At 69.5% G+C, this 57258-nt stretch carries 55 protein-coding genes and 1 pseudogene (1 of these 56 running past the window's edge); 25 read left to right on the top strand and 31 right to left on the bottom strand.

Annotated elements, in window-relative coordinates; translation table 11 throughout:
- Positions 1-32: 32 nt before the first annotated feature.
- From ABD289_RS07120 to mbhE, 10 genes are all read right to left on the bottom strand, one after another.
- Positions 33-1379: an amidohydrolase gene (locus ABD289_RS07120; protein WP_425564590.1), complete on the bottom strand. Its 1347-nt coding sequence runs from the start codon at positions 1377-1379 to the stop codon at positions 33-35.
- Positions 1376-2617, bottom strand: coding sequence for a M20 family metallopeptidase (locus tag ABD289_RS07115; protein WP_344127907.1), 1242 nt, complete (start codon positions 2615-2617; stop codon positions 1376-1378). Before ABD289_RS07115 ends, ABD289_RS07120 begins: the two co-directional genes overlap by 4 nt.
- 568 nt (positions 2618-3185) lie before the next feature.
- On the bottom strand, positions 3186-3461 hold the full coding sequence (locus tag ABD289_RS07110; protein ID WP_344127905.1) for a hypothetical protein: 276 nt from the start codon (positions 3459-3461) through the stop codon (positions 3186-3188).
- A 218-nt stretch (positions 3462-3679) separates the two neighbouring features.
- A complete protein-coding gene (gene mnhG, locus ABD289_RS07105; protein WP_425564600.1) occupies positions 3680-4027 on the bottom strand; it encodes a monovalent cation/H(+) antiporter subunit G in 348 nt (115 codons plus the stop codon).
- Positions 4027-4293, bottom strand: coding sequence for an MrpF/PhaF family protein (locus tag ABD289_RS07100; RefSeq protein ID WP_344127901.1), 267 nt, complete (start codon positions 4291-4293; stop codon positions 4027-4029). Before ABD289_RS07100 ends, mnhG begins: the two co-directional genes overlap by 1 nt.
- The gene (locus ABD289_RS07095) at positions 4290-4829 is read right to left on the bottom strand and encodes a Na+/H+ antiporter subunit E (protein ID WP_344127899.1); all 540 of its coding nucleotides are present in this window, start codon (positions 4827-4829) and stop codon (positions 4290-4292) included. Before ABD289_RS07095 ends, ABD289_RS07100 begins: the two co-directional genes overlap by 4 nt.
- On the bottom strand, positions 4822-6357 hold the full coding sequence (locus tag ABD289_RS07090) for a Na+/H+ antiporter subunit D (RefSeq protein WP_344127897.1): 1536 nt from the start codon (positions 6355-6357) through the stop codon (positions 4822-4824). The genes ABD289_RS07095 and ABD289_RS07090 overlap by 8 nt, the downstream gene beginning before the upstream one ends.
- Positions 6354-6746, bottom strand: coding sequence for a Na(+)/H(+) antiporter subunit C (locus ABD289_RS07085; RefSeq protein WP_344127895.1), 393 nt, complete (start codon positions 6744-6746; stop codon positions 6354-6356). The genes ABD289_RS07090 and ABD289_RS07085 overlap by 4 nt, the downstream gene beginning before the upstream one ends.
- Complete coding sequence (locus ABD289_RS07080; protein WP_344127893.1) at positions 6743-7282, bottom strand: MnhB domain-containing protein; 540 nt, start codon at positions 7280-7282, stop codon at positions 6743-6745. Before ABD289_RS07080 ends, ABD289_RS07085 begins: the two co-directional genes overlap by 4 nt.
- On the bottom strand, positions 7279-9597 hold the full coding sequence (gene mbhE / locus ABD289_RS07075; protein ID WP_425564589.1) for a hydrogen gas-evolving membrane-bound hydrogenase subunit E: 2319 nt from the start codon (positions 9595-9597) through the stop codon (positions 7279-7281). The genes ABD289_RS07080 and mbhE overlap by 4 nt, the downstream gene beginning before the upstream one ends.
- A gap of 391 nt (positions 9598-9988) precedes the next feature.
- Between mbhE and ABD289_RS07070 the strand changes: the two genes are divergently transcribed.
- The 5 genes from ABD289_RS07070 (at position 9989) to ABD289_RS07050 (ending at position 15390) form a co-directional block, all read left to right on the top strand.
- Positions 9989-11779 (top strand): serine/threonine-protein kinase, encoded by a 1791-nt coding sequence (locus ABD289_RS07070; protein ID WP_344127889.1) that lies wholly within the window; start codon positions 9989-9991, stop codon positions 11777-11779.
- Positions 11780-11878: 99 nt separating this feature from the next.
- The gene (locus tag ABD289_RS07065; protein WP_344127886.1) at positions 11879-12688 is read left to right on the top strand and encodes a purine-nucleoside phosphorylase; all 810 of its coding nucleotides are present in this window, start codon (positions 11879-11881) and stop codon (positions 12686-12688) included.
- A 30-nt stretch (positions 12689-12718) separates the two neighbouring features.
- Complete coding sequence (locus ABD289_RS07060) at positions 12719-14356, top strand: phospho-sugar mutase (RefSeq protein WP_344127884.1); 1638 nt, start codon at positions 12719-12721, stop codon at positions 14354-14356.
- Positions 14353-14805 (top strand): flavodoxin family protein, encoded by a 453-nt coding sequence (locus ABD289_RS07055; protein ID WP_344127882.1) that lies wholly within the window; start codon positions 14353-14355, stop codon positions 14803-14805. Before ABD289_RS07060 ends, ABD289_RS07055 begins: the two co-directional genes overlap by 4 nt.
- Positions 14806-15045: 240 nt before the next feature.
- Positions 15046-15390: a hypothetical protein gene (locus ABD289_RS07050; RefSeq protein WP_344127880.1), complete on the top strand. Its 345-nt coding sequence runs from the start codon at positions 15046-15048 to the stop codon at positions 15388-15390.
- A gap of 54 nt (positions 15391-15444) precedes the next feature.
- Here the strand turns inward: ABD289_RS07050 and ABD289_RS07045 are convergent, their stop codons facing one another.
- The 3 genes from ABD289_RS07045 to ABD289_RS07035 all read right to left on the bottom strand — a co-directional run bounded on the left by ABD289_RS07045 (position 15445) and on the right by ABD289_RS07035 (position 17652).
- A complete protein-coding gene (locus ABD289_RS07045) occupies positions 15445-16596 on the bottom strand; it encodes a glycosyltransferase family 2 protein (RefSeq protein ID WP_344127878.1) in 1152 nt (383 codons plus the stop codon).
- 111 nt (positions 16597-16707) lie between these two features.
- Positions 16708-17331 carry a uracil phosphoribosyltransferase gene (gene upp / locus ABD289_RS07040; RefSeq protein WP_344127876.1) on the bottom strand — a complete coding sequence of 208 codons (624 nt, stop codon included), beginning with the start codon at positions 17329-17331 and terminating at the stop codon, positions 16708-16710.
- A 90-nt stretch (positions 17332-17421) separates the two neighbouring features.
- Positions 17422-17652, bottom strand: a complete 231-nt coding sequence (locus ABD289_RS07035; RefSeq protein WP_344127874.1) for an HC3 family zinc finger protein — start codon at positions 17650-17652, stop codon at positions 17422-17424.
- A gap of 180 nt (positions 17653-17832) precedes the next feature.
- Between ABD289_RS07035 and ABD289_RS07030 the strand changes: the two genes are divergently transcribed.
- Both ABD289_RS07030 and ABD289_RS07025 read left to right on the top strand, forming a co-directional pair.
- Positions 17833-18693 (top strand): helix-turn-helix domain-containing protein, encoded by an 861-nt coding sequence (locus ABD289_RS07030; protein ID WP_344127872.1) that lies wholly within the window; start codon positions 17833-17835, stop codon positions 18691-18693.
- 20 nt (positions 18694-18713) lie between these two features.
- Positions 18714-18905 carry a DUF397 domain-containing protein gene (locus tag ABD289_RS07025; RefSeq protein ID WP_344127870.1) on the top strand — a complete coding sequence of 64 codons (192 nt, stop codon included), beginning with the start codon at positions 18714-18716 and terminating at the stop codon, positions 18903-18905.
- A gap of 192 nt (positions 18906-19097) precedes the next feature.
- Here the strand turns inward: ABD289_RS07025 and ABD289_RS07020 are convergent.
- Positions 19098-20230: pseudogene (locus ABD289_RS07020) on the bottom strand (glutathione-independent formaldehyde dehydrogenase).
- Positions 20231-20409: 179 nt separating this feature from the next.
- On the opposite strand from ABD289_RS07020, the gene deoC reads away from it, so the two are divergent.
- From deoC to ABD289_RS07005, 3 genes are read left to right on the top strand one after another with little or no spacing between them, the layout of a single operon-like run.
- A complete protein-coding gene (deoC, locus tag ABD289_RS07015) occupies positions 20410-21348 on the top strand; it encodes a deoxyribose-phosphate aldolase (RefSeq protein WP_344127868.1) in 939 nt (312 codons plus the stop codon).
- Positions 21348-22784 (top strand): aldehyde dehydrogenase family protein, encoded by a 1437-nt coding sequence (locus ABD289_RS07010; RefSeq protein WP_344127866.1) that lies wholly within the window; start codon positions 21348-21350, stop codon positions 22782-22784. The genes deoC and ABD289_RS07010 overlap by 1 nt, the downstream gene beginning before the upstream one ends.
- On the top strand, positions 22777-23649 hold the full coding sequence (locus tag ABD289_RS07005; RefSeq protein ID WP_344127864.1) for an aldehyde dehydrogenase family protein: 873 nt from the start codon (positions 22777-22779) through the stop codon (positions 23647-23649). Before ABD289_RS07010 ends, ABD289_RS07005 begins: the two co-directional genes overlap by 8 nt.
- Before the next feature lie 76 nt (positions 23650-23725).
- Here ABD289_RS07005 and ABD289_RS07000 read toward each other — a convergent pair whose 3' ends face one another.
- From ABD289_RS07000 to ABD289_RS06985, 4 genes are all read right to left on the bottom strand, one after another.
- Complete coding sequence (locus ABD289_RS07000; RefSeq protein ID WP_344127862.1) at positions 23726-24352, bottom strand: HAAS signaling domain-containing protein; 627 nt, start codon at positions 24350-24352, stop codon at positions 23726-23728.
- Positions 24353-24488: 136 nt separating this feature from the next.
- Positions 24489-25109 carry a hypothetical protein gene (locus ABD289_RS06995; RefSeq protein ID WP_344127860.1) on the bottom strand — a complete coding sequence of 207 codons (621 nt, stop codon included), beginning with the start codon at positions 25107-25109 and terminating at the stop codon, positions 24489-24491.
- A complete protein-coding gene (locus tag ABD289_RS06990) occupies positions 25106-25459 on the bottom strand; it encodes a PadR family transcriptional regulator (RefSeq protein ID WP_344127858.1) in 354 nt (117 codons plus the stop codon). Before ABD289_RS06990 ends, ABD289_RS06995 begins: the two co-directional genes overlap by 4 nt.
- A 154-nt stretch (positions 25460-25613) precedes the next feature.
- The gene (locus ABD289_RS06985) at positions 25614-26195 is read right to left on the bottom strand and encodes an SMI1/KNR4 family protein (protein ID WP_344127856.1); all 582 of its coding nucleotides are present in this window, start codon (positions 26193-26195) and stop codon (positions 25614-25616) included.
- A 258-nt stretch (positions 26196-26453) separates the two neighbouring features.
- Here ABD289_RS06985 and ABD289_RS06980 point away from each other — a divergent pair, with 258 nt between their 5' ends.
- Positions 26454-27668: a primosomal protein gene (locus tag ABD289_RS06980; RefSeq protein WP_344127854.1), complete on the top strand. Its 1215-nt coding sequence runs from the start codon at positions 26454-26456 to the stop codon at positions 27666-27668.
- A 49-nt stretch (positions 27669-27717) separates the two neighbouring features.
- Here the strand turns inward: ABD289_RS06980 and ABD289_RS06975 are convergent, their stop codons facing one another.
- Positions 27718-28806, bottom strand: a complete 1089-nt coding sequence (locus tag ABD289_RS06975; RefSeq protein WP_344127852.1) for an adenosine deaminase — start codon at positions 28804-28806, stop codon at positions 27718-27720.
- 313 nt (positions 28807-29119) lie between these two features.
- Here ABD289_RS06975 and ABD289_RS06970 point away from each other — a divergent pair, with 313 nt between their 5' ends.
- Positions 29120-30328 carry a hypothetical protein gene (locus tag ABD289_RS06970; RefSeq protein ID WP_344127850.1) on the top strand — a complete coding sequence of 403 codons (1209 nt, stop codon included), beginning with the start codon at positions 29120-29122 and terminating at the stop codon, positions 30326-30328.
- A gap of 42 nt (positions 30329-30370) precedes the next feature.
- On the opposite strand, the gene ABD289_RS06965 is transcribed toward ABD289_RS06970, so the two are convergent.
- From ABD289_RS06965 to ABD289_RS06940, 6 genes are all read right to left on the bottom strand, one after another.
- Positions 30371-31654, bottom strand: coding sequence for a thymidine phosphorylase (locus ABD289_RS06965; protein WP_344127848.1), 1284 nt, complete (start codon positions 31652-31654; stop codon positions 30371-30373).
- A gap of 86 nt (positions 31655-31740) precedes the next feature.
- Positions 31741-32118: a cytidine deaminase gene (locus tag ABD289_RS06960; RefSeq protein ID WP_344127846.1), complete on the bottom strand. Its 378-nt coding sequence runs from the start codon at positions 32116-32118 to the stop codon at positions 31741-31743.
- Positions 32118-33374 (bottom strand): ABC transporter permease, encoded by a 1257-nt coding sequence (locus tag ABD289_RS06955; RefSeq protein ID WP_344127844.1) that lies wholly within the window; start codon positions 33372-33374, stop codon positions 32118-32120. Before ABD289_RS06955 ends, ABD289_RS06960 begins: the two co-directional genes overlap by 1 nt.
- A complete protein-coding gene (locus ABD289_RS06950; protein WP_344127842.1) occupies positions 33371-34465 on the bottom strand; it encodes an ABC transporter permease in 1095 nt (364 codons plus the stop codon). The genes ABD289_RS06955 and ABD289_RS06950 overlap by 4 nt, the downstream gene beginning before the upstream one ends.
- A gap of 61 nt (positions 34466-34526) precedes the next feature.
- On the bottom strand, positions 34527-36059 hold the full coding sequence (locus ABD289_RS06945) for an ABC transporter ATP-binding protein (RefSeq protein ID WP_344127840.1): 1533 nt from the start codon (positions 36057-36059) through the stop codon (positions 34527-34529).
- A 188-nt stretch (positions 36060-36247) separates the two neighbouring features.
- Complete coding sequence (locus tag ABD289_RS06940; RefSeq protein ID WP_344127838.1) at positions 36248-37321, bottom strand: BMP family lipoprotein; 1074 nt, start codon at positions 37319-37321, stop codon at positions 36248-36250.
- Between the two features lie 534 nt (positions 37322-37855).
- Here ABD289_RS06940 and sdhC point away from each other — a divergent pair.
- From sdhC to ABD289_RS06920, 4 genes are all read left to right on the top strand, one after another.
- Positions 37856-38290 (top strand): succinate dehydrogenase, cytochrome b556 subunit, encoded by a 435-nt coding sequence (gene sdhC, locus ABD289_RS06935; RefSeq protein WP_344127836.1) that lies wholly within the window; start codon positions 37856-37858, stop codon positions 38288-38290.
- Positions 38291-38295: 5 nt separating this feature from the next.
- A complete protein-coding gene (locus ABD289_RS06930) occupies positions 38296-38709 on the top strand; it encodes a succinate dehydrogenase hydrophobic membrane anchor subunit (protein WP_344127834.1) in 414 nt (137 codons plus the stop codon).
- 73 nt (positions 38710-38782) lie between these two features.
- A complete protein-coding gene (sdhA, locus tag ABD289_RS06925) occupies positions 38783-40573 on the top strand; it encodes a succinate dehydrogenase flavoprotein subunit (RefSeq protein WP_344127831.1) in 1791 nt (596 codons plus the stop codon).
- A complete protein-coding gene (locus tag ABD289_RS06920; protein WP_344127829.1) occupies positions 40573-41355 on the top strand; it encodes a succinate dehydrogenase iron-sulfur subunit in 783 nt (260 codons plus the stop codon). Before sdhA ends, ABD289_RS06920 begins: the two co-directional genes overlap by 1 nt.
- 142 nt (positions 41356-41497) lie before the next feature.
- On the opposite strand, the gene ABD289_RS06915 is transcribed toward ABD289_RS06920, so the two are convergent.
- A complete protein-coding gene (locus ABD289_RS06915) occupies positions 41498-41725 on the bottom strand; it encodes an SCO4848 family membrane protein (protein ID WP_344127827.1) in 228 nt (75 codons plus the stop codon).
- 92 nt (positions 41726-41817) lie between these two features.
- Between ABD289_RS06915 and ABD289_RS06910 the strand changes: the two genes are divergently transcribed.
- Positions 41818-43095 (top strand): D-alanyl-D-alanine carboxypeptidase family protein, encoded by a 1278-nt coding sequence (locus ABD289_RS06910; RefSeq protein WP_344127825.1) that lies wholly within the window; start codon positions 41818-41820, stop codon positions 43093-43095.
- Positions 43096-43116: 21 nt separating this feature from the next.
- Here the strand turns inward: ABD289_RS06910 and yhjD are convergent, their stop codons facing one another.
- The 4 genes from yhjD to ABD289_RS06890 form a co-directional block, all read right to left on the bottom strand.
- Positions 43117-44136 (bottom strand): inner membrane protein YhjD, encoded by a 1020-nt coding sequence (gene yhjD, locus ABD289_RS06905; protein ID WP_344127823.1) that lies wholly within the window; start codon positions 44134-44136, stop codon positions 43117-43119.
- Positions 44137-44200: 64 nt separating this feature from the next.
- Positions 44201-45232 (bottom strand): tryptophan--tRNA ligase, encoded by a 1032-nt coding sequence (gene trpS / locus ABD289_RS06900; protein WP_344127820.1) that lies wholly within the window; start codon positions 45230-45232, stop codon positions 44201-44203.
- Positions 45233-45284: 52 nt separating this feature from the next.
- The gene (locus tag ABD289_RS06895; RefSeq protein WP_344127818.1) at positions 45285-45506 is read right to left on the bottom strand and encodes a hypothetical protein; all 222 of its coding nucleotides are present in this window, start codon (positions 45504-45506) and stop codon (positions 45285-45287) included.
- A 275-nt stretch (positions 45507-45781) separates the two neighbouring features.
- Positions 45782-48310 (bottom strand): bifunctional FO biosynthesis protein CofGH, encoded by a 2529-nt coding sequence (locus ABD289_RS06890; protein WP_425564588.1) that lies wholly within the window; start codon positions 48308-48310, stop codon positions 45782-45784.
- A 230-nt stretch (positions 48311-48540) separates the two neighbouring features.
- Between ABD289_RS06890 and ABD289_RS06885 the strand changes: the two genes are divergently transcribed.
- The 5 genes from ABD289_RS06885 (at position 48541) to ABD289_RS06865 (ending at position 54340) form a co-directional block, all read left to right on the top strand.
- A complete protein-coding gene (locus ABD289_RS06885) occupies positions 48541-50034 on the top strand; it encodes a S8 family peptidase (RefSeq protein WP_344127814.1) in 1494 nt (497 codons plus the stop codon).
- Between the two features lie 209 nt (positions 50035-50243).
- Positions 50244-51482: an NAD(P)/FAD-dependent oxidoreductase gene (locus ABD289_RS06880; RefSeq protein WP_344127812.1), complete on the top strand. Its 1239-nt coding sequence runs from the start codon at positions 50244-50246 to the stop codon at positions 51480-51482.
- Between the two features lie 317 nt (positions 51483-51799).
- The gene (locus tag ABD289_RS06875) at positions 51800-53527 is read left to right on the top strand and encodes a high affinity choline transporter 1 (RefSeq protein ID WP_344127810.1); all 1728 of its coding nucleotides are present in this window, start codon (positions 51800-51802) and stop codon (positions 53525-53527) included.
- 148 nt (positions 53528-53675) lie between these two features.
- Positions 53676-53897, top strand: a complete 222-nt coding sequence (locus ABD289_RS06870; RefSeq protein WP_344127808.1) for a dihydrofolate reductase family protein — start codon at positions 53676-53678, stop codon at positions 53895-53897.
- Between the two features lie 182 nt (positions 53898-54079).
- Complete coding sequence (locus ABD289_RS06865) at positions 54080-54340, top strand: VOC family protein (protein WP_344127806.1); 261 nt, start codon at positions 54080-54082, stop codon at positions 54338-54340.
- A gap of 58 nt (positions 54341-54398) precedes the next feature.
- Here ABD289_RS06865 and xth read toward each other — a convergent pair whose 3' ends face one another.
- Positions 54399-55193, bottom strand: a complete 795-nt coding sequence (gene xth / locus ABD289_RS06860; RefSeq protein ID WP_344127804.1) for an exodeoxyribonuclease III — start codon at positions 55191-55193, stop codon at positions 54399-54401.
- A 314-nt stretch (positions 55194-55507) separates the two neighbouring features.
- Between xth and ABD289_RS06855 the strand changes: the two genes are divergently transcribed.
- The 3 genes from ABD289_RS06855 to ABD289_RS06845 all read left to right on the top strand — a co-directional run.
- Positions 55508-56410 (top strand): helix-turn-helix domain-containing protein, encoded by a 903-nt coding sequence (locus tag ABD289_RS06855; protein ID WP_425564587.1) that lies wholly within the window; start codon positions 55508-55510, stop codon positions 56408-56410.
- Positions 56411-56644: 234 nt separating this feature from the next.
- The gene (locus ABD289_RS06850) at positions 56645-56881 is read left to right on the top strand and encodes a DUF397 domain-containing protein (protein WP_344127799.1); all 237 of its coding nucleotides are present in this window, start codon (positions 56645-56647) and stop codon (positions 56879-56881) included.
- A gap of 47 nt (positions 56882-56928) precedes the next feature.
- Positions 56929-57258, top strand: partial view of a hypothetical protein gene (locus ABD289_RS06845; protein ID WP_344127797.1) — the 5' portion only. The gene runs 27 nt beyond the window's last position; 330 of the gene's 357 nt are visible here — the first part of the coding sequence; it begins with the start codon at positions 56929-56931; the stop codon falls past the right edge of the window.

The raw sequence follows: 57258 nt of genomic DNA, 5'->3' as shown, positions 1-57258 counted from the left end.
CCCGCTCGATACACCCCGATCCGGTGGAGTTCTCAGCCTTCGAGCGTCTGCAGCGCGGCGTGCACCAGGGTCCGGATGCCCACGAACAGCGCCCGCTCGTCGAGGGCGAACGTCGGCTGGTGCAGGTCGAGGGTGCGCCCGGTCCCGGAGTGAACGCCCAGCCGCCCGAAGGAGCCGGGCACGTGCTCCAGGTACCAGCCGAAGTCCTCGCCGCCGGAGGACTGCGGCGTGCCCACCTGGGCCTCCGGGCCCATCGCCGTGACCACACCGGTGCGCAGCAGCTCGGTGCTGGCCGCCTCGTTGACCACCGGTGGGACGCCGCGCCGGTGCTGCAGGTCGAAGCCCACGCCGAGCGGGCTGAGCAGGCTGTGCACCAGCTCGTGCACCAGCGGTTCGAGCTTGGCCCAGGTGTCGCGATCGGCGGTGCGCAGCGTGCCGGTGAGCACGCCGTCCTGCGGGATGGCGTTGGGGGCTTCGCCCGCGTGCACCGCGCCCCAGGTGAGCACGGTCGCGGTGCGCGGGTCGACGCGACGGGACAGCAGCGTGGGCAGCCCGGTGATGACGGTTCCCAGCGCGTGCACCAGATCGCCGGTCAGGTGTGGCCGGGAGGTGTGCCCGCCCGGCGAGTTCAGCCGCAGTTCCAGCAGGTCGGTGGCCGAGGTGATGGCACCTTCCTTGATCCCGACCTGCCCGACCTCCAGCTTCGGGTCGCAGTGCAGCCCGAAGATCCGCTCCACGTCATCCAGCGCGCCGGTGGCCAGCACGTCCAGCGCACCGCCCGGCATGACCTCCTCGGCAGGCTGGAAGATCAGCCGCACCCTGCCGGGCAGCCGCGGAGCCGTCGCCAGGGCCAACGCCGCGCCCAGCACGATCGTCGTGTGCGCGTCGTGGCCGCAGGAGTGCGCTACCCCGTCCACTGTGGAGGAGAACGGCAGTCCGGTGGCCTCGGTCAGCGGTAGCGCATCGATGTCCGCGCGCAACGCGACCATGGGGCCGGAGTCACCGATGTCGCAGGTCAGACCGGTTCCTGCTGGCAGCAGCCACGGCTTGAGCCCGGCCTGGCCGAGCTGGTCGGCGAGAAAAGCGGTGGTGCGGTGCTCGGCTCGGGAGAGCTCGGGGTGCGCGTGGATGTGGCGGCGCCAGGCGAGCACGCGCTGCGCGTTCGCCGCCAGCCAGGCGTCCAGCCAGGACGGCCCGCGTCCCGCACCGAGGTCGGCCACCTCGGATTCCACATCGGACCCCATGGCCCCCATCGTGCTGTCCAACTGCGCGGACGGCTCGTCGGTCGCCAGCAAGATCGTCTGCGCGGCGGAAGGAATCTCCGCCGCGCCCCGCTCCTCGTCCCGCGGGTCCGGGCCGCGGGAATCCACCACGGTCACGCCGTGCCTCCAGACGTGTGGTTCTGTTCAGTTGCTCGGTCACGCGCACCGGCCAGCAGTCGCTCGCGCTGCGCACCAATGGTCGCCGCGGCCAGCGCGGTCCAGGCCATCGCCACCGCGCCGTCGAGCACCGCCCGATCCGCGGACGGAGTGGCGCAGGCGGCGGCGAACTCCGCCTGGTGGTTGACCGCGTCGCCGCAGTCCACCGCGATCATCGGGTGGATCGCGGGCAGGGCCCGGGTCACGTTGCCCATGTCGGTGCTGCCGATGACCCGGTCTCGCTCAACACTCCGATCGAGCGGGTTTCGCCCGAGCTCGGTGATCGCGCGGCGGTACTGCTCCGACAGCCAGTGGTCCGGATCCAGCTCCGCGTACACCGGGGACACCTGCACGATCTCGTGCGAGCACCCGGTCGCCGTGGCGCCGGCCTCGAAGCAGGACCGGATGCGGTTCTCCAGGCGTCGCAGGGAGCTCTCCTCCGCAGCGCGAAGGTTGTAGACCGCCGCGGTGCGCGCGGGCACGATGTTCGGCGCCGCGCCACCCTCCGTAACGATACCGTGCACCATTTGTCGCGGCTCCAGGTGCTGCCGCAGCAGCCCGACCGCCACCTGCATGACGGTCAGCGCGTCGGCAGCGTTGCGGCCCAGTTCCGGCGCGGAGGCGGCGTGCGCGGCGCGACCGGTGTAGCGCACCTCGAGGTCGTTGATCGCCAGCGACGCCGGGCGGCAGATCTCCTCCGGACCCGGATGCACCATCGCCGCCAGCGCGAGGTCGTCGAAGACGCCTTCGCGCAGCATGACGACCTTGCCCCCGCCGACCTCCTCGGCCGGCGTGCCGATCAGCCGCACGGTCAATCCCGCCTCGTCGGCCACCCGGGCGAGCGCGAGCGCGGCGCCGACCCCAGCGGCGGCGATGACGTTGTGCCCGCAGGCGTGTCCGACCTGCGGCAGCGCGTCGTACTCGGCGCAGATCCCGACGACCAGTTCACCGGTGCCGTACTCGCCGATCAGCGCGGTCTCCAGGCCCGCGACCGGAGCTCGCACGCGGAAGCCACGTCGCGCCAGCACATCGGCGACCTTGGCCGAGGCTCGGTGCTCCTCGAAGGAGAGCTCGGGATCGGCGTGAATACCGCGGGAGAGCCCCACCAGTTCGGCCTCGGCATCGTCCACGGCGGCTCGGCAGTGGTCGCGCAGCGCTGCCTGCGGCGCGGATTCGTCGGCGGGCGGGGTGGTACGCATTTGCACCCATCCTGCCGCAGCGAGATCCGTCCCGCGCTGCGGAGATGGGCCGCGACGACAACCGGTACCCACCTTGCGCCGAACGGGTGGTTCTTCTTCACCCGGGCCGATTACTGGCACAAAAGAATCCGGCCACCTCATACTTTTGAGTGAGCCAGCAAATGATACGGACAAAACGTCAATTGCTGGTTCGAAATTGGTCGAACTCGAGGCGGGACCGCAAAGGTCGCCCGACCGGCCGGACAGCACGCCGCGCCGCTCCAGCCAGGAGTTCGATCGGAGTTCGAGGCGCTCGAGAGACCGCCGGAAGGACCGATCCGGCAACCGCAGCGCCGATTCCGCGCCACGAGAAATAGGTGTGGGCCGGCACCGGTCGGGGGGCTTCCCGGTGCCGGCCCACGTCTTCGCGGGCTACTCACCCGAAACCACGCGGTCGGCTGACTAATGCTCCGCGCGCACGATCACTTATGAAAATCCCACAGGTTCGTCGTCAGGTCTAGTCCATGGCGAGAATTCGCGCCGGGGAATCGGCGTGGAAACCGCTCGCTCACCGAGTTTTCCCGCGCCGTTACTTCTTCTTCCACTCGACGAACAGGACCGGCTTCTTGCGCAGCCTGCGACTGACCAGGACCGCGCCGATGAGCACCAGCCCGGCCACCCCGAGGATGGTTCGCCGCTCGCGTTCGGCGGGCGTCTCGCCCCCCGGCTGCTGACCGGGTGCGGGCTGCTGGGCGACCACCACGGCCGCGGGGGCGGGCTCCGCCGACGCGGCCGGTGCCACCGGCGTGAACAACAGGGATAACCCGATCGCGACTCCGGCGAGCAGGCGGCCGATCCGCCTCATGCTGGCTCCACATCCTTCTGCGCCACGTCGGCACACCACCGACGCTTCCGTGGTAACCCGTACCGGTCTATTTGATCATATTGACCGCTGTCAGTGACCGGCCGTGGTCAACTTGCCCAATCGGGACGGTTCTAGATCGACCCTCGGCGGACAACCGCCAGTTCAGCGACCAACAACGGGGGGACCCGGCGGCGGACGCCCGGGGTCGGCGCAGACCGTCAACCGCTGCGGTGACGCTCGGCCTCGATGCGCTCGCCCAACTCGTCGATGATCAGGGTGTCGCGCTTGATGCTGTCGGTGCGGTAGGCGGCGCGGCCGATCAGCTGCGCCAGCACCGGTGCCGTCAGCATCTGGAAGAGACCGACCAGGATCAGCCCCGTGGCCAGGCTGAAGTTGAGCTGGACCGCGGTGCCCACGAGGATCAGCAGCAGTCCGAGCGTCTGCGGTTTGGTGGCCGCCTGCAGGCGCGCGGTGACGTCCGGGAAGGTCAGCAGCCCGATCGCGCCGAACAGGCAGGACAGCGCACCACCGATCAAGCAGATCGCGGAGAACACGTCGAGGACGATCACCGGTAGGGCTCCCTTCGCTCGGTCAGCCGGGCCGCGCTGATCGAGCCGATGAAGGCGAGCAACGCGAACGCGGCGAGCAGCGCGATGTTCGAGCCGTCCTGCTGCCAGCCCATGCCCGCGCAGGTCGCGGCGACGATGAGGGTGACCAGCACGTCGACCGAGACGATCCGGTCCAGGGTCGTGCTCCCGCGCAGCAACCGGACGACCACCAGCAGCCCGGCGACGGCGAGCAACGCCAGCGTCGTCAGAAATACCCAGGTCATCCGGCCTCCCGCACGAGTTCCCGCTCGGCCGCCGAGCCGACGGCCGAGACCACGAAGTGTTCGAGGCGGGCGACCTCGCGGCGCACCGACTCCTCTCCGTCGAGGCAGAGCGCGTAGACGTAGCAGATCCGGTTGGCCCGATCGATCTGCAGCACGAACTGGCCGGGCGCCAGCGAGATCGCGCTGGCCACCAGCGCCGTGAGGTGATCGGAGTCGATGCGCAGCCGGGCACCGACGATGCCCGCCGTGGCGTTCGGGCCGAACCGCAGCGCCTGCCAGGTCACCCGCATCGTGGACACGACCAGGTCCCAGCCCAGATAGCCGATCAGCCGCAGCAGCGGCAGCGGGCGCACGACCATGCCGGTCCGGATGGGCGGCAGCGGGAACAGCAGGCTCACCAGCGCCGCGACGACCAGGCCGAACAGCAGCGTGCCGAGATCGAAGGTTCCCCACAGCAGCACCCAGACCAGCGTCAGCCAGATCATCAGCGGGACCCGGCGCAGCAGCCGCTTCCCGCGGGTGAGTCGCTTAGCCATGACGATCACCTCCCAGCACCGCGCTGCGATAGGTGTCGGCGTGCATCAGGTCGCTCGCCGCGCGCCCGCTGATCCCGGCGAGCGGGCCGGCTAGCACCGCGATGACCACGCTGGTCGCCACCAGCACCCCGGTCGCCATCAGCATCGGACGGCTCGAGCTGGCGGTGCCCACGATCAGCTCGTCGGTGGGGTCCGGGTCCGGTGCGGGCGCTTTGACCTGTCCCCAGAACGCCCGGGTCCACACCCTGGCCATCGCGTAGAGGCTGAGCAGGCTGGTCAGCACGGCCGTCGCGGTGACCGCGTAGGCGGCGATCGTCCCGGCGTTCACACCTGCCTGCAGCAGGGCGAGCTTGGCGACGAAACCGGAGAACGGCGGCACCCCCGCCAGGCTCAGCGCGGGCAGCGCGAACAGCACGCCGATCAGCGGCGCAGCCTTCGCCAGCCCGCCCATCCTGGTGAGCGCGACGGTGCCGGTGTGCCGCGTGATGATCCCGCTGACCAGGAACAACGTCGCCTGCACGGTGATGTGGTGGACGACGTAGAGGATCACGCCGGTCAGGCCCAGCACGTCGTAGACGCCGAGGCCGAACAGCATGTAACCGATGTGGCTGACCAGCAGGAAGGACAGCAGCCGGTTGAGGTCGTTCTGCGCGAGCGCGCCGAGCGCACCGACGATCATGGTGATCAGCGCGATGCCCAGCATCAGCTTCCAGCTGGACGCGTGCGAGAACACCAGCGTCTGGGTCCGGATCAGCGCGTAGATGCCGACCTTGGTGAGCAGGCCCGCGAACACCGCGGTGACCGGAGCTGGCGCGGTCGGATAGCTGTCCGGCAACCAGAAGTGCAGCGGAACCATCGCGGCCTTCACGCCGAAGACGATCACCACCAGCAGCGCCAGCGCGGTCTGCAGACCGTCGGGCAGCTCGTGCACCTTCTGCCCGAGATCGGCCAGGTTGACCGTGCCGGTGGAGGCGTACACCAGCGCGATCATGGTGATGAACAGCAGCGAGGAGGCCAGGCTCACGATCGTGTAGGTCATGCTGGCGCGCACCCGCTCGGCCTTGGTGCGGCGCGTGATGAGCACGTACGAGGAGCTGAGCATGATCTCGAAGGCCACGAACAGGTTGAACAGGTCGCCGGTGAGGTAGGCCAGCGACACCCCCGCGCACAGCATCAGGTACATCGGGTGGAAGGTGGTGCTGGAGGCCTCCCGTCCGTAGTCGGTGATGCGCTGGCCGATCGAGTAGATCAGCACCGCGAAGGTCACCACCGAGGACACCAGCAGCAGCAGCGCCGACAGCCGGTCGGCGATCAGGGTGATGCCGAACGGGGCGGGCCAGGCGCCCATCTGCAGCACGACCGGCCCCGAGGTGTCGGCAAGGTACAGCAGCGCGGCGGCGTCGGCGATGATCGCCCCCAGCACCAGCAGTCCGAGCAGGCGCTGCACGTCGGCGTACGCGCCGAGGGCGAGGGTGAGCCCGGCGGCGGCCAGCGGTAGCAGCACGGGCAGCGCGACCAGAACCGTCACGCGGCCTCCTCCTCTTCCTCTTCGACCTGCCGGCGTTCGAGCCGCTGGATGCGCCGGTCCTCGACGTCGTCGCGCACCTCGTCGTGACCCAGCAGCGTCCAGGACCGGTAGGCCAGGGCGAGCAGGAACGTGGTGAGCGCGAAGGTGATCACGATCGCGGTCAGCGCCATCGCTTGCGGCAGCGGATCAGTCATCTGCTCCGGGCTCGCGCTGGTGAGCATCGGCGCCCGCCCGGGCGGGCCGCCCGCGGTCTGCAGCAGCAGGTTGGAACCGTGCCCGAGGATCACGATGCCGAGCAGCACGCGCATCAGGGAGCGCTGCATCAGCAGGTAGAAGCCGACCGAGTACAGCACCGCCACCACGACGGCCAGCGTCAGGTTGATCGTCATGGTTGCCCCCTCGCCGCGGCGTCGGCGTCGGACTCGATGCCCGAGCCCAGGGTGCGCAGCAGGTCCAGCACGACGCCGACGATCAGCAGGTACACGCCGCTGTCGAGCACCAGGCTGGAGACGAACTTGACCTCGCCGATGGCTGGCAGCGCGAGCTTGTAGATCGCGCTCTGCAGCGGAGCGCCGCCGAATGCCAGCGGCAGCAGCGCCGCCGAGGTGGCCAGGGTGAGCCCAGTGCCGATGAGCACCGGCGGCCGCATCGACACGATCGCGCTGTCGTCCATTCGGCCACCGGCCAGGTAGCGCAGCACGAACGCCTGCCCGGCCACCAGTCCGCCGCTGAAGCCGCCGCCCGCCCGGTCGTGCCCGGCGAAGAGCAGGTAGATCGACAGCACCAGCACGGTCGGGAACACGATGCGCGCGGCCAGCTCCAGCAGCATCGAGCGCTTGGCGCCCTCGCGCCGGAAGCCGGACAGCAACCAGCGTTCGGTCGGCGCGTCCCACTCCGACCAGTCCGGATTGCGAGAAGTCTTCATTCACCGGCCTCCTGGTTGGCGACGCGGGTGCTACGCCTCCGGCGTTCGTGCCGGGAAGCGAGGATGAGGCTGGCCACGCCGGTCGCGGCGACCGCCAGCACGGCGATCTCGCCCACGGTGTCGAAGGCCCGGAAGTCCACGAGGATCGCGTTGACCACGTTCGTCGCGCCCGCGCCCTTCTCGGCGTGCTCGATGAAGTAGTCGCTGGCCTCCGGCGGATGTCTGCGCGCGGCGCTGAACACGATCGCGGCCAGCGCGACGAACACGCCCGCTCCGGTCGCGATGATGGCCTTGGGCAGGCCGAACAGCTTCGCCGTGTCGGTCTCGGTGAACCGCTCGGGCAGGCGGCGCAGCACGAAGACGAACGCCACGATGGTCAGCGTCTCCACCAGGAACTGGGCCAGCGCCAGGTCCGGCGCGCCGTCCACGATGAACAGCCCGCCGATGCCGTAGCCGACGACGCCGACCAGCAGCACCGCGGTGAGCCTGCGCTGCGCGCGCAACACCGCCAGCGCCCCGACGACCACTCCCGCGGCCAGCGGGAGCTGCATCAGCGAGTCGTAACCGCGCAGGTCGTCCGGGACGGTGGTGCGCAGCACCAGCGCGGTGCCCGGCACGGCCAGCACGGTCAGCAGGATGATGCCGACGTAGGTCGGCAGCGAACCGACCTGGGTGCGGGCCGTGACAGCGACGGCTACGCGTTCCAGCAGTCCGGTGATCCGTTCGTAGGTGCGCTGGGCGTTGAGCGGTTTTGGCCAGCGAGCGCGCAGCGCGGTGAGCGGGTCGCGGTACACGTGCAGCACGACACCACCGGCCAGCGCGATCACCGATAGCACCAGGGGTGGGTTGAGACCGTGCCACAGCGCCAGGTGGTAGGGCTTGGCCGGGGAGGGGAAGGACTTCGCGAAGGCCCCGGCGAGCGCGTCGACCAGCGGGTATCCGATGCCCAGCGCGAGCCCGGCCAGCGCGGGCAGCGCGGCCGGGATCAGCGCCTGCAGCTCGCCGGGCTTGATGGTGCTCGGCGCGGGCAGCGCCTTGGTGGTGAAGGTGCCCAGCCACATCCGCAGCGTGTAGCCCGCGGTGAGCATCGAGCCGAGCACCAGCCCGGCGAGGATCACCGGGTCGTGGAAGGCGCTGAAGGCGGCTTCCTTGCCGAGGAAGCCCAGCAGCGGCGGGAGTCCGGCCATCGAGGCGGCGGCGAGCGCAGCCACGATCGCCAGCGCGGGCTGCGCGCGGCCGAACCCGGAGAGCTTGCGGATGTCGCGGGTGCCGGCCTGGTGGTCGACCATGCCCACGACCAGGAACAGCGTTGCCTTGAACAGGCCGTGCGCGAGCAGCATGGTGGCCCCGGCCAGCTCGGCGTCGTGACTGCCCGCGCCGAAGAGCACCATCAGGAACCCGAGCTGGCTGACCGTTCCGTAGGCCAGCAATCGCTTGAGGTCGTGCTCGTGCAGCGCGCGCCATCCGCCGAAGATCATGGTGGCCAGGCCGAAGACCGCGGTCGGCCAGCGCCACTCGGGCAGCGCGCCGAAGACGGGGCCAAGTCGCGCGACCAGGAAGACACCGGCCTTGACCATCGAGGCGGCGTGCAGGTACGCGCTGATCGGGGTGGGCGCGACCATCGCGGCGGGGAGCCAGTTGTGGAACGGCAGCTGGGCGGACTTGGTGAACGCGCCGACGAGGATCAGCAGCGCCGCGACGGTGATCGCCGGACCGGTCGGCGGGTTCGCGGCGAGTTCGGAGATGCGGTAGGTGCCCGCGGTCTCGCCGAGCAGGACGAAGCCGAGCAGCATCACCAGGCCGCCGAGCGTGGTGATCATCAGCGCCTGCAGCGCGGAGCGGCGGGATTCGCGACTGATGCCCGCCTGCCCGACCAGCAGGAACGAGCAGATCGTCGTGAGTTCCCAGAAGACGTAGACGGTGATCAGGTCGTCGGCGAGGACGAGCCCGAGCATGGCGCCCGCGAACCCGAGCAGCAGCGGCGCGGACCGGCGGGCGTCACCGCGGTCGCGCGGGAAGTAGGCGTCGGCGTAGATCAGGATCAGCGCGCCCAGCCCGGAGACCAGGATGATCATCAGCACGGCCAGCGCGTCGAGCCGGAAATCCAGGTTCAGGCCGATCAGCGGCGCCCACTGCACGGTCTCGGCCGGTGTCCGCCCGGCCAGCACTCCGGGCGTCCGCGTCAGGGCCCACGCGCCTGCGGCAGCCGGCGGCAGCGCCGCGATCAGGAACGCCGCTCGGGTGTCCCGGCGGGCGATCGCGGGCAGGAACAGGGCCGTCACCAGGTGCGCGAGGACGAAGCCGAGCAAGGACACCTCCCTATTCCCGTACGCCGGACCCGCCGACCGAGGCCACCGGGATTGTTCGCCACCGCCATCGCGCGCGCACCGCGACGCGCCACGCGCCTCCGCAAAGCACCGCTGCGGTCATCGGGCGGAGGGCGGGCCGGCCCCGAGAGGTCCGATCGCTGATCAACCTATCTGTCCCGGCCGCGTCCCGGCTAAATCGGACACGCTGCTGCCGAGCTCGCATCGGAGCGGATTTCGGTTGGCGTGAAAGGGCTTCACGTTGTTTCGTGAGGAGTGGAGCCGCACCGCGCGAGTGGGATTATTCACGAGGAGTAACGTGCTCGGGCACGCGCGATGCCCTCCGGGCGCGGATTCCGGCATCGATCCGAGCGGTTCGCCTTCGAAGCCCGGAGCGAAGGTGGAAAATGTGATCGTGCCCGCCGAAAGCCAAGACACCCTCGCCGGCGCAGGCCGGCTGATCGCAGACCGATACCGCCTGGAGCGCAAGCTCGGCGGCGGCGCGATGGGCCGCGTCTGGTACGCCACCGACGAGCTGCTGCAACGGCCGGTCGCGATCAAGGAGATCAAACTCGCCCCGGGCGTGCCCGCGGAGGAAGCCGCGGAGCTGCGCGAACGAGCGCTGCGCGAGGCGCGCGCCATCGCGGTCCTGTCCCACCCGAACGTGGTGACGCTCTACGACGTCGCGCGCGAGGACGGCGAGCCGTTCGTGGTCATGGAGCTCGTGCCGTCGCAGAGCCTGGCGGCGATCCTCGACGAGCACGGTCCGCTCGACGACCAGCAGCTCGCGGTGATCTGCGATGGTGTCGCGGCCGGTCTCGACGCCGCGCACCGGTCCGGGATCGTGCACCGCGACGTCAAGCCGGGCAACGTGCTCATCGGCGACGACGGCAGGCTGAAGGTCAGCGACTTCGGCATCTCGCGCAACGTCGCCGAACACACCATCACCAGCACCGGCATCCTGCTGGGCACCCCGGCGTTCATCGCCCCGGAGGTCGCCGAGGGCGAGGCGGTCACCGCGGCAGCGGACCTGTGGGGGCTGGGCACCACGCTGTTCGCCGCCACCGAGGGGCGCCCGCCCTACGACGTGGACAACGATCCGCTGGCCACGATCAACGAGGTCGTGCACGGACCGGTCCCGGAGATCCGGCGGCAGGGCCCGATCGGTGAGGTGCTGACCGGGCTGATGGTCAAGGACCCGGCGGAGCGGATGCCGCTCAACGAGGCGCGGCGGCGCGTTCAGCACCTGCTCCCCGAACCCGGAGCCCGGCCGTTCGGGATGCTGCTCGACCCGCAGGCACCGACGGTGCGGGTGCGCAAGCAGGTGGTGCAGCACCCTGACCAGAACGCCGCACAGCCGAATCCGGAGCCACATCCGCCGGAGAACCCGCAAGCGCCCTCGGAGCATCCCGGCACGAGCGCCGAGCCGAGCGCGCCCGCCCCGCTGGCCGCCGATCCCGGACCGCCTCCGTTCCCGTTGCAGGATCCGCCGGCCAAGTCGCGCACGAGGCGCCGGTCGGTGCCCGCGACGATCGGGCTGGTGCTGGTCGCGGTGCTGCTGTTCGCCTTCGCGCTGGTGGGCGGGTTCGCCACCACCAGGCTCGCGGCGGGCAAGCCACCGCTGCCGGACGTGCCGGGCATCTGGTCGCCCTCCGACTCCGCGACGCGGCAGCCGTCCGAGCCGCTCGCGCTGGCCCCCTACCAGGACCGGGCCAAGCACACCGACGCGCCGTCCGGCGGGGCGTTCGGCATCCGAGCACCCGCCGAACCCGGCTGGCGAACGTTCCACAGCGAGCGCAACGACATCGCCAACAGCGCGGTCGTCTCGTTCGTCTCCCCGGACGGCGCCACCGAGGCCGCCGTCCAGCGCTACGGCGACTACTTCGACGACGGCGCGACGATGCGGGAGTTCGAGGACCAGCTCGCCAGCGAGCTGAGCGGGCAGTTCACCGCGCTGCAGGTGGACAGCGCCACGGGCGCGGGCGACAGCAGGCGGATCTCCTACACCACCAGCGTCCGCCCGGTGTTCACCACCGCCAAGAGCCTCGTCACCCGACACACGGTCGCGGCCCCGCTCAAGCGCGGCGACGACCTCTGGGTGATCCGCGTGACCGGTCCCACCGGCGAGGACGACGCGCAGGAACGGCTGCTGGACAGGATCGTCCCGACCTTCCAGACGACCGCCGACTGACGCCCCGACCACCAGCGATCACTCGACCAGCGGGAACAGCGGCGCCCCGGTGCGGCTCGTCCGGTGGACGGGCGGTGCGGACGACTAAGCTGCCCGCCCGTGACGCCTACGACTAACTCCGACCCGACCACCGCGGCGAGCACGGCCGCCGCGAAGCTCACCGGGATCACCGGTATCGAGCGCCACGACATGGCAGTTGTGCTCGGTTCGGGCTGGCAACCCGCGGCCGACCGGATCGGCGAACCGGACCACGAGTTCCCGATGTCCGACCTGCCCGGCTTCGCCAGGCCCGGTGCCGTCGGGCACAGCGGGAAGATCCGGTCCGTGCAGGTCGGGGACAAGCGTGTCCTGATCATGCTCGGCCGCACGCACCTCTACGAGGGGCACGGCATCGACCCGGTCGCGCACGGCGTGCGCACCGCCGCGGCCGCGGGCTGCGGCACGATCGTGCTCACCAACGCCGCGGGCGGCCTCCGCGAGGGCATGCAGGTCGGCCAGCCCGTCCTGATCAGCGACCACATCAACATGACCGCGAAGTCGCCGCTGGTGGGTGCCGACTTCGTGGACATGACCCACCTGTACTCACCGCGACTGCGCGAGCTGGCGCGCACCATCGACGACTCCCTGCAGGAGGGGGTCTACGCGGGCATGCCCGGACCGCACTTCGAGACCCCGGCCGAGATCCGGATGCTGCGCGGCCTGGGCGTCGACCTCGTCGGCATGTCGACGGTCGTGGAAGCCATCGCGGCGCGTGCAGCGGGCGCGGAGGTCTTCGGTCTCTCGCTGGTGACCAATCTGGCCGCGGGCCTGTCCGGCCAACCCCTCGACCACGAAGAGGTCCTCGAAGCCGGTCGCTCCTCGGCGAACCGGATGGGTGACCTGCTGAAGAGCCTCTTGGAGGCGGCGTGATCCATCGAGCGCTCGCTGTTCGGGGGCGGTATGGCACTGGATGAGCAGCTGCGCGCCGCGACCGAGCAGTGGATCGCGGACGACATCGACGAGGGCTCTCGGGCCGAGCTCCAGCAGCTGCTGGACACCGACTCCCCGGAGCTGGCCGATCGCATGTCCGGCCTGCCCAGCTTCGGCACCGCCGGGCTGCGCGCGCCGGTTCGCGCGGGCGCGAACGGGATGAACCGCGCGGTGGTCGTGCGCACCACGGCAGGGGTCGCGGCGTGGCTGACCGAGCAGGGGCATCGCGGCGGGATCGTGGTGATCGGCCGCGATGCCCGGCACGGCTCGGAGGAGTTCGCCACCGACTCCGCGGGGGTGCTGGCCGCGGCCGGTTTCGACGTGCGGATGCTGCCCTCGCCGCTGCCCACGCCCGTGCTGGCGCACGCGACGCGGACGCTCGACGCGGTCGCGGGCATCCAGATCACGGCCTCGCACAACCCGCCTGCCGACAACGGGTACAAGCTCTACCTCTCGGGCGGCATCCAGCTGGTCGGCCCGGCCGACACCGAGATCGAGGCGGCGATCGCGGAGGCTCCGGCGGCCTCCGCCGTCCCGCGCTCGCGCAGCTGGTCGATCGCCGATTCGGCTCCGGACCAGTACGTGTCCCGGGTGGCGCTGCTCCCGCGCGGCGGGGACCGCGAGCTCCGGGTCGCGGCGACCGCGCTGCACGGCGTCGGCGCCCGCACGCTCAAGCAGGCGCTGCGCCGCGCGGGCTTCGAGGACGTGCACCTGGTTTCCTCGCAGGCCGATCCGGACCCGGACTTCCCCACCGTCGGGTTCCCCAACCCGGAGGAACCGGGCGCCACCGACGAGCTGGTCAAGCTGGCCGCCGACATCGACGCCGACCTGGCGATCGCGCTGGATCCCGATGCGGACCGGTGCGCGCTGGGCGTGCCGACCGGGGACGGCTGGCGGATGCTGCGCGGCGACGAGACCGGGGTGCTGCTGGCCTGGCACGTGCTGTCCACCCTGGATCCCGAGGAGCACCCGGATCCGCTGGTGGCGACCACGATCGTCTCGTCGAGCATGTTGGGCTCGATCGCCGCCGAGTTCGGCGCCCGCTACGCCGAGACGCTGACCGGCTTCAAGTGGCTGGTGCGGGCAGGCGAGGACGGCGGAGGAACCGGCCTGGTCTACGCCTACGAGGAGGCCTTGGGCCACAGCGTCGACCCCGAGCGGGTGCGGGACAAGGACGGCATCTCCGCCGCGGTCCTGGCCTGCGACTTGACCGCGAGCCTGATCGCCTCCGACGATCACCTGCTGGATCTGCTCGACGAGCTGTCCATCGAGCACGGCGTGCACGAGACCGGTCAGGTCTCGGTGCGGGTGACCGATCTGGACGTCATCGCGCGAACCATGCGCCGCCTGCGCGAGCAGCCGGTCACCGAGCTGGCGGGCACCGGGGTGAGCACCCGCGACCTGCTCCCGGAGTCCGACGGCCTGGTGCTCACCGGCGAGGGCGGGCTCCGCGTGGTGATCCGTCCGTCCGGCACCGAGCCCAAGCTCAAGTGCTACCTGCAGGTCGTCGAGCAGGCCGCTGGCGACCTCCCCGGCGCCAAGCGGCGAGCCGCCGAGCGGCTCGAGCGGTTGCGCCGGGCCGTTTCCGAACTGGTGGGTGACCGATGACGAAACTGCTGATCGTGCACCACACGCCCTCGCCCGGCATGCAGGCCATGTTCGAGCAGGTCGTGTCGGGCGCGTCGACCGACGAGATCGAGGGGGTCGAGGTGGTGCGGCGCGCTGCGCTGAACGCCACCGCCTCGGACGTCCTCGAGGCGGATGGCTACCTGCTGGGCACCCCGGCGAACCTGGGATACATCAGCGGGGCGCTCAAGCACTTCTTCGACACCGTCTACTACCCGTGCCTGGATTCCACGACGGGTCGGCCCTTCGGGGCCTTCGTGCACGGCAACGAGGGCGTGGAGGGCGCTTTGCGGGCGATCTCGACGATCACCACGGGGTTGTCCTGGAAGCAGGCCGCCGAGCCGGTGGCGGTGCTGGGTGCTCCGGAGCGCGCGGACCTGGAAAAGTGTTGGGAGCTGGGCGCGACCGTCGCGGCGGGGCTGATGCCGTAGGTGGTCCCGGAACCACCCAGTTGATCTTGGTTGGGCGACCCGGAGTAACCTGATCGTGTCGCGGAGGCCACAGGTCTCGGCGACGGCGGGGCGCCCCGGACAGAGCCCGCCTTCCCTCATCACGTGCGATGTTCGGGGCGCCCCGCACCTGCGATCATGGTAGTCGCGCCCGTCGAAGTGTGCGGAATCCGTCGCCCCTCCCAGCAGCATTTCCCGGCCTCTACGGGTTACCCTGCGACTGTGAGTGAGGAAACGATCCGACTCGAACTCGACGACTCCGGCGTCTCCGTGAACCTTCCCGCCCCGGCTGGTCCGCACGACCAGGTTCAGGGTGTTCCCTACCGCCCGGTCGAGTTTCGCGACGACGACCTACCGGCCGCTTTGGAACGATCCGCGAAGTGGCTTCGGGAAGCCCAGAACTGGTTGGGCGAACCAATCGATGTGATCGCGGTGCACCTCGATTACGACGATCGCGAAGGTGCCCCGTACTACGATCTCAAGCTGATGTGCAACGAAGAAGACCTGGCAGGCGCTCCGATCGCCATTCGCAGGTTGAATACCGGCCCAGCCGGCCCGGTCGCTTAACCCGTCTAGTCCACACGGGGGCCCGGCCTGAGCACGGCCGGGCCCCCGTCGTTCCTAGAACTCGCTGCTGCGGCCCTTCCACTGATCGCGCCCGCGCCACGCGCGAACGGCGCCGTCGAACAGCAGCACGCCGAACAGGCTCCCGGCCACCGGCGCCAGCGGAGCCAACTCCGGGTTCGCCCGCATGTACCGAGCGTTGCACGCGTGCGCAGCCGTCTGACCGGTCCAGCCGAGCAGCCCCACGGCGGTCAGCAGCGGCCGTCGGCGCCCGCCGACCGCGACCGCCAGCGGTGCGGCGACCGACGCCACGACCTGCCCGAGCGCGATCGAGGCCAGCAGCGGCGCGGAGCCCTTGGTCCCGGCGACGAAGCTCTTGCGGAACGAGGCCCAGCCCTCCTTGAACGGATCCATCCCGCTGGTCGACAGGTGGTCGAGCCCGTCGACGGTGCGGGTGGTGCCGCCGTGGTCGCGCACCGCGGTGGCGATGGCGACGTCCTCGTTGCGGATCGCGGCGAACGCCGCCCAGCCACCGACCTTCTCGTAGTGCGACCGGCGCACCAGGATGCAGTGCCCGATGGCGAAGGCCTTCGGCCCCCTGCCGTCCGGGGACGCGTTCTCCCCGATCAGCTGCAGCCCCGGCGGCATCAGCACCGGCCAGGACGCCGAGCGCTCCGGCGGCGGACCACCCGGGGTCGACACCAGGTCGGCGTCGACGGCCTCGGCGGTGGCCAGCAACCGGCTGATCAGATCGGGCGCGGCGACGGTGTCGGCGTCCAGGAACAGCAGCCACTCGCCCGCTTCCGGCGGCCCGGAAGCCTCCACCCCCACGTGCATCGCGTGCACCTTGCCGCCCCAACCCTGCGGCGGGCCGTCGACCCGGACCGTCTTGACGCGCGGGTCCTCGGCGGCCACCTCCCGGGCGATGCGCCCGGTCCCGTCGGTGGAGCCGTCGTCCACGACGACCGCGCGCAGCAGCTCCTCACCTTGCTCGCCGTGGGTCTGCGCGGTGATCGAGCGCAGGCAGTCGCCGAGCACGTCGGATTCGTTGCGAGCCGGTACGACGGCGGTGACCTTGGGCGGCGCCACGGTGGCGGGCTGCGGTGCGCGCAGATCGACGATCGCGCGCGTCTGCTTGATCGTGCGCGCGCTGCGCACCAGCACCCCAGCCGCCGCCGCGCCGAGCACCACCGGCAACCAGCGGTTCAAGTGTCTTCGCGGTGAAACCACCGCCACAGACTGCCACGGACCCGGGTGTTCGGCCTTGGGCGATTGCACAAATTGGTATTAAACACTGAGTTGCGGACAACTCGAGCGCCGTTAGACGGCCCCGTACGAGCGGTCCCCCGCATCGCCGAGCCCGGGGACGATGAAGCCGGACTCGTTCAGGCGGTCGTCGATGCTCGCGGTCACGACGCGCACCGGCAGGCCCGCGGCCTCCAACCGGCGGACGCCCTCGGGCGCGGCCAGCGTGCAGATCGCGGTGACGTCGGTGGCGCCCCGATCCCCCAGCAGGCTGATGGTGTGCACCATCGAACCGCCGGTGGCCAGCATCGGGTCGAGCACCAGCACCGGGCGATCGGTCAGATCGGCGGGCAGCGACTCCAGGTACGGCGTGGGCTTGAGCGTCTCCTCGTCGCGAGCCAGACCGACGAAACCCATCTGCGCCTCGGGCACCAGCTTGTGCGCCTGGTCCGCCATGCCCAGCCCGGCCCGCAGCACGGGCACGAGCAGCGGCGGGTCGGCGACCCGGTAACCGGTCGTGCGCGCGACTGGCGTGTGGATCGGCTCCTCGGCGACTTCCGCGTCCCGCATCGCCTCGTAGATGAGCATGAGCGTGAGCTCCTGCAACGCGGCCCGGAACGTAGCGCTGTCGGTGCGCGCATCGCGCATCGTCGACAACCGCGACTTCACCAGTGGGTGATCCACTACCCGAACATCCATGACCGTCAACAGTAACGACCTGTTCGGCGGAGCGACGCAGCGACGTGCGAAAACGTGTGCCCGATCGCAACCCGCCGCGCCAGGCGCCGATCACTCCACGTGCGCGGCGTCCCGCCGGTCGATCGCGGCCGTCCAACAGGGTTCGCACGTCGGGGAGAGCCAGTCGATCTCGGTCGGGCATCCGATCTCGACGCTCAGCCCGCAAAGGGTTTCGCGTTCCCGCCCCGGACGCGGCGGTTCGTCCGGCGGCAGGGCGTGCCGGAACCCGCCGCACGGACGCCAGTAGGCCACCACCTGCCGGGCGCCGAAGTACTCGAACACGCTCACTCCCTGTCGCAGTCGGAGGCGGCGATGCCGATCACGAAGGGGAGGGAGATCGACACCGCCACCGGATATGACGGTCCGTGTTGCTACGGTTACCGACAGAGATCAACGTATTGGTATGCTTGCTAATTAGCCAGCCAATACACCCGAAGGTGGCCCGAGGAAGGACGAACTCCATTGGCACAGAGTTCACCAACCGTCGCGAACTGGGCTCTTGGCCTGCGGATCAAGCAGCAGCGCGAATCCGTCGGCCTCAACGGAGCAGGGGCCGCCAAACGCGTCGGCATCACCGGCGCCTATCTGTCCGAGGTCGAGAAGGGAAAGAAGAACCTCTCGCAAGGCCGCCTCGACGAGTTGATCACGATCTACGAGTTCGACGGCGACGAGGCAGCAGAACTCCGCACCCTCCGCGACCAAGCCGGCCATCGAGGCTGGTGGAGTGAGTACTCGGCCATCTTCAACGACGAACTCTTGCGCTTCTTCGGCTTTGAGCACGGCGCGGAGAGCGCGCACACCTACGACAGCGGCCTGATCAACGGACTGCTGCAAACCGAGGAGTACGCGCGCGCCGTCATCGAATCCGGTAGCCCCAATATCCGGCTGGCCGAAGTCGACCCGAGAGTTCGAGCGCGCCTCATCAGGCAGAAGCGCCTGCGCGACGAGAACCCGCTCAGGATTACCGCAGTCATGAGCGAAGCCGTCCTGCGGCAGCAGATCGGTGGCCCACGAACCCTGAAGGGCCAGTTGCAACATCTGTCGGACCTCATCGATGAGCTTCCGCAGGTGCTGGAAATCCGCGTCGTGCCGTTCGAAGCGACAGGACATCACGCGATGGGCGGGTCTGCCTTTCACATCATGGCGTTCCCGTCCCGAACCCTGCCCACCTTGATCTGGCAGGAAACGGTTACCTCGACGAGCTTGATCACCGATCCGCTGACCGTGCGCGAATATGCACTCGCTCACACCGAGGCCGCGAAAGCGGCGCTCAGCCGCGAAGACTCGCTGGACCTCATCCGCGAGAGGTTCAAAGCGTTGTGAATCGTGCCTAGTATCGCCGTATGGAGTTCAGTCCGGACATCTGGCGGAAGTCGAGTCGAAGCGCCAGCAATGCTTCGTGCGTCGAGGTCGCGGTCACCTCCGAGCGCATCGGCGTTCGCGACACCAAGGACCGCGACGGCGGAACGCTCGTGTTCACCCCGAGCCAGTGGACCGGATTCCTCACGACCGTGCGCGAGCGCGCCGAGAGCTGAGCGGCGCTTCGGCCCTTCACAAGCAGGGCGCTGGCGAGGTCCTTCACGAACGCGACGGAAGAGGACCGGCGTTCGGATGCCTCGACATCGCGCGAACGCCGTTCGAGCCGACGCCCTGCGGGACGACCGGTCGTGCGCAGTTCCCGCAGGGCGCACCCGCATCCGGATGGACGCGCAGCTCGGCCGGCTCGCTCACGGGTGCAGGACGACCTTGGTGTAGCCCTCGATCCGCTTGTCGAACTTGCTGTAGGCGTCCGGGGCATCGGTCAGCGGTAGCTCGTGGGAGACGACGAAGCTCGGCTTCGCACGCCCCTCGACGATCATGTCCCGCAGCTGCCGGTTGTAGCGCTTGACGTTGCACTGGCCGGTACCGACCACCTGCCCCTTCTCGAACATCCGCCCGATGGCAACCAGCAGCATGCCCTTCTTGGCCTCCTCGGACGGCCCGCCCGGATCGGACGGCACGTACAGGCCCGGCACGCCGAGGCGCCCGGTCGGCCGGACCGTCTCGATCAGCGAGTTCAGCACGACAGCGGGCTCCTCCTCGCTGGTGTCGCCGCCCTGGGCCTGGTACCCGACGGCGTCCACGCCCTTGTCGGTGCCCTCGCCGCCGGTCCGGTCCTTGATCATCTCGACCGGATCTCCCTTCCCGAAGTCAATCGGGACCGCGCCGATCTCCTCCGCCTTGGCCAGTCGCTCCTGCACCTTGTCGACCACGAACACCCGCGCAGCCCCGCGCAGCAGCGCCGAGTACGCGGCCATCAGCCCGACCGGGCCAGCGCCGTAGACCGCGACGCTCTCCCCCGGCGAGACCTGCGCGAGCTCGCAACCGTGGTAGCCGGTGGGGAAGATGTCGGCCAGCAGGATGAAGTCGGTTTCGTGCGTGCCGTCCGCAGGCAGCTTCAGGCAGTTGAAGTCCGCGTGCGGCACGCGCAGGTACTCGGCCTGCCCACCCGTGTAAGGCCCCATCGACACGTAGCCGTAAGCGCCACCGGCAATCCCGGGTTCACGGTCAGGCAGAAGGCGGTGTCGCCCGCGACGCAGTTCTTGCAGAACCCGCAGGCGACGTTGAACGGCATCACCACGCGATCACCGCGGGCCAGGCCCGTCACGCCAGCACCGACGTCCTCGATGAGGCCCATGTTCTCGTGGCCGAACACGATGCCGGGCTCGGCGGCCGTGCGCCCCTCGTACATGTGCAGGTCGGAGCCGCAGATCGCGGTCGAGGTGACGCGCACGATCACGTCGTTGGGATGCTCGATCGTCGGCCGGTCGACCTGGTCGACCGCCACGCTGAAAGGCTCCTGGTAGACGACGGCCTTCATCGCACAACACCTCCGGGACGAGACGGGACTCCGCAACGGACTACCCGCGCGCGGATGCGCTCACGCCGCGAGCGGCCGCATCGGTCGGAGGACGCACGCCGCCGAGCACGCCAAACCCGAGAACCATCACTCCTCCGGGTGAGGGTGATGCGGCGCTTAGACTGCTGACCATGGCGGACATGCCGTTTGATCTTGATGATGCCGTGCGGGACGACCGGTCGTTGCGCCGGTTCCTGCACGGACTTCCCGGGGTGGACCAGGTCGGGTTGGAGCAGCGGTCGGCCGGTCTGGCCACCCGCAGCGTGAAGAAGTCCGCCAAGCGGTGGGCGATCGACACCGCGATCTCGATGGTCGACCTGACGACTCTGGAGGGCGCCGACACACCGGGCAAGGTGCGCGCGTTGTGCGCCAAGGCCCGTCGGCCCGACCCGGAACACCCGGACGCACCGCCGGTCGCGGCGGTGTGCGTGTACTCCGACCTGGCCGAGGTCGCCACCGAGGACCTCGCGGGCACCGGGGTGCGCGTGGCCTCGGTGGCCACCGCCTTCCCCTCCGGGCGCGCCCCGCAGGCGGTCAAGATCGCCGATGTGGAGCACGCCGTGGCCGCCGGGGCCGACGAGATCGACATGGTCATCGACCGGGGCGCGTTCCTCGCAGGCCGCTACGGACAGGTCCACGACGAGATCCGGGCGGTCAAGCGTGCCTGTGGCGAGGCGCACCTGAAGGTCATCCTGGAGACCGGTGAACTGGCCACCTACGACGACGTGCGGCGAGCGTCCTGGCTGGCGTTGCTCGCAGGCGGTGACTTCATCAAGACCTCGACCGGCAAGGTCTCCCCCGCTGCGACGCTGCCCGTGACCCACCTGATGCTGCAGGCGGTGCGCGACTGGCACCAGGTCACCGGTGATCTGCGCGGCGTCAAACCCGCGGGCGGCATCCGCAGCACCAAGGACGCGATGAAGTACCTGGTGACCGTGCGCGAAGTCGCCGGGCCGGACTGGCTGACGGCCGACTTGTTCCGATTCGGCGCCTCCAGCCTGCTCAACGACTTGCTGATGCAGCGGCGCACCCAGCTCCAAGGCCACTACAGCGGCCCCGAACACGTGGCGGTGGATTGATGACAGGCCCCTGGGAGTACGAGCCCGCGCCTGAGTCGCGCGAGGTCGCGGACCTCAAGCCGAACTACCGGATGTTCGTCGGCGGGGAGTTCGTCGACGGCGGCGGAGAGCCGATCAGAACGATCAACCCCGCCACGGAGGCGGTCCTGGCCGAGGTGTCCTCCGCCGACACCGGTGACGTGGACCGGGCGGTCGCGGCCGCGCGAAACGCGTTCGACGGCACCTGGTCGAAGATGCCGGGCAAGGAGCGGGCCAAGTACCTGTTCCGGATCGCGCGGCTGATCCAGGAGCGCGGCCGGGAGCTGGCCGTGCTGGAAACGCTGGACAACGGCAAGCCGATCTCCGAGGCCCGCGACGTCGACGTCCCGACCGCGGCGGCGCACTTCTTCCACCACGCGGGCTGGGCCGACAAGCTCGACCACGCCGGGTTCGGCGCGAATCCCCGGCCGCTCGGAGTCGCCGGTCAGATCATCCCGTGGAACTTCCCGCTGCTGATGCTGGCCTGGAAGATCGCTCCGGCGCTGGCCTGCGGGAACGCAGTGGTGCTCAAGCCAGCCGAGACCACGCCGCTGACCGCGCTGGTCTTCGCCGACATCTGCGCGCAGGCCGGGCTTCCCGCCGGGGTCGTCAACATCGTCCCGGGGGCTGGCGACATCGGGGCGGCCCTGGTCGCGCACTCCGATGTGGACAAGGTGGCCTTCACCGGCTCCACCGAGGTCGGCAAGGAGATCCAGCGCACCGTGGCCGGAACCGGCAAGCGGCTGACGCTGGAGCTCGGCGGCAAGGCCGCCAACATCGTGTTCGACGACGCGCCGCTGGACCAGGCCGTCGAGGGCATCGTCAACGGCATCTTCTTCAACCAGGGCCAGGTGTGCTGCGCGGGGTCGCGGCTGCTGGTGCAGGAATCGGTGGCGGACGAGCTGCTGGGCAAGCTCCGCGAACGGGTGAGCGCGCTGCGGGTCGGCGATCCGATGGACAAGAACACCGACGTGGGCGCGATCAACTCCGCCGAGCAGCTCAGCAGGATCCGGGAGCTGGCCGAGGTCGGCGAGTCCGAGGGCGCGCAGCGCTGGAGCAGCCCGTGCGAGCTGCCCGAACGCGGTTTCTTCTTCGCGCCGACGGTGTTCTCCGAGGTGCAGCAGTCGATGCGCATCGCCCGCGAGGAGATCTTCGGGCCGGTGCTGTCGGTGCTGACCTTCCGCACCCCCGAGGAAGCCGTCACCAAGGCCAACAACACGCCGTACGGACTGTCCGCGGGAGTCTGGAGCGAGAAGGGCTCCAGGATCCTGTGGGCCTCGCAGCGGTTGCGAGCGGGCGTGGTGTGGGCGAACACGTTCAACCGGTTCGATCCGGCCGCCCCGTTCGGCGGGTACCGGGAGTCCGGGTTCGGCCGCGAGGGCGGCCGCGCGGGTTTGGAGGCCTACCTCGATGTCTGATGTTCCGGGACGGCTCGCAGTGGCGAAGACGTACAAGCTCTACATCGGCGGGAAGTTCCCGCGCTCGGAGTCCGGCCGGGTCTTCCCGGTGCGCGGCGCGGACGGGGCGTTCCTGGCCAATGCCGCGCACGCATCCCGCAAGGACGTGCGGGACGCGGTTTCGGCCGCCCGCAAGGCCTTCGGCGGCTGGTCCGGGGCGACCGCGCACAACCGCGGTCAGGTGCTCTTCCGCATCGCCGAGGTGCTGGAGGGCAGGCGCGAGCAGTTCGCCGCCGAGGTCTCGGCGGCCGAAGGCATCTCGCACGACCGATCACTGTCCGCTGTGGACACGGCGGTGGACAGGACGGTCTGGTACGCGGGCTGGACGGACAAGCTCGCCACCGTCCTCGGGACGACGAATCCGGTCGCCGGGCCGTACTTCTCGTTCAGCGTGCCGGAACCCACCGGCGTGGTGGGCGTGCTCGCCCCGCAGGACTCCTCGCTGCTCGGGCTGGTCAGCGTGCTCGCCCCGGTGATCGCCGCGGGCAACACCTGCGTGCTGATCACCTCCGCGGAGCGCCCGCTGCCCGCGATCACCTTCGCCGAGGTGCTGGCGACCTCCGACGTCCCCGGCGGGGTGGTCAACGTGCTCACCGGGCGGGCCGGGGAGCTCGGCCCGTGGCTGGCCTCGCACGCGGACGTCGACGCGCTCGATCCCACCGGTGCCGACCAGGAGCTGCGCGGCGAGCTCGCCCGGAGCGCGGCCGACACGGTCAAGCGGGTGCTGTCCGCCCGCCGGGAACCGGATTGGACGGCCGACCCAGGCCTGCGGCGACTCCGCGAGTTCACCGAGATCAAGACCGTCTGGCACCCAGTCGGCACCTGAGCGGGGCGCGCAGCGCGCTGCCTGCTCCCGGAACCGGGTTCGGGGCAGGCAGCACCGCTCCGGCAGATCCCCGGAGCTAGGTCCCGTTCGAGCGGCTGACCGGGTGGACGACGCGGCCGCGCCGAATCGCGCGCACCAGCATCCCGGCCGAGCCCAGCAGCAGGACGGCCCCGGCCGCGATGGCGAACCAGCGCGGCACCACCAGCAGCGCCGTCCGGTCGTCGAGCAGCAGATCGCCCAGGACCTCGGTGGCGGTGATCAGCAGCAGCGCCGTGACTCCGATGCCGATCATCCCCGCGCGGCGCATCCCGGAGGCGTAGGCGCGGAAGATCGCCAGCACGCCTCCCCCGGCCAGGACCAGCACCACCAGCGTGGTCACCAGGTCGCGCATCGTGTAGGACACCTCGCCGACCGCGCCGATGCCGTCGGCGAGCAGGGTCACCCCGAGCAGCGTCAGCGCACCGACCAGCAGCGCGGCGCCGAGCGTCCATACCGCCGAGGGCTTGCCGGTGTCCGGGTCCAGCTGGGCGGCGACCTGCCGGGCGTACTCGCGCGGCGTGCCGAAGGCCTCCACCGGGTCCTCGCCGGTCTCGTCCACGTGCGCCTCGACCTCGGCGAGCACCTCGCCGACCCGCTCGCCCGAGATCTCGTGCAAGCGCAGCGCCACCAGCAGGTCCTGGCGGTAGTCCTTGTCCAGCGTCATCGTTGCCCCACCTCACGTTCGATCGAGGTCGCCGAATTCCGTTCGATCGAGGTCACCGAGCTCTTCGCGCACTCGATCACACCGGAGTCCCGCGCGACTCGCACGGCGAAATCGCCCGCGCTGCGGGAACCCGGGCTCAGCGCTTCGTCGGGTACACCACGCGATTGCGGCGGATGGCCGTGGTCAGCAGCACCGCGAGCGCGATGAGGAAGACGACGCCCAGGCCCAGCACCAGCCAGGTGGGCAGGGACACCACCGGCGTCTCCTCGTCCAGCGCCATGTTCGCCGCGACCTGGCTGCCGATGCCTGCGATCGCCGCGAGCACCGCACCGCCCGCGAAGAGCTTGTTGTGCGACGAGGCGGTGTAGGCGCGGAAGAACAGCAGGACACCGATCACGATGATGACCAGCAGCACCGGCTGGGCCACCACGTCGCGCATCGAGAAGCCGACCTCCGGCTTGCTCAGATCCATGCCCGAGCCGAGCAGCGACGGCCCGAACATGCCCAGGAACCCGGCCACGACCGACCACAGCACGGTCTCGCCGGTACTGCGCTTGCCGGTGCTCGAGTCGAGCTGCGCGGCGACCTGCTTGGCGTAGTCGCGCGGCCTGCCGAAGACCTCGTTCGGGTCCTCGCCGGTCTCGCTCACGTGCGCATCGATCTCGGCGAGCACCTCGCCCGCGCGCTCGCCGGAGATCTCGTGGAAGCGCATCGCCGCGAGCAGGTCGTCGTGGTACTTCTTGTCCAGCGTCATCATTTCCGCACTCCTCGTTGCACAACGGTGATCGAGTTCCGGGCGAACTCGATCCACTTCGGTCCCATCTCGGCCAGCGCGGCTCGCCCCTGGTCGGTCAGCGAGAAGAACTTGCGCCCCGGTCCGCTCTCGCCGGCCCGCCATTCGGCCTGCAGCAAGCCGTCCGCCGCCAGCCGGTTGAGCAGCGGATACAGCGTTCCGGCCTTCATGTCGGGCAGCCCGGCCTCGTCGAGGCGCTGCAACAGCGTGTAGCCGTAGCCCTCGCCGTCCTCGGCCAGCAACGCCAGCACCACCAGGTCCAGCACTCCGCGCAGCCATTGGGTCTGCCGCGCCGCACTCGTCCGTTCCGTCACGACTAGACCGTACCGCAGACTAGTGTGCATCACCAACTAGTGGGTCATGCAGGGTCACTCGGCGCGGGTGCGCCGCACCGCGCACGAATCGAGGAAACCGCCGGTCACCTGCGCCGGGAGCAGGTCCGGGGCGCCGGCGGCGAGAGCGAGCGGATCAGCTGATCTGCCAGTCGAGGCGGCCGTCCTCGGTCACCGTCGGATAGCTGTGGCCGGCGGGAACGCCGCGGGACAGGGCCCTGTCCACATCGGCGAGCATCGCCGCCACACCGGTCCACTCCGGACGCAGCACCTGAGCGGTCTCCTGCTCCCACTCCAGGACGCAGCCGTGCAGGCGGCCGGGACGCAGATCCACCACCAGCTCGTCGGCGAAACCGTCGCCGGCGACCGGGATCCACAGCGGATGAAAGCTCGAACCCGGCGACCCCGCGTAGTAGTCGCAAGCGGGGCGCTCCCACTGAGCCGTCCAGTTCTTGCGGTGATCGCGCCAGGCGTGCAGGGCCCGCTCGGCCCCGTACGGGGTGTAGAAGGGAGGGAGCACGTCCGCCAGGACGTCCGGATCGGTCCCGCCGCAGCACGTCCACAGCGCGCGCAGCTCCGCGGGCAGGTCGACGGCGAACTCGGACTCCAGCTCACCGAAAACGGGCTCTTGCGCGGGCGGGCGGAGCGCGGCTGCGGTGACGGGCGCGTGTCGCTCGAGCCAGCGAACGATCTGACTCCACAGCTCCGGGACATCCATTCCGATCATGATCGCGGGCGACCCGCGAACGGGGTACCGCCAATGGTGACCCGCCAACGAGTGCACGCGCCGCTGCGCCGAAAAGGTGAGCACGGCTGCCCCGGGAGTGCCCCGGACGGCCCGTGATCGTTACGAACTGTTCCAACGTCCGTTGCAAGAACCTGAACCGTTACTGTGACAGCGGACCAGGGCACAAACCAGCGACTGCCGACCCGTAGGCTTCCGCGGGGTCTGGTTCGGTGACCGGAGGTAGAAGAGATGGCGCACGACATCGTCCCCATCGAGCTCGGGCTACCGCAGGGCGACATGGTCACCCTGTGGGCGCCGCGCTGGCGCGAGGACGGCGAGGAGTGGGAGGCCTTCCTCGGCCACGAGGAAGACCTGTACGCGTTCCCCGATCCCGCCCGGCTCGCCGCGTTCGTGCGCACCGCCCGGCAGCACGACCTCGACGATCACCCGGCCTGGCACGTGGTGCCCCGGCTGTCGGCGGTCGAGCTCAGCCCCGACGAGGATCACCAGTACGACCTGGTGGGCGTCCCGGAGCTGGTGACCGAGCCGCTGGACACCTGGACCGTCGGCGAGATGGCCGACATCGTCGAGATCACCCGCTCGCTGGCCGACGTCTGCGAGCTGGACGCGGTGCACGAGGTGCTCGACTCCGCGGACGGTTTCGCCCTGCTCGGCCAGGGCACGCTGCCGTTCAACGGCAAGGATGGCCAGAAGCGCTGGAACGAGATGTGCAAGGTCGTCGCCGACCGCTGGGACGAGGTGCTCGACGCCATCGACGACGTGGTCACCACGCCGGACCTGCCTGAGGACGCCGTGGCCACCGCCGAGACCGAACTGGCCGAGGCCGACGAGTCCGACGAGGACGAGCCCGCCGACGAGGACGCCGTCGAAGAGGTCGAGGCCGCGCCCACGTTCTGGACCGAGATCGGCATCGACCCGATCAAGATCATCACCAGCGACGCGGAGCACTACTCGCTGCGCTGCTACCTCGGCGACGACCCGGTCTTCCTGGGCAGCGACGGCAAGATCGACGTGTTCAACTCGCCGCGCGCGCTGGCCCGGTTCCTGGCCGACGAGGAAGCCGTCGCCGACACCGACCTGGCCAGGGTCGCGACCTGGCAGCAGCTGCGCGATGCGGCCACCGGCGGCGAGCTGGAGGTGGAGGCCACCCCGGAGAACACCTACGTGCTGCACGGGCTGGACGCCGACCTCGCCGAGGGTCCGTCCGAAGTGGACCCGACCCAGCTGGACCTGGCCGAGGAGCTGCTGCTGGACGTGGCGGCGTGGACCGGTGACGACACCGCGGAGAAGGCCCTGCAGCCCTCGGAACGCCTGGGCTGGCTGGTCTCGTTCGTGCTGCGGCCGAGTCCGAACCGGCTGCCGCCGAGCGCGCCGTTCGACGACGAGGTGGAGACCTGGCGCAAGCTGGTCGCCGAGACGGAGAACCGCTTCCGGACGCACTGACGCGAAGATCGGGGGCCGTCCCGCGAGACGGCCCCCGATCGCCCGGTCGTCAGCCGACCAGGTTCGCGTAACCCGGCTTGATCACGTCGTTGATGACCTCCAGGCGCTCGTCGAAGCCGAGGAACGACGACTTCATCGCGTTGACCGTGAACCACTGGAACTCGTCCCAGCCGTAGCCGAACGCATCGTTGAGCGCGGCGAACTCGCTGCTCATCGAGCAGTGGCTCATCAGCCGGTTGTCCGTGTTGATCGTGACGCGGAACCGCAGCCTGGCCAGCAACCCGATCGGGTGCGACTCGATGCCCTCGGCGGCGCCGGTCTGCAAGTTCGACGACGGGCACATCTCGAGCGGAATCCGCCGGTCCCGCACGTACGAGGCCAGCCTGCCGAGGTGCACCGTGCCGTCGTCGTCGACCTTGATGTCGTCGACGATGCGCACGCCGTGCCCAAGCCGCTCGGCGCCGCAGTGCTGGATGGCCTCCCAGATCGAAGGCAGCCCGAACGCCTCACCGGCGTGAATCGTGAAATGCGCGTTCTGCTGGCGCAGGAATTCGAACGCGTCCAGGTTGCGCGTGGGCGGAAATCCCGCTTCCGGGCCGGCGATGTCGAAGCCGACCACGCCCACGTCCCGGTATCGAACGGCGAGATTCGCGATTTCGGTCGACCGCGCGTTCTGCCGCATGGCGCACAGCAAGGTGCCGATCCGGATGCGGTGGCCGGCTCGTTCGGCACGTCGTTCGCCCTCGCGGAATCCGTCCTGCACGGCCTGCACGATCTGGTCCAGGGTCAGGCCCTGCTCCTGGAACAGCTCGGGCGCGTAGCGAACCTCCGCGTAGACCACGCCATCGCCGGCCAGGTCCTCGGCCGCCTCGGCGGCCACGCGGGCCAGCGCATCGGTGGTCTGCATGACGCCCACGGTGTGGGCGAAGGTCTCCAGGTAGCGCTCCAGGGAGCCCGAGTCCGCCGAGGCGACGAACCATCGACCCAGGTCGTCGGCGTTGTCGTGGGGAAGATGGGGATAACCGCTGGCCTTCGCGAGATCGACAACGGTCTGCGGTCGCAAACCGCCGTCGAGGTGATCGTGCAGCAGCACCTTCGGCGCCTGCCGGATGTTGTCCAGGTTCACCGGTATCGACATGCGCCCACGTTACCGGCAATCGCCCGGTGCTCACGCAGTGCACCCCGCGACTCACGCACAGCGACCGCGCGGGTGGCCGCGGGTGCTCCGCAATCAACTTTTCGCAGATAAAACTCACTCAGATGGAGGCAGCGGCAAATACTGCTCCCATTCACCGCTCTCGCTGAGCCATTGGAACCAATACGACCGGGCCAGATGGAGCCGCTTGGGGGACAGATGTCGCGGAATGTAACCGGGGGCGGATGGGCGGGCGCAAAAGTAATGGCTACGCTTCTCGAGTCCTCACCCCCCTCGACGAAGGACGCCCCTAGCCGTGACCGAGAACATGTCGTTCGACCGCATGCGGAACATGCTCACGCGTGCGGCTGAAATCCGCGAAAGCGAACAGCAGCAGATCTTCGACGCACTGGACGAGATCCACGCCCGGTTGTCCCCGCTGGAGTCGCTGGGCTCCGTGCGCAAGCGTCTGTCCGAGCTGCCGGACCGGACCGAGGTCAGCGTCCTGGCCGAACGACTCGACGAGACCCTGTCCAAGCTCGAGTCGCACGACAACGCGCTGCTCGACCTCAAGGGCGCCATCGAGACGATGGCCGACAAGCTGGCCCAGCCCTTCGCGCAGCTCGACGGGCGCCTGGACGGCGTCGTGGGCCGGATGGATGGCGTCTCCGGTCGGATGGACGGGCTGGAGGACAAGCTCGGCCACATCCACAAGCGCCTCGACGAGCTCGGCCAGCACCTGGACAAGCAGGACGGGCGCCTGGAATCGCTGCCCTCCTCGGTGCAGGACCCGATGCGCGAGCGGATCGACTCGCTGGAGACCAATCTGCGCGGCCGGTTCGCCGAGATCGACGAGGGCGTGCACGAGCACCTCGACGGCACCCGCGAGGCGCTGCAGCGCGCGGTCACCGAGTCCACCGGCAGCGCCCGCAAGGAGCTCGCCGAGTCCGTCAGCAGCACTCGCGACCAGCTGGACGCCAAGCTCAACGACCTGACCGAGCGTCCCGCCGTCGACCCGACCGACAAGCTCAACGCCCTGGCCGAGCGCCTCGAGGCGATGACCAACCGGCTGGACGAGGTCTCCGGTCGGCTGTCCCAGGTCGAGGACAACGTCAACACCCGCATCGACGCCGTCGAGCAGGGCTTCACCTCCCGGCTGGACACCGTCGAGGAGGGCGTCAAGACCGGGCTGGGCGAGCTGGGCGGCACGCTGTCGCAGAACCTCTCGCAGCTGTCCGGCACGATCTCCGAGCGGCCCGACTCGGAGGCCGTGGGCGCCCTAGTGCGTCAGGCCACCGAGGAGAGCGACCAGCGGCACGCGGGTCAGCTCGACGAGGCCATGGCGACCTTCGCCGAGCTCATCCTCGGCGGTGGCGGTGCGCAGTCCCCGCCGCCGCCCACGACGCTGCCGCGTCAGCAGCAGCAACAGCGTCGCGGCGGCGGCCGCTCGAAGAGCGCCAAGCGCGAGTCCGACAAGGCGCTGACCGACGGTGGCGACGACGACCTGACCGCCGAGAGCGCCTGAGCCCAAGGGTGGAACCGGCCGCGCGGTGAGGCGCGGCCGGTCTCAGTCCCGCGGGGCGATCCGGTCGAGGATCAGCGGCGTCGACGTTCGGTCGGCGCCGCTGATTTCGCTTGCGCCCTCCAGGCTTTCGCGAGCGGCCGGAATGGTGTCCGGGCTGTCGGTGTGCAGCTCCAGCAGGGGCGATCCCGCGGTGACCCGCTCGCCCGGCTTGACCAGGCAGCGCACCCCCGCCGCGTGCTGGACGGCGTCCTCCCTGCGGGCGCGGCCCGCACCGAGGCGCCACGCGGCGATGCCGACCCGGTAGGCGTCCAGCCCGGTCAACGTTCCCGACTCCGGTGCGCTGACGACCTCGACGTGCTGCGCCCGGGGCAGCTCCGCAGCCGGATCGCCGCCCTGCGCCCGGATCATCTCGCGCCACTTGTCGTGCGCGCGGCCGTCGGCCAGCGCATCGGCCGGATCGACGTCGCCGATCCCCGCGTGCGCGAGCATCTCGCGGGCCAGCCGCACGGTCAGTTCGACGACGTCGGGCGGGCCGCCGCCGCTGAGGACCTCGACGGCCTCGTCCACCTCGAGCGCGTTGCCGACCGCGCGACCGAGCGGGGCGGACATGTCGGTGATCAGCGAACTGGTGCGCAGGCCGTTGGCGGCGCCGATGTCGACGAGCGCGCGAGCCAGTTCCCGGGCCTGGTCGAGGTCCTTCATGAAGGCGCCGGAACCGCACTTGACGTCCAGGACGAGGGATTCGGTTCCCTCGGCGAGCTTCTTGCTCATGATCGACGCGGCGATCAGCGGGATCGACTCCACCGTCGCCGTGACGTCGCGCAGCGCGTAGAGCTTGCGGTCCGCGGGCGCGAGGTCCTCGGTAGCCGCGCACACCACCGCGCCCGGCCCGCGCAGGTTCCGCGCGATCTCGGTGTCGCTGAGCTCGGCGCGCCAGCCCGGGATGGACTCCAGCTTGTCCAGGGTTCCCCCGGTGTGCCCGAGCCCGCGGCCGGACAGCTGGGGCACCGCAGCTCCGCACGCGGCGACCAGCGGGGTCAGCGGCAGCGTGATCTTGTCCCCGACACCGCCGGTGGAGTGCTTGTCCGCGGTGGGCCTGCCGACCGAGCCGAAGTCGAGGGTCTTGCCAGATTCGACCATCGCCTTGGTCCACCGAGCGGTCTCGCTCGGCGTCATCCCCCGCAGCAGCACCGCCATCGCCAGCGCGGCCATCTGCTCCTCGGCGACCTCGCCGGCGGTGTAGGCAGCGATCACCCAGTCGATCTGCTCGTCATCGAGCTGCCCACCGTCCCGCTTGGCCCGGATGACGTCCACGGCCGAGAACACCGGATCACCTCCTGCGACAGTTTTGCCTAAAACTGTACGGATGTTTCGGGCACCGAGGCCGTGCAGTTTTAGGCAAAACTGTCACCTCAGAGCTCGAAGGCGTCCGGGAGGACTTCTCGCATCGCCAGGACGCCCCTGGGGGTGTCGATCAGGCAGTCCGGCCCGCCGAGCTCCTGGAGGATCTGCCTGCAGCGCCCGCAGGGCATCAGCAGGGCGCCCTGACCGCTGCGGCAGGCCACGGCGGTGAAACGGCCGCCACCGGTCATCCGGAGGCTGCCCGCCATCGTGCACTCGGCGCACAGCGTCACGCCGTAGGAACCGTTCTCCACGTTGCAGCCGGTGACCACCCGGCCGTCGTCGCAGACGGCCGCCGCACCGACCTGCAGCCCGGAGTACGGGCAGTAGGCGTGCGCCGCGGCCTCGACCGCCGCGGCGCGCAGCGCTTCCCAGTCCACATCGGACATCAGTCGACGCCCCTCCGGTACTGCATCCCGTTGGCCGCCGGCGGTCGCAGTCGCTGCGACGCGGCCGCGAGCACCACCAGGGTCACCAGGTGCGGCGTGTAGGCGGTCAGCTCCTCGGGCAGCTCGTCGGTGTACCAGTACACCGAGTACATCGCGGCGGCAGCCACCAGCGAAGCGCCGGAGGCGAACCAGTTGCGCCGCCACAGCTGCACCGCCGCGACCACCACGAGCAGCAGCGTGGCGCCGTAGAACAGCGCGTGCACGCTGGTCTCGCCGCTGCGCAGCTGCAGGCCGTCGGAGTAGCCGAACAGCGCGGAACCGCCGAGCAGGCCGCCGGGCCGCCAGTTGCCGAAGATCATCGCGGCCAGGCCGATGTAGCCGCGGTTGTTCGTCTGGTTCTCCAGGTAGCCGGAGCTGCCCTGGTTGAGCACCAGCGCGGCGCCGCCGAGCCCGGCGAGCGCGCCGGAGGCGATCAGCGCCAGGTACTTGTACCGGTAGACGTTGACGCCCAGCGACTCGGCGGCCACCGGGTTCTCACCGCAGGACCGCAGCCGCAGCCCGAACGGGCTGCGCCACAGCACCAGATAGCTCACCGGCACCAGCAGGTAGGCCAGCATGGTCGTCGGGGAGACACCGGAGACCAGACCGCCGAGGATGCCCGCGAAGTCGGAGATGATGACCCGCTGGACGTCCTCCAGCTGTCCCAGCCAGGTCGACAGCGGCTGCATCGAGTAGGTGTCGAACTTGGGCACCGGCGGGGATTCGCGCGGGTTGTGCGAGATCGGCTCGAACAGCAGCGTCGACAGGTACTTCGTGGCGCCGGCGCCGAGCAGGTTGATGGCCACACCGGAGACGATGTGGTTGACGCCGAAGCTCACCGTGGCGATCGCGTGCACCAGGCCGCCGAGCGCCCCGAACACGGCCGCGGCGATCAGCCCGGCCAACGGTCCCCACTGGTAGCCGGCCCAGGCACCGCCCCAGGTTCCCAGGATCATCATGCCCTCGAGGCCGATGTTGATCACGCCGGCGCGTTCGGCCCACAGACCGCCGAGCGCAGCGAACAGGATCGGCACGCCGAGCCGCACCGCGGCCTCCACGGTCCCCGAGGAGGTCAGCGCGAGCACCCCGGTCTGGTACGAGGTGATCGACACGGCCAGGAAGCCGACGGTCGTCCACAGCAGCACGCGCGCCCAGCCGGGCATCCGGGAGCCGCCACCCGCGGCCTTGGGCTTGTCTTCGGTCGCGACCGCGGTCATGCCTTCTCACCTCCGCCGGCAGCGGCGGCCGGCTCGACCGCGGTGCCCAGTTCCTTGCCGACCTTGCTCTGCTCGCGGGCGAGTTCGCGGCGGCGCACCAGCTCGTAGGCCACCACCACGGACAGCACGATGGTGCCCTGCACGATCGTCACGATCTCCCGGGGCACGCCGATGTTGTCCAGCGTCAGCGAGCTCTTGTCCAAGAAGGACCACAGCAGCGCGCCGAACGCCACGCCCAGCGGGTGGTTTCGGCCGAGCAGCGCGATGGCCAGGCCCGCGAAGCCGTAGCCCGCGGGGAACGTGATGGTGAAGGTGTGGTCGCGGCCGAGGATCTCCGGCAGGCCCGCGAGCCCGGCGATGGCTCCGGACAGCAGCAGCGCGGTGAGCACCATCTTCTTGGAGTTGACACCACCCGCGGCCGCCGCGGTCGGGGAAAGGCCGGAAGCCTTGAGCTCGAACCCGAACCGGGTGCGGTTGATCAGCAACGCGTAGCCGACACCGACCAACACCGAAAGCAGCACCAGGCCGAACACCGTGCCGTAGCCGCCCAGCGGGATGCCCGGGATCCGGCCGGAGGCCGGGATGAGCCCGGTGCTCTGGTTGTTGCCGCTCATCACGCCGAAGTTGGTCACCAGGTACGAGACCAGCCCCAGCGCCAGGGTGTTGAGCATGATCGTGGAGATCACCTCGGAGACCCCGCGGTAGACCTTGAGCACCGCGGCGATGCCGACGTAGAGCGCGCCGGTCGCCGCGCCGACGACCACGATCAGCAGCGCGTGCAGCCCGAACGGCAGGCTCACCGAGGCGCCGACGATCGCGGCCACGCACGCGGCGAGCCGGTACTGCCCCTCGATGCCGATGTTGAGCAGGTTCATCTGGAAGCCGATCGCGGCCGCGATCGCCACCAGGTAGTAGGCACCCGCCGTGTTGATGATGTCCACCAGGGTCGTGCCCCGGCCGACCTGGGCGACCATCTCCAACAGGGTCGCGATCGGATTCGCGCCGGAGACCAGCAGCACCGCGCTGCACAGCACGATGGAGAAGACAATCGCCAAGGCCGGCGGCAGCAACCGCGCCCGCCAGGTGTTCACACCGCCTCCTGAGTTCGAGCGGCGATCCCGGCCGTTGCCGGAACCTCGTTCAGTTCATGACTCACGCGGACTCCTGCGCACCGGTCATGGCCGCCCCGAGCTCCTCCGGGGTCACCGTCTTCGGGTCGGCCTCGGCGACCAACCGGCCGCGGAACATGACCCGGATGGTGTCCGACAACCCGATGAGCTCATCGAGATCGGCCGAGATCAGCAGCACCGCCAGCCCCTCGTCCCGCGCGTTGCGCAGGTGTTCCCAGATCCCGGCCTGCGCTCCGATGTCCACACCGCGCGTCGGGTGGGCCGCGATCAGCAGCTTCGGCTCACCGGACAGCTCCCGGCCCACGACGAGCTTCTGCTGGTTGCCGCCGGACAACGCCGCCGCGTCGACGTCGATGCCCGGGGTGCGCACGTCGAACTGCTCGACGATGCGCTCGGTGTCCCTCTTGGCCCCGGCGCGGTCCAGCCACTGGCCGCTGGAGACCGGCCGCCGGGTCTGGTGGCCCAGAATCCGGTTCATCCACAACTGCTGGTCCAGCAGCAGGCCCTGCCGGTGGCGATCCTCGGGGATGTAGCCGATCCCGGCTTCGCGGCGGTGCAGTGTGGACAGCCCGGAGATGTCGGTGCCGTCGAGCGCGACGGAGCCGGAATCGATCGATCGCATGCCCATGATGGCCTCGACGAGCTCGGTCTGGCCGTTGCCCTCGACGCCCGCGATGCCCACGACCTGCCCCGCCGCGACCTCCAGGTCGACGCCGTCCAGGATCGGCCGTCCGTCCTCGGTCGACGACATCCCGGAGACCTTCAAGACCTCCCGGTCGGCGACGGTGGCGGGACCGCGCTCGGGCGCGGGGAGCTCGCTGCCGACCATCATCTCGGCCAGGCTGCGGCTGGTGACCTCCGAGGCGGCCACCGAACCAACGGTGGTGCCGCGACGCAGCACCGTGATGGTGTCGGCGATCGAGCGGACCTCGTCGAGCTTGTGCGAGATGAACAGGAACGTGTACCCGTGCTCGCGCATCCCGCGCAGGGTCGCGAACAGCTCGTCGACCTCCTGCGGGACCAGCACCGCGGTCGGCTCGTCCAGGATGATGATCTCGGCGCCGCGGTAGAGGACCTTGAGGATCTCCACCCGCTGCCGGTCGGCCACGCCGAGGCTCTCCACCAGCGCGTCCGGGCGCATCTCTAAACCGGCCTGCTCGGCCAGCTCGATGACCCGCTTGCGCGCCTTGCCGCCGATGCCGTGCGACCCCTCCGCGCCGAGCACGATGTTCTCCAGCACGGTCAGGTTGTCGGCCAGCATGAAGTGCTGGTGGACCATGCCGATCCCGGCCCTGATGGCCTCCGCCGGGGTCTTGAAGCGAAGCTCCTCACCACCGACCCGGATGGTTCCGGAGTCGGGCTGCTGCATCCCGTAGAGGATCTTCATCAGGGTCGACTTCCCCGCCCCGTTCTCCCCGCACAGCGCGTGCACCTCGGCGGCGCGCACGGACAGGTTCACGTCGGAATTGGCGACCACGCCCGGAAAGGTCTTGGTTATGCCGGAGAGCTCGACGGCGGGCGCGCCGCCGGGTTTCGACTCGGCAGAGGTGTTCACGGATGCTCCAGGGGATTATTCACCGGCGGCGAACCAGGGGGACGCTCAACAATGGACGGTTCCGGCCGCAGGCGACATGCCGCTGGCACGAAACCGCCACCGTTCGGGGATGAAAGCGCGAGGGGGCACCCAGCCGCGCCGGGCGGGGCGCCCCCTAAGCACCGCGTCAAAGGCCACGGAGGAGTGTGTCAGGGCTTCTTGGGCACCTGGATGTCTCCCCTGGCGATGGCGGCCTCGTAGGCCTCCAGCGTGGGCTTCAGGTCGTCGACCTTGCCCCCGGAGGTCGCGTAGGTGACGCCGCCGTTGGCGATGTTGAACCGCTCCGGCACCGCGCCCAGGTCGCCGCGGGCGAAGTCGGCCACGTAGTCGTACACCGCCAGGTCGATGCGCTTGAGCATCGAGCTGATGATCACGTCCTTGTAGGCCGCGACCGAAGGCTGGTTGTACTGGTCGGAGTCGACCCCGATGGCCATCGCGTCGGAGGCCTTGACCGAGCTGAACATGCCCTTACCGGAGGCGCCCGCCGCGTGGTAGAGCACGTCCGCGCCGCCGTCGAGCATTCCCGAGGAGACCTCGGCGGCCTTGTTCGGGTCCTGGAACCCGGTGTAGTCGCCCGCCGGGGTCAGGTAGTCGCTGTCGATCTCGATGTCCGGCGCGGCCGCCTTGGCACCCGCGACGTAGCCCGCCTCGAACTTCTTGATCAGCGGGGTCTCCACACCGCCCACGAAGCCGATGTGGCAGGTCTGCGACTTGTGCGCGGCGATGACGCCCGCCAGGAAGGAGCCCTTCTCCTCGGAGAAGACCAGCGGCGTCACGTTCGGCTGCCTGACCGTGTCGTCGTCGATGATCGCGAACTGGGTATCGGGGAACTCCTCGGCGACCGTGCCGACCGAGTCCGCGTAGGAGTAGCCGACCGCGATCACCGGGTTGTAGCCCTCGCGGGCGAGCTGGCGCAGCCGGGTCAGCTTGGCGCTCGCGGACTCGTTGGCCTCGGAGTCGAGCTCCTTGACCTCGCCGAGATTCATGTCCTTCTTCGCGCGGTCCAGACCCGCCACCGAGGCGTCGTTGAACGACCCGTCACCGCGGCCGCCGATGTCGAAGGCGAGGCCGACCCGGACGTCGCTGGCGTCCGGCGGCGTCTGCTGCCGCTCCTGCGAGGTGGTCATCGCGGGCCCGCTCGGCGCGGGCTTGGTTTGGCACGGCTGCCCGGAGGCGCTTCCGCCCCCGCCGCCGGTGTCCTTGGCGCACCCGCTCAGCGCCATCGCACCGCTGAGCAGCAGCGCAGCCGCCGCGACTCCGGTCCGGCGCGCTTTCCCCGCACCCGAGAGCCGTCTGACAGTCGGCGTTCGCCGCATGCCGATTCCCCTTTCCCATTCACTTCCGCCGGTCCCGGTCACATCCCCCGGATCAGCGAAGGCGTCCTAGAGCGAACTCCACTCGAACGTGTTTTTTCTCGTGGGGATTGTTCGCTCATGACCCGGCGCACGTCATTCGGTGACGTGACTCTCGAAATTAAGTCTTGACGTTGCCGCTTGCGCATTGCTCCTGTGTCACAAAATGATTTCTACATCGATCCACCAGGTCGGGGCGCTTGTCTGGTCGATCACAGACAGCTGTGGCGAGTAGGCCCGGGCAATACTCGAGGTCTAGCATTCCTACTCGTCAAGGCCCTAGTTCGTGGCCGGTGACGGGCGTGCACCCGGCAAGAGCGCCGGGACCAACTGCAACTCGGGGCCGGCCGCCCCTGTTCCCGGACGGGGCCGTCAGTCCACCAGCGAGGTTGGAGGCCTTCCACCATGGCCAGCACCACCGCCTCCGCGGCCGACGCACCGACGCGCGCCGAAGCGCCGCGCGCCAAGGGTCGTCTCTACCGCGGCGATCTGGGCATGTGGTCGTGGGTCGCCCACCGAATCACGGGCGTACTCACCTTCTTCTTCTTGTTCGTGCACGTCCTGGACACCGCGTTGGTCCGGGTGTCGCCGAACGCGTACGACACGGTCATCGAGACCTACAAGTCTCCGGTGATGATTCTGTTCGAGCTCGGGTTGCTCGCGGCCGTGCTGTTCCACGCCTTCAACGGCATTCGGGTGATGCTGGTCGACTTCTGGGCCAAGGGCCCCCAGTACCAGAAGCCCATGCTCTGGACGGTCGTGGTGCTCTGGCTGGTGTTGATGATCCCGGCGGCGATCAGCCTGCTGTCCCGCGCGGCGACGGAAATCTTCGGGGGTTGAGGCAAATGACCGACGCATCGCTCGCCTTGGAGAGGCCGCGCACCCCGTCCCGGCAGTCCGCACGACGCAACAACTTCGAGCTCTACGCCTGGTTGTTCATGCGGCTGTCCGGGGTCGTCCTGATGTTCCTGGTCCTGGGGCACCTGCTGATCATGCTGTTCCTGGACGGCGGTGTGCACCGGATCAACTTCGCCTTCGTGGCAGGTCGCTGGGCCTCGCCGTTCTGGCAGTTCTGGGACCTGAGCATGCTGTGGCTGGCCGGCCTGCACGGCGGCAACGGTCTCCGTACCGTCATCAGCGATTACTCCCGGAAGGACAGCACGCGCTTCTGGCTGAAGATGCTGCTGTACGTCTCCGTACTGCTGACCGTGGGTCTGGGCAGCTTCGTGATCTTCACCTTCGACCCGAACATCGGCTAGCGCCGCAGAGACGACCACAGCGTGGCGGGGCCGACGCCGATCGCGGGTCCCGCCACAGCCCGAGGAGGCGACCATGCAATTCCACAAGTACGACGTGGTCATCGTCGGCGCCGGGGGCGCCGGGATGCGCGCGGCGATCGAGTCCGGATCGCGAGCCCGCACGGCGGTTCTGACCAAGCTGTACCCGACGCGTTCGCACACCGGTGCGGCGCAGGGCGGCATGTGCGCGGCGCTGGCCAACGTCGAAGAGGACAACTGGGAATGGCACACCTTCGACACGATCAAGGGCGGTGACTACCTGGTCGACCAGGACGCCGCCGAGATCATGGCGAAGGAGGCCATCGACGCGGTCCTGGACCTGGAGAAGATGGGGCTGCCGTTCAACCGGACCCCCGAAGGCAAGATCGACCAGCGCCGGTTCGGCGGGCACACCCGCGACCACGGCAAGGCCCCGGTGCGCCGGGCCTGCTACGCGGCCGACCGCACCGGCCACATGATCCTGCAGACGCTGTACCAGAACTGCGTCAAGCAGGGCGTGGAGTTCTTCAACGAGTTCTACGTCCTCGACGTGATGATGAGCGAGGGCGCCGACGGCGAGCAGGTCTGCACCGGTGCCATCGCCTACGAGCTGGCCACCGGCGAGATCCACGTCTTCCACGCCAAGTCCGTCGTGTTCGCCACCGGCGGCTTCGGCAAGATCTTCAAGACCACCTCCAACGCGCACACGCTCACCGGTGACGGCATGGGGATCGTCTACCGCAAGGGCCTGCCGCTGGAGGACATGGAGTTCTACCAGTTCCACCCGACCGGTCTGGCCGGCCTGGGCATCCTGATCACCGAGGGCGTGCGCGGCGAGGGCGGCATCCTGCGCAACGTCGACGGCGAGCGCTTCATGGAGCGCTACGCCCCGACGATCAAGGACCTCGCGCCGCGCGACATCGTCGCCCGGTCGATGGCCCTGGAGGTGCTGGAAGGCCGCGGCGCGGGCCCGGAGAAGGACTACGTCTACCTCGACGTCACCCACCTCGGTGAAGAGCTGCTGATGTCCAAGCTCCCGGACATCATGGAGTTCTCCCGGACCTACCTGGGCGTGGAGCCGACCGAGGAGCTGGTGCCGGTCTACCCGACCGCGCACTACGCGATGGGCGGGATCCCGACCAACGTCGAGGGCCAGGTGCTGCGGGACAACGAGAACACCGTCGCCGGCCTCTACGCCGCCGGTGAGGCCGCCTGCGTCTCGGTGCACGGCTCCAACCGCCTGGGCACCAACTCGCTGCTGGACATCAACGTGTTCGGCCGCCGCTCGGGCATCGCCGCCGCGGAGTACGCGAACAGCCACGAGTTCGTGGAGCAGCCCGAGAACCCGGCCAAGATGGTCGAGGGCATGGTCGACCACCTGCGCACCAACACCGGTGGCGAGCGGGTCGCGACCATCCGCACCGAGCTGCAGCAGACGATGGACGCCAACGCCTCGGTGTACCGCACCGAGGAGACCCTCAAGACGGCGCTGTCGGACGTGCAGGCGCTCAAGGAGCGCTACGGCCGGATCGCCGTGCACGACAAGGGCAAGCGGTACAACTCCGACCTGCTGGAGGCCGTCGAGCTGGGCTTCCTGCTCGACCTGGCCGAGGCGCTGGTCAACGCAGCGCTCGCCCGCAAGGAGTCCCGCGGCGGTCACGCCCGCGAGGACTACACGTCCCGGGACGACACCAACTTCATGCGGCACAGCATGCAGTACAAGGTGCTGCCGGAGAAGGAAGACCCCAACGCGCCGCTCGGGTTGACCGGCTTCCAGGCCGACATCCGCCTGGACTACAAGCCCGTCGTCGTCACCCGCTACCAGCCGATGGAGCGTAAGTACTGATGACCGCCGCCACAGAGAACCCCGCGAGCCAGCTGCCCTCGGACGCGCCGCCGATCCCGGACGACGCCACGATGGTCACCGTCAAGCTCCTCCGGTACAACCCGGAGGAGGACGAGGACATGCACTGGGAGTCGTACCGGATCCCGTCGCTGCCGTCGGACCGGGTGCTCAACCTGCTGCACTACATCAAGTGGTACGTGGACGGCACGCTGACCTTCCGCCGGTCCTGCGCGCACGGCGTGTGCGGGTCCGACGCGATGCGGATCAACGGCGTCAACCGCCTCGCCTGCAAGGTCCTGATGAAGGACATGCTCAACAAGGACGGCGAGACGACGCTGACCATCGAGCCGATCAAGGGCCTGCCGGTGGAGAAGGACCTCCTGGTCAACATGGAGCCCTTCTTCGAGGCCTACCGGTCGATCCAGCCGTACCTGATGACCAGCGGGAACGAGCCGACCCGGGAGCGCATCCAGTCGGTCGCCGAGCGCGAGCGCTTCGACGACACGACCAAGTGCATCCTGTGCGCGGCCTGCACCACCTCGTGCCCGGTGTACTGGTCGGACGGCAACTACTTCGGCCCGGCCGCGATCGTCAACGCGCACCGGTTCATCTTCGACAGCCGTGACGAGGGTGCCGAGGAGCGCCTGGACATCCTCAACGACATCGACGGTGTCTGGCGCTGCCGCACGACCTTCAACTGCACGGACGCCTGCCCGCGTGGCATCCAGGTCACCAAGGCGATCCAGGAGGTCAAGCGGGCCCTGATGTTCCGCCGCCGCTGACCGGCCCCCGCTTCCGGCTCCCCGGGTCCGCCCGGGGAGCCGACTCATGTTCAGGGGCCCTGACAGTTTTGCCTAGAACTGTCAGCCCTCGGCACCCGAAATGTCCGGACAGTTTTAGGCAAAACTGTCACCACTACCGCGCTCAGCGGTTCGGGGCGCGCAGGGCTCGGTAGCCGAGAACTCCGATGGCGGTCCCCAACACGAGGGAGATGACGGCGATGACCAGGTGCACCACGAGGTAGGCCGTCGGCGAGCCCGCCGCCCAGGAGCGCTCGCTCTGCCAGATGTTGTAGATGAAGGTCGGCCACAGGAAGTAGGTCCAGAGCCCGAAGGCCAGCAGGAACACCGCGACTCGGCGAGAAATGGTCACGGCCCCAGTATCCGCTGTTGTGGGGCTCACCGGACCCCCCGGGTGCGGTCTGCGCCGCCGCCGGAGAGCGCGCGGCGGGTTAACCTCGACGGGTGCTGCTGCGTGACCGCCGTTCGGCGACTTCCGGTGTGAAATTCCCGTTCTGGGCAACGCTGCTGGCGCTGCTCACCGCTGTTCCGCTGCTGACCGCCACCGGCGCCGCGGCCCAGGCCCCGGCATGCCCCAACGCCAGGCTGCCGCCGCCCCCGGTCGACACCTCGGAGGTCCCGCCACCGGGTTCGCCGTCCCCCACTCCGGTACCCGTTCCGGAAACTCCGGTGGGCGGCGAGCGGATGGCCGAGTGCTCGGTGATCACCGGCGAGGGCGCGCCGGTCCCGCCGCCGCAGATCGTCGACGCGGCCGCGTCCTGGGTGCTGGCCGACCTGGATTCCGGGGCGATCCTGGCCGCGAAGAACCCGCACGCCCGGCAACGCCCCGCCTCCACCATCAAGACGCTGACCGCGCTGACGGCGATCCACGAGCTCGACATGGACGACACCCTGGTGGCCACCCAGGAGGACGCCAACCAGGAGGGCACTCGCGTCGGCTTGCAGCCGGGCCTGACCTATCCGGTGGGGCAGGTGCTGCAGGCGATGCTGATGGCCTCGGGCAACGACGCCGCGCACGCGCTGGCGATGAAGATGGGCGGTATGCGGGCGGCGCTGAAGAAGATCAACGCCACCGCGCAGCGGATCGGCGCCCTGGACACCCGCGCGGCGACGCCGTCCGGCCTGGACGGCCCCGGGATGAGCACCTCCGCCTACGACCTGGCGACCATCTTCCGGGTGGCGATGCGCGAACCGGTGTTCGCCAACGCGGTCGGCTCCGAGATGATCATGATGCCCGGCAAGCCCGGCGAGCCGCCCTTCGAACTGTGGAACGACAACCGCGTGCTGCTGAACTACCCGGGCGGCCTCGGCGGCAAGACGGGGTTCACCGATGACGCCCGGCACACCTTCATCGGCTCGGCCGCGCGCGGGGACCGCCGGCTGGTGGCGGTGATGGTGCGCGGCGAGAACCACCCGACCCGGCTCTCGCAGAACGCGATGGGCCTGCTGGACTACGGCTTCGCGCTGCCCGGCGGCACCGCGGTGGGCGAGCTGGTGACCACCTCACCGGCGCCGACGACCACGACCGCCGCTCCTGCTGCTCGCGCGCAGCTTCCGCAGGCCGATCCCACCGAGCACTCGTTCTTCAGCACCATCAAGGGCCCGCTGATCCTGCTGGGCGTGGCACTGGTCGCGATGGCCGTCGTCGTGGCGCTGTGGCTGCGCCGCAACCGGCTGGCCACCACCGCGCGCCGGGAATCCACATCGGACGAGGACCCGTGACGCGACCCCGCCCGAGCGGGTTCAGCGCTTGCGCCAGACCCAGCCCGCGAGAGCGCCCAGGCCCAGCAGGCCCGCCGTCGTGCGCGGGCCGGGCCTGCGCTTGACCTGAACGACCGGGCGGATGACCGCGGGTGCCGGGGCCGGCGGCGGTTCGGCTTCGAGGTTCTCCCGCGCCGAGGCCGTCCACGCGGTGACGAACAGGATGAACCGGGCCATCAGGTTGGCGAAGACCAGCAGACCGAGGATCGGCCCGAACGCCGCACCGGCGGGCGAGCTGGTGACCATGCCGAGGTAGATCACCGCGACCTGCTTGAGGATCTCGAAGCCGATCGCGGCGAACAGAGCTCCCCACAACGCGCTGCGCAGCGTCACCGGTTTGCGGGGCAGGCGGGTGAGCACCCACATGAACACCAGCCAGCTCGCCGCCAGCGACAGCGCGATCGTCAGGATGCGCAGCATCACGAAGGAGAACGCGGTGCCGGAGAAGCCCATCGCCTGCATCAGCGTCTGACCGAGGCCACCGCCGAGCGCGCTGATGCCGAGGGAGACCGCCATCGCCAGGCCCAGGCCGAACAGGGAGAGCAGGTCCGAGACCATCCGCTTGTGGATCGGGGTGGGTTCCGGGACCTGGGTCCACTGCGCGGTCAGCGCCTCACGCAGGTTCGTCATCCAGCCCAGCCCCGAGTACAGCGCGGCGAGCAGGCCGATGACGCCGACCGCGCCCGCCTGCTCGATGGCCTGGTTGACGACCCGGTTGAGCATCTCGCTCATCGCCGGGCTGGGCACCGCCGAGGTGATCGAGTCCTGCAGGCGGGCCAGCAGGTCCGGGTTCCCGGCCAGCACGAAACCGGCGACCGCGAACGCGATCATCAGCAGCGGCACCAGGGCGAGCACGCTGAAGTAGGTGATCGCCGCGGCGTAGTAGTCGCCGTATTGCTTGGTGTAGCGCTCGAAGGCTCGGATCAGCCGGTCGAGCCACTCGTGCTCGTTGCGCAACACGGCCAATCGGCCGGGCTTCTCCTGCTGCTGTTGACCCACCACGGGCAGCCTCCCACCACGCAAGCCGTTCGGCCGAACGGTGGCAGGCTACCCATAGATGATCAGATCAGCGTCCCGGCGCGACGAAACCGACCCGGTCGAATACGTTTCGCAACGTCTCGGCGGAAACCTCGCGGGCCTTCTGCGCCCCACGGTGCAGGATCTTGTCCAGCTGCGCCGGGTCGTCCAGGTAACCGCGGACCTGCTCCTGGAACGGGGTCACGAACTCGACCACGACCTCGCCGAGCTCCTTCTTCAGGTCGCCGTAACCGCGACCGTCGAACTCGGACTCCAGATCGGCGATGCTCTTGTCGGTCAGCGCCGAGTAGATCGCCAGCAGGTTGGACACACCGGGCTTGCCCTCGGTGTCGTAGCGGATCTCGCGGCCGGTGTCGGTGACCGCCGAACGGATCTTCTTCGCCGAGCGCTTCGGCTCCTCCATCAGCTCGATCACCCCGGAGGGGACCGACTTGCTCATCTTCGAACCCGGGTCCTGCAGATCGTAGATCTTCGCGGTGTCACCCGGGATGTGCGCGTCGGGCACGGTGAAGGTGTTGCCGTAGCGGGAGTTGAACCGCTGCGCGAGGTTGCGGGTGAGTTCCAGGTGCTGGCGCTGGTCCTCGCCCACCGGCACCGCGTCCGCCTGGTAGAGCAGGATGTCCGCCGCCTGCAGCACCGGGTAGGTGAACAGGCCGACGCTGACGTGGTCGGCCTCCTGGCGCGCGGACTTGTCCTTGAACTGGGTCATCCGCCCGGCCTCGCCGAAACCGGTCAGGCACTCCAGCACCCAGCTCAGCTGAGCGTGCTCGGGGACGTGGCTCTGCACGAACAGCGCCGAGCGGTCCGGGTCGATGCCGAGGGCGAGCAGCTGTGCCGCGGACAACCGAGTGCGCTGGCGCAGCAGTTCGGGGTCCTGCTCGACGGTGATGGCGTGCAGGTCCACGACGCTGAAGAAGCATTCGTAGCGCTGCTGCATCGTGACCCATTCCCGCAGGGCGCCGAGGTAGTTGCCGAGGTGGAACGAGTCGGCGGTCGGCTGGATGCCGGAGAGAACGCGGGGCCGGACCGTCTGCTGAGTTTCAGGGCTGTCGCTGCTCACGAATCCGATTCTCCCAAGTGCCGCCCCGGGGCCGGGACCGACCCACGCCGCGCTAGCTCTTGCGCTGGTTCTCCGGCTGGACCTTCTTCTTGCGGAATGCGCCGACCACCATCCCCGCCAGGCCCAGGCCCACGGCGGTGAGGCCGACCGGCGCGCGCAGCGCGTCCGAAGGCCCGACGGCCACGGCGTTCTGGGTGGCGGCGGAAGCCAGGCCCGCGGTTACCGGCAGGAGCACGATGGCCGCAGCGACCAGCCCGGCCATACGCCTGGTCACGCGCGTTATTCGGCTACGCAAGAGCGTTGCCTCCCTGCGAAAGTTGACCCGTTCGAGGGTCACCTACTCGTGCGATTCCATGGCGGACGGTACAGACCACCAGTCGAAGACGTGGTCGCGTTGCGTAAACGGGCCACGACCAGATGATCGTATTTCCTCTGCGCCAAGGACTTTCGGCGCCCCCGCAAGGGGCGATCTCGCAGGTAAGAGGTGGGGGCGACACCTCGTCACCCCCACCTAGCGTCACCCAGTGACTTGAATAACACTCAGATGGACTAAACGGCGCTGACGCCCAGTTGAACCTGGCCGACTCGTCCGTAAGTGGTCGTGCGCTGGCGCGCTGCCCGACCGGCCTGACCGGCCAGCTCGTGCAGCTCCTCGACGCTGCGCTCCGAACCGTGCTCGGAGCCGGCCATCCGGCTGATCGTCTCCTCCATCAGCGTGCCGCCGACGTCGTTGGCCCCGCCGTGCAGCACCTGGGTGGTGCCGGAGTCGCCGAGCTTGACCCACGAGCACTGCACGTTGTCGACCCGGCCGTGCAGCAGGATGCGTCCCATCGCGTGCACCGCCCGGTTGTCGCGCTGGGTCGGACCCGGCCGCGCCAGGCCCGCCAGGTAGATCGGCGCGTTGCGGTGAACGAACGGCAGCGGCACGAACTCGGTGAACCCGGCGTTGCCGTGCTCGCGCGCGGTGTCCTGCACGCCGGCGAGGGTGCGCAGGTGCCCGAGCCAGTGCTCCGGGCTGTCCACGTGGCCGTACATCATCGTCGACGAGGACGGGATGCCCAGCCGGTGCGCGGTGCTGACCACGTCGATCCATTCGGCGGCGGGCAGCTTGCCCTTGGTGAGCACCCAGCGGACCTCGTCATCGAGGATCTCGGCGGCCGTGCCCGGGATGCTGCCGAGCCCGGCCTCCTTCAGCTCGGCCAGCCACTCCTCGACGCTCACGCCCGCCTTCGCCGAGGCGCTGACGATCTCCATCGGCGAGAACGCGTGAACGTGCATCTCCGGGACCCGCTGCTTGATCGCGCGCACCAGATCGGCGTAGCCCGACACCGGCAGCCGCGGATCGATGCCGCCCTGCACGCACACCTCGGTGGCACCCGCCCGCCACGCCTCGTCGGCGCGCTCCGCGGTCTCCTCCGGGGACAACCGGAAGGCGTCGGTGTCGCGCTCGCGCTGGGCGAAGGCGCAGAACCGGCAACCGACGTAGCAGATGTTCGAGAAGTTGATGTTGCGGTTGACCACGTAGGTGATGTCCTCGCCGGACACCTCGCGCCGCAGCTCGTCGGCGATCCCCGCCAACTCGTCCAGAGCGCTCCCGTCGCAGGTCATCAATGCCATCGCGGCATCGGTGTTGGCCGGATCGAGCAATGCGGCAGGATCCTCGGAGGCGATCCGCAGGCCTTCGCGCACATCGGCGTCGAGGCGTTCCGGCGCACCCTGGGCCGGAACCTGCTCGCGCAGCTCGTCCCAGTCGCCGTAAACCGTGTCGAAGTCGGTTCGGCGATCCTCGCTCCGCCCGGCCGTGTCGATGCTGCGGTGCAGATCGGTGCGGCCGATGGACTCGAACCCGCCGTCGGGCTCCTGCCACTCCCGGCCCACGATCTCGGCATCGGGGGCGGCGAATCCGTCCGCATCGGACAGTGCGTCGACGTGCGCGGCCACCCGCAGGTCCAGCCACTGGGTGCTGTCGCCCGCGAGGCCGTTGCGCACGTAGCGCGGGTAGGCGGTGAGCCGTTCACGCAGCTCGAAGCCGCCGTCGCCGGTCAGCTCGGCGAGCTCGTCGACCTGCGGCCAGGGCTTCTCCGGGTTGACGTGGTCCTTCGTCACCGGCGAGACGCCGCCCCAGTCGTCGATCCCCGCGCGCAGCATCAGCGGGATCTCCTCGCCGACCAGGTTGGGCGGGGCCTGCACGCTCACCCCGGAGGGCATCAGCAACCGCGCCACCGCGATGGTGGCGGCCAGCTCCCGCAGGTCCGCGTCCGGCATACCGCGCATCGCGGTGTCCGGCTTGGCGCGGAAGTTCTGCACGATGATCTCTTGGATGTGCCCGTACTGGCGGGCGCTCTGCCGCAGCGCGATCAGCGATTCGGCCCGTTCGGTGCGAGTTTCGCCGATGCCGATCAGGATGCCGCTGGTGAACGGCACCGCCACCCGGCCTGCGTCGGTGAGCACCCGCTTGCGGACCGCGGGCTCCTTGTCCGGGCTGCCGTAGTGCGGGCCGCCCTTCTCGCTCCACAACCGCTCCGAAGTGGTCTCGAGCATCATGCCCATGCTGGCCGCGACCGGCTTGAGCCTGGTCAGCTCCTTCCAGGACAGCACACCGGGATTGAGGTGCGGCAGCAGCCCGGTCTCCTCCAGCACCGCGATCGCGCAGGCGCGCACGTAGTCCACGGTGGAGTCGTAACCCCTGGCCTCGAGCCATTCGCGCGCGACCGGCCAGCGCTCCTCGGGACGGTCGCCGAGGGTGAACAGGGCCTCCTTGCAACCCGCCGCCGCGCCCTGCCGGGCGATCTCGACGACCTCGTCGCGCTCCAGGAAGGCCGACTCCACCTTGTGCGGGACGGTGGCGAACGTGCAGTAGTGGCAGCGGTCCTGGCACAGCCGGGTGAGCGGGATGAAGACGTTGCGGCTGTAGGTGACCACGTCCGGATGCCCCTCGGCCGTGAGGTGCGCGTCCCGCGCGCGCCCCGCGGCTTCGAGAAGTCTCTTCAGGTCGTCGCCGCGGGCGTGCAACAGCACCGCAGCTTCGGTGGCGTCCAGCGAAACGCCATCGGTGGCTCGGCGAAGCGCGCGACGCATCGCCGACTCGCTCGGGGTTGGCTCCGGCGGAGTGAGATTCAAATCTGCAACCGACACCTGACGACTCTAGGTCGCAACGCCGATGTTGCCCAGTCGCGGGATAGGTGCCACCGGACTCACCTTCGGCCACCCGATTGCTCCATTTCGCTCTACCGGGCCTCACCGAATCCGGCGCAGAATCCGACGAATCGACTGATTTGCTCACGAAACGGCTCCAAACAGGAGGGCACGTGTCATCCACTCGAAGGAGAAGCCGGGCGCTGCGGATCGCGGGTTCGGCCCTGACCCTGGCGCTGCTGGTACCCGCCGGTGTCGTCAGCGGCTCCGCCCCGGCCCCCGCCGCGACCGCAGCGCCCGCGCACTTCGTGGTCCTCGGCCCGGCGGGCCAGGACCTGACCCCGACCGAGGAATCGATCCGCGCGGTCGGCGGCACCGTGGTGCAGTCCTGGCCGCAGATCGGCGTGGTGATCGCGACTTCGACTGATCCGGAGTTCGCGGAGACCGCGCGGCAGCAGCCGGGCGTGCAGCAGGCGGGCGCCAGCCGCAACCTCGCCGAGCAGTTACCGCCCGAGCAGTCCACGACGCTCGAGGAGCTCGAGGGCACCACCGGCGGAGCGAGCGCGCTGGCGGCGAACGGGCAGGAACCGCTCGAGCCCGAGCAGTGGGACATGCGCCAGATCAACAGCGACCGGGCCAACGCGATCTCCAAGGGCGATCCGGACGTGACCGTCGGCGTGCTGGACTACGGCATCGACCCGACGCACCCCGACCTGCGGGACAACCTCGACGAGTCGCGCTCGGTGAACTGCGCCGACGAGGGCGTGCCGGACCAGAGCAAGCAGGCGTGGGCGCCGGAGGGCGACTCGCAGGCGCACGGCACGCACACCGCGGGCACCATCGCCGCAGCGCGCAACGGCGTCGGCGTGGCCGGTGTCGCTCCGGACGTCACGCTGGCCTCGATCCGGGTCATCAACGACGAGGGCTTCATCTACCCCGAGTACGCCATCTGCGGGTTCGTCTGGGCCGCCGAGCACGGCATCGACGTCACGAACAACTCGTACTTCACCGATCCCTGGTACCTGTGGTGCGACAGCGACCCGGACCAGAAGGCCGTCGCCGAGGCGGTCCGCCGCTCGGTCGCCTACGCCGAGGGGCGCGACGTGGTCAACGTCGTCTCGGCGGGCAACAGCAATTGGGACCTGTCGCAGCCGATCCGCGACACCAACAGCCCGAACAACGGCGGGCCGACGCAGGACCGGCGCACCGGGCCGGACTGCCGCATCCTGCCGGGTGAGCTCGACGGGGTCGTCTCGGTGTCGGCGACCGGTGCGCAGGAGACGAAGTCCTACTACTCGAACTACGGGATGGGCTCGATCTCGGTGACCGCGCCGGGCGGCGACAAGTACCAGGTCCCGGACACCCCGTCCGGCAACGGCCGCGTGCTGTCCACCGTCCCCGGTGGCGGCTGGGGCTGGATGCAGGGCACCTCGATGGCCGGCCCGCACGCGGCGGGCGTGGCCGCGCTGCTCCGCAGCACCCATCCCGACTGGAACGCGCAGCGGACCGTCGACGCGCTCTCCGAGCAGGCCGACCCGCGCCCCTGCCCGAAGCACTACGACGGCGACGGCGACGGCGAGGTCGACGCGGTCTGCACCGGCGGCAAGACCGGAGCGGGCTTCTACGGCGCAGGCCTCATCAACGCCCTCGACGCAGTAACCCCCTGACCGAATTCCCTGGAAATCCGGGTACCGAATTCCCTGGAATTCGGGGTCGCGTTTTCGAGGGTTTTGGCTGGTTTCGCACCATCGGGCGATGAGGTTCGGGGCGTGTCCGACTCGGTCGGGCACGCCCCTTTCGGTGTCGCGCGGTTGCCCGGCAGTCGCCCCGGCAGGACGCTTGTCGAGTCGGCGGTTGGCGCGTCCAGGAGGGTGCTGTGGGAGCTTCCGAGAGCTTCGTGATCGTTGGCGGCGGCATGGCGGGCGCCAAGGGCGCCGAGGCGCTGCGCGTGCAGGGCTTCGACGGACGCCTGACGCTGCTGGGCGACGAGGAGCACCGCCCCTACGAACGCCCGCCGCTGTCCAAGGACTACCTGCTGGGCACCGCCGAGTTCGACGACGCCTACGTGCACCCCCCGGAGTGGTACGCGGAGAACTCGGTGGACCTCCGGCTGGGCACCAGGGTCGACCGGATCGACCGCGCGCAGCGCCGGGTGGAGCTCGCCGACGGTGCCCACGTGGAGTTCGACAAGCTGCTGCTGGCCACCGGCGCCACGCCCCGCTCCCTGCCGGTCCCGGGCATCGACGCGGAAGGGGTCCTGCACCTTCGCCGCGTCGGCGATGCGGACCGGATCAAGCAGGCCCTCTCCGGGATCGAGCAGCTGGTGGTGATCGGCGCGGGCTGGATCGGCCTGGAGATCACCGCCGCGGCCAGGCAGGCCGGCGTCGAGGTGACCGTCGTGGAGACCGCCGAACTGCCGCTGCTGCAGGCGCTGGGCTGGGAGGTCGCCGAGATCTTCGCCGCGCTGCACCGCGAGCAGGGCGTGCGGTTCCGGTTCCGCAGCACCGTCGAGCAGATCCTGACCGACGACGGCAAGGTCAGCGGGGTGCGCCTGGCCGACGGCGCGGACATCGAGGCCCAGGCGGTGCTGGTCGCCGTCGGCGCCGAACCCGCGGTGTCGCTGGCCGCCGAGGCCGGCCTGCGCTGCTCCAACGGCGTCCTGGTGGATGCGACCCTGCGCACCACGGACCCGAACATCGTGGCGGCCGGTGACGTGGCCAACGCCTACAACCCGCTGCTGAAGCAGCAGATCCGCGTCGAGCACTGGGCCAACGCGCTCTACCAGCCCGCGGTCGCGGCGACCTCGATGCTGGGCGGCGACATCACCTACGCCGACCTGCCGTACTTCTTCACCGATCAGTACCCGGACTTCGGCATGGAGTACCAGGGCTACGTCCCTCCGGACGGCTACGACGAGGTGCTGTTCCGCGGCGACGTCTCCGGACGCGAGTTCATCGCCTTCTGGATCGCCGACGGCCGCGTCGTGGCTGGCATGAACGTCAACATCTGGGATGCCACCGAGCAGATCAAGTCGCTGATCACCACCCGCACCCGCATCAGCCCGGAAGCGCTCACCGATCCCGCGATCCCGCTCACTCGCGTGCTCGCGGGCTGATCGGATCGAAACCTTTCAATTGCGGGGTAATCCTTCTCACCGGTGCCGTCGTCCGCGCGCGCAGCACCGGAAATCGGACGGAAATCGGACCTGGACTTTCCGTGCGAAATTCGATCTCCAAATGGCCGGATGACCAGCGAAGACAGCTGCCATTTCGGGGAAACGATGACAGCGCCAGCAGGACACAATGTCGCAACAAAATCCCCTGTCGGCAGAGGGTGACCGTTCCGATACCTTTCTAGTACATCTGTACAAGGCAGCTCAGAGTGGCTAAGGTAGCGGACTTGTTCTGACAGTGACACGGAAGGAAATATCGCGTGCCTGCCGACACACGCACGAACGGCGACGAGAGCACCCGACCATCGAGCGCCCAAAAGGGCGGTACTCGCAACATGGTCAAAATCGGCGTATTCACCGCTGTTCTGGCAGCGGCTCTGATCTATGTCGCGGTCGCGCAACCGGATGTTTCGTGGCCCGGACTGATCTCGATGCTGGTTTTCTACGCCCTGTTCTACTGGCTGGGTGCTTTCGTGGCCGCCCGACGCGGCGGCGGACTTGCGAACACGATGGTCGCGGGGCGCAACATGCCCCTCTGGATCGGCGTGTTCACCATGACCGCGACCTGGGTTGGCGGCGGATACGTCAACGGGACCGCGGAGTCCACCTTCAGCGATGGCATGGCCTGGGCGCAGGCGCCGTGGGGTTACGCGGCCAGCCTGCTCCTCGGCGGGTTGTTCTTCGCCAAGAAGATGCGCCGCGGGCGCTTCACCACGATGCTCGACCCGATCGACATCCGATTCGGCAAGCAGGTCGCGGGGCTCGGTTCCATCCCGGCCGTGCTCGGCGAGATCTTCTGGACCGGCGCGATCCTGACCGCGCTTGGCACCACCTTCGGCACGATCATCGGGCTGGACTTCACCATCTCGATCATCCTGTCCGCGGTGATCGCCATCGCCTACACGGTGGTCGGCGGCATGTGGTCGGTGGCCATCACCGACGTCGTGCAGGTCATCGTGATCCTGGTCGGCCTGATCGTGGCGGTTCCGCTGGCGGCGAGCGCCGTCGGCGGCCTGGAACCCGCCTGGGCGAACTACACCGCCCACTTCGGCTCCTACTCGACGTTGTTCCCGCCGCTGGACGGCTGGAACCACCCCGACTGGGGTCACTCGTACTGGCAGTGGTGGGACTACGGTCTGCTGCTGGTCTTCGGTGGCATCCCGTGGCAGGTGTACTTCCAGCGGGTGCTGTCGGCCAGCAGCCCGGCCAACGCGCGACGCCTGTCGCTCGGCGCGAGCGCGATGTGCGTGCTCGCCGCGATTCCGCCGGTGCTGATCGGAATCATCGCCACCTCGGCCGATTTCCAAGCGCAGGGCGCCCCGCCGCTGGACAACCCGGCGCTGGTGATGCCGTACGTGCTGCGCTACCTGCTGCCCACCGGTGCCGCCGCGCTCGCGCTCGGTGCTCTCGCCGCCGCCGTGATGTCCTCGGTGGACTCCTCGGTGCTGTCGGCGTCCTCGGTGACGGGCTGGAACGTCTACCGGCGCCTGGTGCGTCCGCAGGCGACCGCCGAGCAGGTCCAGAAGGTCATCCGCAGGCTGATCGTGGTGATCGGTGCGGCCTCGCTGCTGCTCGCGCTCAACGTCGCCAGCGTCTACGGCCTGTGGTACCTGGCCAGTGACCTGATCTACGTTCTGCTGTTCCCGCTGCTGGTCACCGCACTGTTCGTGCCGTTCGCCAACCGCATCGGCGCGGCCAGCGGCTTCGTCGTGGCCGCGATCCTGCGGCTGTCCGGCGGTGAGCCGACCTTCGGCCTGCAGCCGTTCCTGCCCTGGCCGTGGTTCGAGGACGGCGAGGTGCTGTTCCCGTTCCGGACGATCTCCATGCTGGCCGGTCTGATCACGATCCTGGTGGTCTCGGCGCTGACCCGACGTGCGAACGCCCCGGTCCCGATGGCCGCGCTGGAGCCGGACACCCCGGAACGCATCGCCTGGGGCGGCGACCTCACCGAGGAGGAAGACGCGGAGAAGGTCCCGGCCAAGGCCTGACCTCCCCCGTTTCGGCCCCGCTGCACCCCGGTGCAGCGTGGCCGGTGACAGTTTTGCCTAAAACTGCACGGACACACGGGTGCGAGCCCACTACAGTTTTAGGCAAAACTGTCAGACTCAGAGGCCGCAGGTGTTCCGGGAGGCCTGGATGCGCGCACTGACCTACCTGGTCGCGTCGACGATCGATGGACGCATCAGCGGTCCGGCCAACGACGCTCCGGACTTCTTCCTGCAAGAGGGGCTGCACCCGGTGATGGCCGGGTCCGGGATCGGACTGTTCGACGGCGGGTTCTCCCCCGAGCGCTTCAGACTCACCGAAGTCGAGCCCTTCGGCAGCGGGGTCGTGCACCTGACCTACACCCGCCGCTGAAAAACCGTTGTCATCCGCGACGAATCGACCTACTTTGGGTTCCGTGATTACCGGGATGGCGAAAAGCCGCGCACGGATTGGCGACCCGGTAGCGAGCTGACCTCGCTACCGGCCCGAGGCGCCCGCGCTCCTCCCCCGTTCTTCGAGTCCGCGCCGACATCGAAGAACCGAGGAGGAGAAGAATGCCCGTCACGTTCAACCACACGATCATCGCCGCGAAGGACCGCGAGGAATCTGCGCGGTTCTACCGCGAACTGCTGGAGGTTCCGGAAGCACCCTCGTGGGGACTGTTCACCAACGTCCAGCTCGACGCGGGAGTTCTGCTGCAATTCGCCGAACCCCCGGTCGCTATCCAGATGCAGCACTACGCGTTCCTGGTCGACGACGAGCTCTTCGGCTGCACCACGCCTCGGCGCGGTGGGTGCGGTGACAGTTTTGCCTAGAACTGTGCGGAGATCTCGGGCACGAACCCGCTGCAGTTTTAGGCAAAGCTGTCAGACCTCAGCGAGCGTAGGTGACTGTTACCGGGGCGTGGTCGCTCCAGCGCTCGGCGTAGGTCGGGGCTCGTTCGACGACCGCCGAAGTGGCCCGGTCCGCGAGGCCGGGAGTGGCGAAGTGGTAGTCGATGCGCCAGCCGGAGTCGTTGTCGAAGGCCTTGCCCCGGTAGCTCCACCAGGAGTACGGACCGGGCCCCTCGGGGTGCAGGGAGCGGACGACGTCGACGTAGCCGCCGTTGAGGACGTCGGTCATCCAGGAGCGCTCCTCCGGCAGGAAGCCGGCGTTCTTGCGGTTGGCCTTCCAGTTCTTCAGGTCGGCTTCCTGGTGCGCGATGTTCCAGTCGCCGCAGACCAGGACCTCGCGCCCCTGCGAGGTCGCGCGCTCGCGAAGTCCGGCCAGGTACTCGCCGAACTCCTTCATGAAGCGTTCCTTCTCGTCCTGACGATCCGTACCGACCTCACCGCTGGGCAGGTACAGGCTGGCCACGGTCAGCCCGGCGAAGTCGGCCTCCAGGTAGCGACCGCTGTCGTCGAACTCGCTGGAGCCGAAGCCGACGCGGACCGCCTGCGGCTCGGCACGGCTGTAGATGGCGACGCCCGAGCGGCCCTTGGCCGAGCTCGGGGCCAGGTTGGTGTGCCAGCCCTCGGGCTCGCGGACCTCGGCGGTGAGCTGTTCCGGCTCAGCGCGGGTCTCCTGCATGCAGATGATGTCCGCGCCGGTTTCGCCGAGCCACTCGACGAACCCCTTCTTCGCGGCGGCGCGCAGTCCGTTCACGTTCACCGTCGACACAGTCAGCACGGCGGCAGCTTATCGACCGACTTTGCCGAGGCCAGGGGCGCCCTCGCGAGCCGAGGGAGCACTCCGGCCGACTGCGTCGTTCGGGTGATCTCGGGCGCGTTCTGCACCGTCGCCCACGCGAGATGCGCGAGGGTGCACGCCGGAAGAGGCCGCCGGAGACTCCGACCGCGGTTGGCGATGATGTCCACCGGACGTCATCTCGCCGCGGACCGAGGTTCACCGGTAGGGGTACCGCCGATCCGGGGAAGGCACTGGACCCGCGGGCCGATTCCACTACTATGCCCCTCCGTAACGTTCGTCGAGCCGGAACCGACATGGGGCGTAGCGCCCCACCCCTCAGGAGGTCTCCCGTGGCCCCGGACAGCGCCACGGGAAGCGGCCCTACGGCCCGCCGTCTCGTGCTCGGCAGCCAGCTGCGTCGGCTCCGCGAGGCGAAGGGGGTATCCCGGGAGGACGCGGGCTATGCCATCCGCGGCTCCGGCTCCAAGATCAGCAGGCTGGAACTCGGTCGCGTCGGGTTCAAGGAACGCGACGTCGAGGACCTGCTCACCCTCTACGGCGTCACCGACGACGACGAGCGCGAGTCGTTCCTGGACCTGGTCCGCCGCTCCAATGAGCCGGGCTGGTGGAACCGCTACAACGACCTGATCGCGCCGTGGTTCCAGGACTTCGTGGGCCTGGAGGAGTCGGCCTCCCGGATCCAGACCTTCGAGCTGCAGTTCGTCCCGGGTCTGCTGCAGACCGAGCGATACGCGCGGGCGATCGCCAGCCAGGGCCGCCCGGAGTTCCCGGACGAAGAGATCGATCGCCGGGTCCGGCTGCGAATGCAGCGCCAGAAGCTGTTCGTGCGCCCGAAGGCACCGCGGGTGTGGGCGGTGCTCGACGAGTCGGTGCTGCACCGGCCGATCGGCGGCCGGGCCGTGATGCGCGAGCAGCTCGAGTCGCTGCTGGAAGCCACTCAGCTGCCGAACGTTTCGCTGCAGGTCCTGCCGTTCTCGCTGGGGCACTCCTCCGCCGAGGGCGCCTACACGATTCTGCGATTCGCCGAGCCGGAGATCTCGGACATCGTCTACCTCGAGCACCTCTGCGGCGCGCTGTACCTGGACAAGCCCGAGGACATCGAGGTCTACAGCAAGGTCAGCCACCGGCTCGCGGTCGACGCGCTGACTCCGGAGGACACCCGCAAGCTCCTCCGCAAGCACCTCGCCGATCACTGATCGTGATCACCTAAACACCTACTAGCGGGTAATCTTCCGCATCGCGGAATGCCGCCGATCACGGTGGATCACTTTCCCGCTGCTGCGCGGCTGAAATCCGCGAATGTGAAGCGGATAACAATGGGCTGCACGTGCATTCACCCGTGCACCTGCGAGTGCTAGCTTTAGTGCACGGTCAACTGCACGTGCAGATGGCCCGTGCAAGAGCTAGTCGGGGAAAGGGTGGGAGTTCGTATGCCGAACATCCAGAACGGCATGCCTGCGAAGCAGCTCCCGAACGTGGTGTGGCGCAAGAGCCACCACAGCGGAGCGGTCGGCAACTGCGTCGAGCTTGCGCCTCTGGTCGATGGCGGTGTCGCCGTCAGAAACTCGCGCTACCCCGAGGGCCCGGCTCTGGTCTACAGCAGGGACGAGATCGAAGCGTTCCTCAACGGAGCCAAAGACGGCGAGTTCGACGATCTGATCGCCTGAACGGCCGAAGCCATGGTCTGAGCCCCCACGACGGAAAAAGTGGCGCCATGAACGAGATTACGAACGGCCTGCAAGCCCTGGTCGCGCGAGACTTTCAGTTCACCCACCCACGAGATGCCAACGGCAGCCTGGTCGCCGTCATCGGCATTCGCGTGCACCGCGGTGTCTTCGACATCCTCCAGCTCTTCGGGGAGAACGATGCCGACGCCGCGCGAATCCCCGGTGACGAGCCGGACGTGCTGTTCCCCAGCAAGGTGCTGTGGCGCACGCACGGCAAGGCCGCGGAGGTCATCGGCGAGTTGCTGACGTTGTCCGATCCGCTGCCCGAAACCGGCGTCGACACCGCTGGGTGCTGGGTGCCGACGCAGGCGGGGCGC

The organism is Saccharopolyspora halophila (genome assembly GCF_039531955.1).
GTDB classification, from domain to species: Bacteria; Actinomycetota; Actinomycetes; order Mycobacteriales; family Pseudonocardiaceae; genus Saccharopolyspora; species Saccharopolyspora halophila.
The sequence above is the reverse complement of the archived record's forward strand: the minus strand, read 5'-3'. Positions and strand labels throughout refer to the sequence as shown.

Coding starts and splice junctions, on each gene's coding strand:
- ABD289_RS07115 (WP_344127907.1), bottom strand. CDS start 2,617: ATGCGTACCACCCCGCCCGCCGACGAATCCGCGCCGCAGGCAGCGCTG.
- ABD289_RS07110 (WP_344127905.1), bottom strand. CDS start 3,461: ATGAGGCGGATCGGCCGCCTGCTCGCCGGAGTCGCGATCGGGTTATCC.
- ABD289_RS07100 (WP_344127901.1), bottom strand. CDS start 4,293: ATGACCTGGGTATTTCTGACGACGCTGGCGTTGCTCGCCGTCGCCGGG.
- ABD289_RS07095 (WP_344127899.1), bottom strand. CDS start 4,829: ATGGCTAAGCGACTCACCCGCGGGAAGCGGCTGCTGCGCCGGGTCCCG.
- ABD289_RS07085 (WP_344127895.1), bottom strand. CDS start 6,746: ATGACGATCAACCTGACGCTGGCCGTCGTGGTGGCGGTGCTGTACTCG.
- ABD289_RS07080 (WP_344127893.1), bottom strand. CDS start 7,282: ATGAAGACTTCTCGCAATCCGGACTGGTCGGAGTGGGACGCGCCGACC.
- ABD289_RS07060 (WP_344127884.1), top strand. CDS start 12,719: ATGGCACTGGATGAGCAGCTGCGCGCCGCGACCGAGCAGTGGATCGCG.
- ABD289_RS07055 (WP_344127882.1), top strand. CDS start 14,353: ATGACGAAACTGCTGATCGTGCACCACACGCCCTCGCCCGGCATGCAG.
- upp (WP_344127876.1), bottom strand. CDS start 17,331: ATGGATGTTCGGGTAGTGGATCACCCACTGGTGAAGTCGCGGTTGTCG.
- ABD289_RS07025 (WP_344127870.1), top strand. CDS start 18,714: ATGGAGTTCAGTCCGGACATCTGGCGGAAGTCGAGTCGAAGCGCCAGC.
- deoC (WP_344127868.1), top strand. CDS start 20,410: ATGCCGTTTGATCTTGATGATGCCGTGCGGGACGACCGGTCGTTGCGC.
- ABD289_RS07010 (WP_344127866.1), top strand. CDS start 21,348: ATGACAGGCCCCTGGGAGTACGAGCCCGCGCCTGAGTCGCGCGAGGTC.
- ABD289_RS07005 (WP_344127864.1), top strand. CDS start 22,777: ATGTCTGATGTTCCGGGACGGCTCGCAGTGGCGAAGACGTACAAGCTC.
- ABD289_RS07000 (WP_344127862.1), bottom strand. CDS start 24,352: ATGACGCTGGACAAGGACTACCGCCAGGACCTGCTGGTGGCGCTGCGC.
- ABD289_RS06995 (WP_344127860.1), bottom strand. CDS start 25,109: ATGATGACGCTGGACAAGAAGTACCACGACGACCTGCTCGCGGCGATG.
- ABD289_RS06985 (WP_344127856.1), bottom strand. CDS start 26,195: ATGGATGTCCCGGAGCTGTGGAGTCAGATCGTTCGCTGGCTCGAGCGA.
- ABD289_RS06980 (WP_344127854.1), top strand. CDS start 26,454: ATGGCGCACGACATCGTCCCCATCGAGCTCGGGCTACCGCAGGGCGAC.
- ABD289_RS06975 (WP_344127852.1), bottom strand. CDS start 28,806: ATGTCGATACCGGTGAACCTGGACAACATCCGGCAGGCGCCGAAGGTG.
- ABD289_RS06960 (WP_344127846.1), bottom strand. CDS start 32,118: ATGTCCGATGTGGACTGGGAAGCGCTGCGCGCCGCGGCGGTCGAGGCC.
- ABD289_RS06955 (WP_344127844.1), bottom strand. CDS start 33,374: ATGACCGCGGTCGCGACCGAAGACAAGCCCAAGGCCGCGGGTGGCGGC.
- ABD289_RS06940 (WP_344127838.1), bottom strand. CDS start 37,321: ATGGCGCTGAGCGGGTGCGCCAAGGACACCGGCGGCGGGGGCGGAAGC.
- sdhC (WP_344127836.1), top strand. CDS start 37,856: ATGGCCAGCACCACCGCCTCCGCGGCCGACGCACCGACGCGCGCCGAA.
- ABD289_RS06930 (WP_344127834.1), top strand. CDS start 38,296: ATGACCGACGCATCGCTCGCCTTGGAGAGGCCGCGCACCCCGTCCCGG.
- sdhA (WP_344127831.1), top strand. CDS start 38,783: ATGCAATTCCACAAGTACGACGTGGTCATCGTCGGCGCCGGGGGCGCC.
- ABD289_RS06920 (WP_344127829.1), top strand. CDS start 40,573: ATGACCGCCGCCACAGAGAACCCCGCGAGCCAGCTGCCCTCGGACGCG.
- ABD289_RS06890 (WP_425564588.1), bottom strand. CDS start 48,310: ATGCGTCGCGCGCTTCGCCGAGCCACCGATGGCGTTTCGCTGGACGCC.
- ABD289_RS06870 (WP_344127808.1), top strand. CDS start 53,676: ATGCGCGCACTGACCTACCTGGTCGCGTCGACGATCGATGGACGCATC.
- ABD289_RS06865 (WP_344127806.1), top strand. CDS start 54,080: ATGCCCGTCACGTTCAACCACACGATCATCGCCGCGAAGGACCGCGAG.
- ABD289_RS06855 (WP_425564587.1), top strand. CDS start 55,508: ATGGGGCGTAGCGCCCCACCCCTCAGGAGGTCTCCCGTGGCCCCGGAC.
- ABD289_RS06850 (WP_344127799.1), top strand. CDS start 56,645: ATGCCGAACATCCAGAACGGCATGCCTGCGAAGCAGCTCCCGAACGTG.